Origin of the sequence: Pseudoduganella rivuli, assembly GCF_009674485.1 — a bacterium.
GTDB classification, from domain to species: Bacteria; Pseudomonadota; Gammaproteobacteria; order Burkholderiales; family Burkholderiaceae_D; genus Rugamonas; species Rugamonas rivuli_B.
Map to the genome: position 1 here is coordinate 1 of NZ_WKJJ01000011.1, position 56818 is coordinate 56818.

Here is a 56818-nt window from a genome sequence, read left to right on the forward strand (position 1 = left end):
TGAGACTATGATTTGCCATGAGAGCAGTGGTTTAGTTTTTGGGTTTGGTCGCACAAACACAATAACTCTTCCTTACTGCTCTCTTGCGTTTACGGCATGCTCATCCCGGCAATCCGTGAAGAACCATTTTTTTTGTCTGACGCAAATTCCGCAACACTTGCATTTCGCTAACTGTCGCGTGCGATAATGGTTCTGTTGATCAATAGAGCGAGGGACCGTGGCGGAAATTGAACGCAAGCTGGCCGCCATCATGGTGGCCGATATTGTCGGCTACAGCGCCATGATGGAGCGGGATGAATCGCGCACCTTCGCGCGGGTCCGTGCTTTGCGCGACAATTTGTTCAATCCCTTTGTCAGCCAGTACGGCGGACGCATCATCAAGACCACGGGTGACGGCTTCCTTGCGGAATTCCCCACCGGCAGCGCCGCACTGAATTGCGCAGTCGACATGCAGCGGCAAAACCATGCGGCGCAAGCCAGCTCCGACGAAAAAGACAAGATGCTGATGCGTATCGGCATCAACCTGGGCGACATCATCATCGATGGCGATGACGTGTCGGGCGACGGCGTCAACGTGGCGGCGCGGCTGGAACCGTATGCGCCGCAGGATGGCATTTGCGTCTCCGGCGCCGTGCGCGACCAGGTGCGTAACGACCTCGATGTGCTGTTCGAGGATTTGGGCGACCTGACCATCAAGAACATCACGCGCCCGATCCGCGCCTACCGCATCAACCTGGCCAACGCGCCGGCCACGCGCAAGGGCCCGGTCAAGCCCCGTTCGGGCAAGCCATTGCTGGCGGCCGGCGCCGTGATTGCCGTATTGGCGGCCGGCGGCGCCTGGTGGCTGCGCGGACCGCTGACGGCCCCCGCCGCTGCAACGGTTTCCGTGTCGGCCGCGCCGTTGTCCATTATCGTGCTGCCGTTTGCCAACCAGACCGGCGATGCGCAGAAAGCCTACGTGGCCGATGCGCTGACCAGCAGCATCACGGCCGACCTGGCGCGCATCCGCGACGCCTACGTCAGTTCCCCCGCCACGGCGCAAAGTTACCGCGACAAGAACTTCAGCGCACAGCAGATCGGCAAGGATGCCGGCGTGCGCTTTATCCTGCAGGGCAACGTGCTGTCCAGCGGCGACAAGGTGCGCATCAGCGTCACGCTGACCGATGCGCAAAGCGGCGCCACGCAATGGGCGTATACCCTCGACGGCGACTTGACGAACCTGTTTGCGCTGCAAGACCAGGTCACCAACCAGATCGGCAACAGCATCGGCCGGCAAATGGTGATCGCGGCGGCCAGCGAAGCGGAAAAACGGGGCAGCAGCCCGAAAGCCGCCGACCTGCTGCTGCGCGCCGCCGCATTGCGCCTGAAATCGCAAACCCTGCCGGTATTGCAGCAAAGCGAAGCGCTGAACCGCCAGGCGCTGGCGCTGGAACCGGACAACATCAATGCATTGACGGACTTGGCCATCTCGCTGTTCCGGCAGGCCTATAACTTCGGCAACCAGATGCCGGATGCGGAACGGGAAAAAAAGTGGGCGGAAGTGCGCGACATCGGTTCGCGGGTGCGTACGCTCGATCCGAACAATGCGGAAATCCTGTATGCACTGGGTTTTTACGCGTCCAAGCACGACGACTTCCCCGGCTGGCGCAGCACGGCCGAAGCGTTCCTGGCGGCCCGTCCGAAAAGCCTGCTGCCCTATATCGGCCTGGCCAACATGCACATCGCGCTGGCCGAACCGAAGGACGCCATCGCGCGCCTGAACCAGGCCATCACGCTGGACCCGAAGCATCCGCCGGAAACCATCTTCACCAACATGGCGCGCGCCCGCATGCAATTGGGCGACAACGACGGCGCCCGCGACTGGTGCCTGAAAGGGACGCAGGCGCACCCGGCCTACCCGAACTGCTATGCAATTCTGGCCATGGCGTATGCGGACAAGGGCGACACGCAGCGCCAGCAGGCGGCGCTGGCCGATCTGAAACGCACGGCGCCGCAGTACCGCATCCCGGAATTCGAGAAGCCGCAGCCGTCCAGCCCCGCGGCCTACAAAAAATATTACGAAGAAAAATATTTGCCGCTGTGGCGCAAGGCGGGGTTGCCCGACTGACCGGCGGCGCCCCGTCCTGCCTCAGCCTTCCAGCCAGCGCTCGAACGGGCCGGCGTCGACACCGGCCGGCACGTACCACTTCTTGCGCTTCGGATCCCAGCGCGCGCCCAGTTGCTTGGCTTCTTCCTTTTCCGCATACGGCACTTTCAGCACCGTGACGGCTTTGCCCTGGGGTTTGGCCGCCGCGCGTTCGGCAACGGTCGGCACCACGATGACCGGCGCGGCGCAGTCCACCATCGATCCGTCCGCCTGTACGGAAACCCAGCGCTCACCACCATCGTCGGCGATGCGGCATTTATAAGGCGGGTCGAATGGCGGCGTGGTGGTCATGGATGGCTGTCTCGTAATGAAGGCAGCGCATTATCAGCCACGCGGCGCACGCCTGCAAGCGGCGCCGGGGAATGAAGCGGGATGGAGAAACCGGCTTAGGCGTCGGCACCCGAAAACTGGGCAGACTTGCCGCGCGCCGCGAAATAGCAGGCGCCCGCGCCAAGCTCGAGCCCTTCACGGTCCAGCACGACGATTTTGCCCCGGCGGCATTCGATCATGCCGTCCGCCTGCAATTTGCCGCAGGCCGCCGTGATGCTTTCGCGCCGCACGCCCAGCAGGTTGGCAATGGCTTCCTGCGTGACCTTCAACTCTTCCGACAGCGAACGGTCGAGGCGGTCCAGCAGCCAGCGACACAGTTTCTGGTCGATGCTGCTGTGACGGCTGCTGACAACGCTTTGCGCCAGTTGCGCAAACATGATGCTGGTGTAGCGCATCAATTGCTGCGCCAGCGTGCCGCCGGTGCGCAACGCATTGCGCAGCACGTCCGTATGCAGGCGATAAGCATAGCCGGCGCACTGCACGATGGCGGTGTGGGTGGCGCGTTCGTCCGGATACATGGCGGCGCCGGCAATGCCTTCCCGCCCGATCATGGCGATTTCCGTGGTGGCGCCGTCTTCATTGATGTATTGCAGTGAAATGATGGCGTTGGTGGGCAGGTACGCGTAGTCCAGCCGTTCGCCGTAGCCATACAGTTCTTTGCCCGCAGGCAATTGAACGAGTTCCAGGTGCGGGAACAGGCTTTCCAGTTCATCACGCTCCAATGCACGCAGCAAGTCGTTCTGTTGCGCTCCCGTCAGGCTGACGGGCAGCGCCGGGCGGGTTGGGACGGAAATAGGTTGAGTGTTCAGCATTTTGGCACCTTGTTCTTGTCGGTTTTGCATGCTTACACTTTATTGCTGGTTGCTACTCTGCTGTATCGGAGTAAGTGTTCCACTGATGTAGTACAAAAGCATCATGCGGTGTCATCTTTGTCCTACGTGAGGTAACGAACATTCAGCGCTGCGGCATTTCCGGATAATAGAAGTCCTGGAGCAGCCACTTCTCAACTCATACGAACTTAAAAATGGACAACTTTTCGCAAGCCCTGTACGCCCTGAAACGCCAAAAAATGGCGGTCGAACGCACACTTGGCGCCCGCTCGACGGAAGAAAGCATGGTGGCTTCGCGCTGGGTCAGCGCGTGGCAAAAGCTGGTACAGGCACGGCTGGATCGGCAAGCGCCCGTGTCCGGGCCCTACGCCGGCAGCCGCTATGTCAATCCGCGCACGGGGCAGTTGCTCCACTAAGTTGCTCCACTCAGTTGCGCCACTAAACAGCACCGTTAAATCTCCCTATTAAAAAACCTGCTTCGGCAGGTTTTTTTCATGGCGGAAAGTTAAGGATTTGATACAGATTTTGCGTTTCCCCGGTCCGGCGTATGCTAGTATCCGGCAGCGCCAAACTAAGCAGGCGCCCGAGGTGCATTCCGGCTCCTTATCCAGGGCCAGCCGGGACAAGACAGAAACTCAATAAAGAGACCGATTGGAGAAGAAGTGAGTATTTTTAGAACCAAGAACCTGGACCAGATGCTGGCCGACGGCCGCAAGCCTGGCGGCCTGAAGAAAGTACTGGGCCCGTTCGACCTGATCATGATGGGGATCGGCGCCATTGTCGGTACCGGCATCTTTGTCCTGACCGGCACCGGCGCGCTGAAAGCCGGTCCCGCGCTGCCACTGGCGTTTGTCGTGGCCGCCCTCGCCTGCGGTTTTGCCGCCATGTGCTACGCGGAATTCGCCTCCACCGTACCGGTGGCCGGTTCCATCTATACCTACAGCTACGCCACCCTGGGTGAACTGGTGGCCTGGATGATCGGCTGGGACTTGCTGCTGGAATACGGCCTCGCGACGTCCGCCGTCGCGGTTGGCTGGTCCGGCTATTTCCAGCACCTGATCGGCGGCATCGGCCTGCACATCCCGGTCGAGCTGTCCGCCGCGCCGGGCGCGCTGCCGGGCGTGAAGACGTATTTCAACCTGCCTGCCATGCTGATCATGCTGTTCATTACCGCCATGCTGAGCTGGGGCGTACGTGAATCGACGCGCGTCAACGGCATCATGGTGGTGATCAAGATCGCCGTGGTGGTGCTGTTCATTGCCACCGGCGCCGGTCACGTGGACACGGCCAACTGGCAACCCTTCATGCCGTTCGGCATGGGCGGCGTCATGAGCGCGGCCGCCATCGTATTCTTCGCCTTCATCGGTTTCGACGCCGTGACGTCGGCCGCCGAAGAAGTCAAGAACCCGTCGCGCGACTTGCCGATCGGCATCATCGGCTCGCTGGTGATCTGCACCATCCTGTACGTGATCGTGTCGGCCATCATGACCGGCATCGTGCCGTTCCGCGAATTCGCGTCCGCGCTGGACCACCCGGTCGCACTGGCGCTGACCAAAGCCAAGCAGGACTGGTTCGCCGGCTTCGTTTCGCTGGGCGCCATCCTGGGTATGACCACCGTGATCCTGGTGATGTCGTATGGCCAGACCCGCATCATCTTCGCCATGTCGCGCGACGGCCTGCTGCCACAGCGCCTGTCGAAAATCCACCCGCGCTTCGGCACGCCATTCCTGTGCACATGGATCGTCGGTATCGTGTTCGGCCTGATCGGTTCCGTGGTGCCGCTGGACGTACTGGCCGAGCTGATCAACATCGGCACCTTGGCCGCGTTCTGCCTGGTGTCGATCGCCGTGATCGTGCTGCGCAAGAAACGTCCCGACCTGCACCGCGCGTTCCGCTGCCCTGGCGTACCGGTGGTGCCGGCGCTGGCCATCGCTTTCTGCATCGCGCTGATGGCCTTCCTGACCGCGACCACCTGGATCGCCTTCGGCATCTGGCTGGCGATCGGCCTGGCCGTGTACTTCGGCTATGCGCGCCACCACTCGCTGCTGAACAAGACGGCCGGCGATGTGCCGCCGGCGAATGCGGCGCCGGTGAAGTAAGCGTATCGCCGCTCCAATAAAGCCTGCCTCGCGGCAGGCTTTATTATTTGTGCAACTGCAATCCTTTGGCCGCCGTGTCGACCGCCTTCTTTGGCCCCCGCAATACCAGCCCCACCAGGTTCATGTTCGCCGGGTCTTCCCGCAGGAATACTTCGCGGTTGGCAGCATCGTGGCCCGTGGAAAACATGGGAAATACATAGGGCAACATGGTCAATTGCCGCTGCAGGCCAACCTGATGGGCGGCCTGCAAGCCGTCCAGCCCCGCTTCGAAAATCAACATCGGCTGGCCCGCCATATTGCCGTAGCGATGGCCGCTGGCGTCGACATAAGGCTCGCCCATGATTTCCGGCGCCGCGGCGGCGATGCCGGTCGCCAGGAAAGCCACCACGTTCATCCGCTGCCACTGCGCCAGGTCATTGCGCACGATAAATACTACCTTGGTATCGAACATCCGCACCTCCGTGAAAACTGATGCCGCCAGGGTAGAAGAGCGGCTCAAGGCCCGTCTGTAAGATTTGTGCACTGGCGCTGGTACGCGGCCGGCGTCAGCCGATAAGCGCGGCGGAACCACAGGCCCAGGTGGCTTTGATCGGCGAAGCCGGTTTCCGCAGCCACGTCGACCGGCGTCTTGCCTCTGGCCAGCAATGCCCTGGCCACCTTCAAGCGCAGGCGCACCAGGTACGCATGGGGCGACTGGCCAAAAGCGCGCTTGAATTGACGCGTCAGGCGGAACCGGTCGATACCGGCGTGCGTTGCCAGCTCATCCAGTCCCACGTCGCTGCCCGCATGCGCATGCAGATAGTCGCGCGCCCGCAGCATCGCGCCCATGCCCTCCGCTGCGCCGGACGGCCGCCTGGCGCAAAGATGCCGCGACAGCAAGCGGATCAAGTGGTCCAGACTCTGGTCGCGCGCCAGCCGGCCCTCCTGTTGGTGAATAGCGAGGAACGCTTGCTGTATGGCGTCGCGCAGCGCGACGTCGTCGGCCAGCGTACTGCGGAATGCCGCTTCGATGGCCGACACTTCCCCCAGCCCGAGCCGCCGCGTCATGCCCGACACCCATGCCTGAGGCAGATACAGCATGGCGTAAGTAAATCCTTGCGGCTCCGGCGCATGGCCATCGTGCACCGCGCCTGGTTCAATCAATATCGACCGGCCAGGCGTGCTCGTATGCAGTGCCCGGTGACAGCTGAATTGCTGCACGCCCTGCAGTGTCACACCGACCAGCACTTCATCATGGTCGTGGGGATCGTAGGCGTGCCCCTGGAAATGCGCATGCACGCTTTCAATGCCGGTTTCGTGGTCGCGGCGGATATTGATCCAGTCGGTCTTGTCTAAGCCGGCGGTCATGAAAGCGTTCTTCCCGTCAGCCTACAACGATGTGCACCGGCTTTCCCGCCCGGACCAGCATATCGACCAGCGCATCGAGCGTGAACTTGCTGGTTTTGCGGTTGACGACATCGGACACGCGAGGGCGCGTGACATTGAGGATTTCAGCCGCCTCGGCCTGTTTCAATCCCTGCGCTTTCATCCAACCGACCAGCTCTCCCATCAATTGCACCTTCAATTCCAGTGCATGGTCAATCGCGACTTGCGATTCGGCCTGATAGCGGCTGGCCAGCTCCGGCGCAAATCCGAGTTCGGCAAACAGATTGGCGCCCGGTTTAGTCACATGGCGCACCTCCGTATCAATTTTTTTGCTCATGTTGATTTCCTTATGGCGCGGTAACGGGTGGCGGTGATTTCCTTGTCACGGAGCGACGTTGTCTGCGTTTTCTTTTGAAAACAATGCAGTACATAGATGGCCTCTTCGAATTTGGCGACATACATGACCCGGAAAATACCTCGCGCGTCCCGGATGCGGATTTCCCGCACGCCAGCGCCCGCATCATCGAAAGGTTTCCAGTCGTCAGGGTCCAGACCCGCCTGCACCTTGCCCAATTGAAAACCCGCATCGCGACGCGCTTCATCCGGGAACGCCAGCAAGTCCTCGAAAGAGGAACCCAGCCACCGGATTTCCTTGTCTTCACGTAGTGTATCAAATTTTATACACAACGAACACATGTCTGCTCCTGGATAACCGGGGTATCCAGGAGTGTCCCGTTACCGCGCCATCCGCGCGAGCGACAGCGTCAAACAGACGCAAACACCTGCGCCGCATCGATAATCTGAATCAGCCCGCCTCCGCTGCCCGGATTGACCACTTGCTTGACCAGCGCGGCCTGGTCCGCGTGGAACAGCGGCACCGGCGTGATTTGCGCGTCGTCGAATTTCGCCACCACGTCGAGGTCATCGACCAGCAAACCCACCGTCTTGCCTTCGTTGCGGGCCACGATTACTTGCGAGCGCTGCGTGACGGGCGTCGGGCGGCCATGCAGCAGCACGCCGAGGTCGTAGACCCAGCACAGGTCTTCAGCCGCGTCCAGCGCGATGACGCCGACACAGGCCGCGCCCGAACCCATCGTGACGGGCCGGATTTTCGATGCGCACTGCGCCTCCTGGACATCGGTGGCGGCAATCGCGAACTGGCCCGTGTCGACGTAAAAAGTGGCGAATTCCGCGCCGGACGCCGTCATCGACATGCCGCCCGGCAGCGCGGCGCTTTGCCGCAGCCGGGGCACGCCGTTGCGCAGCGCGCCCAGCGTCTCGATCACCACGGCGACCACGCCGGCGCCGGTGAATTCGCGGTAGCCATGCGACGCCGTGGCGCCCGCAATCGCATACTGGCCGTCATGCGCCATGAAACCGGAACGGCTGTCGCCGCCTTCCAGCGCCAGCATCGCCGGATCGAGCGCCAGCACGCTGCCGACCGGGCGCGACGCATCGGTACTGCACAGGACCTTGCCGTCGCGGTCGACAAAATACGCCTGCATGCCGCCCGCGTCCGAATCCCCCAGCACCCCCTGCAGCATCGCCAGCAATTCCACGGCCGCATCGAACACGATGCCGATGCCACCAACGATCTTCGCATCGTCATCCGGGTCGCGGATCGCCGCATGATAGATGTACGTCGGCCGCCCGCCATACAGCGGGCTGGCTTCGAAAGGCGACACGTGATATTCCTGGTCGCTGCGCAGCGCCATGACCCGCGCCAGCGCCGCGTCATCGATGGTGTCCGCCGCGTGTCCACGCGAGCTGGCCAGGATGCGCCCCTGCGCGTCGTACACGACGATCGTGCTGTACACGGTGTAGAGCGAATTGATGTGGGCAAGGATGCGCTCCATGCGCGCCGCCTTGTCGGGGTCGGCGCCCGCGGTCAGCGCGCGCAGCGCGGGCGACAAGGCCCACCAGCGGCAATCGGCCACCCGCTCATATAAATTGCGGTCGGCCAGGTCCACCAGCAGGTGCGAAACAAATTCGCTGTTGCGCAAGCCGGACGACAGCACGGTTTCAAACAAGTCGCGGATCGATTCCAGGAACAGCGCGTTGCTGCGCGCACCCGTCTCGCTGATCTGTTCCAGGATCGCCTGCAACCGCAGGAAGTCGCCCTCCTGCCCCGCCGACATCACCTGGCCGTTCCACACCACGCGCCGGATCATGTTGGCCGCGTTCATGATCTCGAACAGCGGCGGGCAAAAGTCCCGCGCATGGGACAGCAAGCCGTCGGCCCACGTCTGGTCCAGTCCCGCCAGCACGGCGGTGGAAGCGCCGTGGAAGGCCACGTCGAGCGGAATCATGACCTGGCCCTGCCAGCCTTGCGGCCCCGGATAGCCCTGGTAGCCCGGCGACGCGAAGGTACGCACCAGGTATTCGCGGCCCGCGTACATCATGGCTTCCGGCGACCCGCCGGGATTGGTCGGCACTTGCGCCCCCACGGGAATCCATACCGGATCGGCGCTGGCGATCACCTGGCCGGCGCCGTCCAGCAGCAACATGTTCGAGCGCTGCAGGCGGTCGCGGTGGGTGCCGAAAATGCGCGCCATTTCTTCTTCGAATGAAAAGCACAGGCACAGCAAGCCCACCACGGCGCCGGTGCGCGGATGGTGGATGCGGCGCGAATAAATCAGCGCCGAACGCTTGTCGGGACGCAGGTCGCTGGCGCGGAACGTTTCGACGTAACCGTCGGTGGCCAGCGTCTGCGCGATCAGCGGATCGCGGCTGCCTTCCACCGGCGCCGATTCATCGATCTGCACCAGCACATTGCCCTCGGTATCGAGCAGCATGATTTCGTCGTACACCGTGTATTTGCGGCTGTACGCGCGCAGGCGGCTGCGCATCGCGCCGGGGTTGCCGGACAGGCCCGCGACAAATTCGCAGATGCCCGCATCGGTGGCCAGGAACCCCACGTCGGCGGTACGCTCATACAGATTGCGCACCACGATTTCAATCACGTAATGGGCCTTGGTATTCAGTTCGGCCATCGCATTGCTCATCTTTTCATGCGCGAGACTGGCCACCAGTTCCCCTTCCAGTTCGCCGAAACCCTGGCGTGTGGCGGCAATCGTCGGCAGGATCGAGCGCGCCTCCGCCGCGCAATTCATCTTGGCGGACGCTTCGATCATGCGCCACATCAGGTTCAGTTCGTGCAGCGAACGCTTGCAGTGTCCCACATCGTGCATATACGGCAGCAGCCTGCCTACATCCAATAATTTGCTCATAGCGGTCACCTGATTCAGCCTTGCGGCCCGGCCGTCCAATGTAGGGAGTCCTGCACCATGGAACGGCCCCCAAACTGTGCAGGAAAGCTGAAAGTCCCATGCTGCTAGCCACTTCCAGCCATCGCCTAGTTCTCAAAAGCAATTCCCGGGCCAGCCCGCCGTCGCCAGCGCCCGTGCTCATGACGGTGAGTGATTGGGGCGGCTCCGTTGACACCCGTAAGGGCAATCCTGATACTCGTCCATCACGATTGATGTGAGGTGCATAATGAAACGATGGTTGTCCGCCGCCCTGTCTGTGCTGGCTGTCTGCGCCGTGGCGGCGCCCGCCGGCGCCAGCCGCCAGGTGGAAAAACTGGACCGGGGCGCGGTGGCGATTGCCGCCAATGGCGGCGTGTTCATCGGCTGGCGCGTGCTGGCGACCGATGCCCCGGGCACCGCGTTCAACCTGTACCGCAACGGCAAAAAACTCAACGGCGCGCCGCTGGCGGTGTCAAACTTCACCGACCCGGACGGCAAGCCCGGCGCGACGTACACGGTGCGCGCCGTCATTGGCGGCAAGGAAGCGCCGGCAGCGGCCGCCGGCGCCGTCTGGCGGCAACCCTACCTGTCGATTCCCGTGCAAAAGCCGCAGGATGGCGTGACGCCGGACGGCCATCCATACACTTACCAGATCAATGACGGCTCCGCCGCCGACCTCGATGGCGACGGCCAGTATGAATTGCTGGTCAAGTGGCAGCCCACCAATGCACACGACAATTCGCAGGCGGGCTACACGGGCAATACCTTTCTGGATGCGTACCGCCTGGACGGCAGACGCCTGTGGCGCATCGACCTCGGCAGGAACATTCGCGCCGGCGCGCACTATACGACGTTCCTCGCTTACGACTTCGATGGCGACGGCAAGGCCGAAGTCATGGTGAAAACCGCCGATGGCACGGTGGACGGCGTCGGTAACACCATCGGCGACGCCGCCAGGGATTACCGCAACGCGCGCGGCTATGTGCTGGACGGCCCGGAATTCATCACCGTGTTCAATGGCGTCACGGGCGCCGCCATGGCGACGCAACCGTACCTGCCGGCCCGGGGCGACGTGGCCGCCTGGGGCGACGCCTACGGCAACCGGGTCGACCGTTTCCTCGGCGGCGTCGCCTACCTCGATAGCGAGCGCCCCAGCGCGGTGTTTACACGCGGCTATTACACGCGGGCCGTGATTGCCGCGTGGGACTGGCGCGGCGGCAAGCTGACCAGCCGCTGGGTCTACGACACCGACAAGGACGACCCTATAGGCAAGCCGGGGCTGTACCACCAGGGCGCGCACTGGCTGTCCGTGGCCGATGCCGACGGCGACGGGCTGGACGACATTATTTATGGCGCGGCCACCGTGTCCGGCAAAGGCACGCTGCTGTACAGCACGGGCCTGTGCCATGGCGATGCGCTGCACGTCGGCAAGCTCGATCCGCACCGTCCCGGCCTGCAAGTGTTCATGGTGCATGAAACGCCCTCGTGCTACGGCAAGCACGGCGTGGAAATGCACGACGCCGCCACCGGCGCCCTCCTGTGGAGCGTGGATGGGCAAAACAAGGACGTGGGCCGCGGCGTCTGCATGGACATCGATCCCGGTTATCCGGGCGAGGAATGCTGGGGCGCCGTGGGTGGCCTGATGAGCGCCGCGGGCAAGGAAATTTCACCGAACCGTCCGCGCGCCATGAACTTCGGCCTGTGGTGGGATGGCGACGCGCTGCGCGAATCGCTGGACGGCGTGCGCGTGGCCAAGTGGAAGCCCGCCAGCGGCACGCTGGAAACGCTGCTCGATGGCGGCAGCCTTGGCGCGGCGTCCAACAACGGCACCAAGGCGACACCCGTGCTGTCGGCCGACCTGTTCGGCGACTGGCGCGAAGAAGTCGTGTGGCGCAGCCAGGACGACCAGGCGCTGCTGGTGTTTTCCACCACCATTCCCACGGCGATCCGCTTGCCGACCTTGATGCACGATACCCAATACCGGGTGCAGGTGGCCGCGCAAAACGCGGGCTACAACCAGCCGCCTCACCCCGGTTTCCACCTGGGCGACGGCATGGCGCCGCCCGTCCTGCAACCTGTTCACACTCCCTGATCCCGCTGATGGAATCCACGATGACTGCCGTAACGATCCTCACTTTCCGCCCCGCCCTGGCCACGCTGGCCGTGCTGGCCGCGCTGGGCGCCGCTTCCACCGATGCGCTGGCCGCGACAATGCAGGTCACCGCCTCGCACACGCTGAAACAGGCGCGGCCCGCTGAAACCATCGCAGTGCCCTGGGCGGATGTCAACCGCCTGTTGCCGGGCGCGCTGCTGCAACGCATCGCCGTGCGCGACGCGCGCGGCAACCTGCTGCCGTACCAGGTCACCAACGTGGCGCCGGAAGCCAAGGACCCCGACAACAAGGGGATCGCGTACGGCGAACTGCTGTTCCAGCACGATTTCGCCGAAGGCGAGGCCAGTGCGGTATTTACCGTGGAAACCACCGATACCGTGTCGCCGCCATTCCCGCCGAAGGTGTCGGCACGCTATGTGCCGGAACGGCTGGACGACTTCGCGTGGGAAAACGACAAGGTGGCGCACCGCACCTATGGACCCGCGCTGGCCGCGCCCGCGCCGGCCGGCAGCGGCAAGGAAGTGCTGGTCACCAGCGGCCTCGATATCTGGTTCAAGAAAGTCGCCTACCCCATCGTCGACCGCTGGTACAACAAGGGCCATGACCATTACCACCACGACGAAGGTGAAGGCATGGACATGTACAACGTCGGCAAGACGCGCGGCGCGGGCGGCACCGGCGTGTGGGATGGCAAGGCGCTGCACACGGGCCGCAATTACGCGTCGTGGAAAGTCATCGCCAACGGCCCGCTGCGCGCCATCTTTGAATTGCGCTACGACGCCTGGGACGCCGGGGGCGTGGCGGTCTCGGAAGTCAAGCGCTTCACGGTGGACGCCGGCCGCTATTTCGACCAGGTCGACAGCACCTTTACATTCGCCGGCCCTAAGCAACTCAACGTGGCCGTGGGCCTCAACAAGAACCCGACCGACAAGGGCCAGGAACCGCACGTGGCCGCCATTGCCGACGCATCCAATCACTGGATCGGGCAATGGGTCACGCAGAAAAGCAATGGCGCCTTCGGCACCGCCGTGATCGTGCCCACGTCGGCCGGCTTTGCCGACGATGCGCTGAACCAGCTGATCGTGGCGCCCGTCACGTCCGGCCAGCCGCTGCGCTATTACACAGGCGCCGCGTGGGACCGCGCCAGCCCGTATCAAACGCAGGACGACTGGCGCAGGCTGGTGGTGGCGGAAGCGGCGCGGCTGCGCGCGCCGGTAGCGATCAAAGTTTCCGCGCTGGCTCCATAATCCAATCACACTGAATTTCTATTCCGCTACCACCATGGAACAAGCATCCCGCCGCAATTTCCTGAAGACCTCCGCGCTGGCCGCGTTGCCAGTAACGGCCGCCGCCGCCACCACTGCCTACGCTCCGGCCGCCCCCGCGCCGGCGGAAAAACCACCCGCCCGCCCCGATCCCGCGTCCGCCCGCAGCACAAGTCTGCACTGGCTGGAAGGCATCCCAGCGCTGACCGATGGCGCGACCGTCGGCGTCCCCTGGCCACAGGGCGTGCACCAGGATGGCCAGGCGTTCGCGCTGGCCGGCCCGGATGGTGCCGAGGTGCCGATGCAAACGTGGCCGCTGGCATGGTGGCCGGACGGATCGCTGAAATGGACGGCGCACGCGTTGCCCGCCGGGGCGGGTTTATCCCCTGAACTGGCGCTGCGTGCGGCGCCACCGAAGGCGCAGGTGCGGCACGGCGTGACGGTGCGCGAGCACGGCGGCGATATCGACGTCGATACGGGCGTGATCCGCTGCACCATCGCGCGCACGGGGCGCTACCTGATCAAATCCATCGTCCGCAATGGCCGTACGACGTTGGCCAGTGGCAGGCTGGTGGCGCTGACGGATAACGGTCCCGCAGCCGAGGCCGCCGCCGTGGCGCAGACACGCTACGAAAGCGTGGTGCAAAAGGCTACGATCGAGCAACAGGGACCGGTGCGCGCCGTGGTGCGCATCGAGGGCCGCCACCGCGCGGCGGGGCGCGACTGGCTGCCGTTCACCGTGCGCCTGTATTTTTATGCGGGTGGCGACGCCGTGCGCGTGATGCACACGTTTATCTTCGACGGCGATGAAAACAAGGATTTCGTGCGCGGCATCGGCCTGCGCTTTGCCGTCCCGATGACCGATGCGCTGTACGACCGCCACGTGCGCTTTGCCGGCGACGGCAACGGCATCTGGGGCGAAGGCGTGCGCAACCTCACGGGCTTGCGGCGCGATCCGGGCGCCGCGTTCCGCCAGGCGCAGGTGGAAGGCAAGGCTTGCCCGGCGCTCGATACCATGAACCCGCAAGTGCGCAAGCTGATGCACCTGGTGCCCGCGTGGGGCGATTACACGCTGTCGCAACTGTCGGCCGACGGTTTCCAGGTGCGCAAGCGCACCAAGGCGGGTCATGGCTGGATCGATGCGTCGTGGGGCAAGCGCGCCCCGGGCTGCGGCTATATCGGCGGCGCCGCCGGCGGCATGGCGTTCGGACTGCGCGATTTCTGGCAGCGCCATCCGACACAGCTCGATATCCGCCATGCGCACACGGAAGCGGCCGAAGTCACGGTCTGGATGTGGTCTCCCGACGCGCCGGCCATGGACATCCGCTTCTACCACGACGGCATAGGCATGGAAACCCATGAACAGGAACTCGAAGGCCTGGAAATCACGTACGAGGATTACGAAAAAGGCTTCGGTTCGCCGTATGGCGTCGCGCGCAGCAGCGAGATCACCTTGTGGGCGCTGGAGGCAACGCCGTCGCGCGAGCGCCTGGCGCGGATGGCGGACAACGTGCGCACCTTGCCGCAACTGGTGGCGCCCCCGACGCACTACCTCGCCTGCGGCATCTTTGGCGGCTTGTGGAGTTTGCCGGACCGTTCGCAACCGGCCAAGGCGGCCATCGAAGACGAACTGGACCGCCGTTTCGACTTTTACAAGGGCCAGGTCGAACAGCACCACTGGTACGGCTTCTGGAATTACGGCGACGTGATGCACACCTACGATGCCGACCGCCACGTGTGGCGCTACGACGTGGGCGGCTTCGCGTGGGACAACTCGGAACTGTCGCCCGACCTGTGGCTGTGGTATGCCTTCCTGCGCAGCGGCCGCGCCGATATTTTCCGCTTTGCCGAAGCCATGGTGCGGCACACCAGCGAAGTCGATATCCACCACCTGGGCCGTTTCGCGGGGCTGGGCTCGCGCCACAATGTGCAGCACTGGGGTTGCAGCGCCAAGCAGGTGCGCATCAGTGCAGCCATCTACCGCCGCTTTTACTATTACCTGACCGGTGACGAGCGCATCGGCGACGTGATGCGGGAATTGCTGGACGCCGATGCCAAGCTGGCCGAGGTCGATCCGGTGCGCAAGCGCTCGGAAGAGCCGGAAAAGGGCAACTACCCGGCCCGCATCAGCTTCGGCACCGACTGGGGTTCGCTGGCGGGCAACTGGCTGACGGAATGGGAGCGCCGTGGCGCCGTGGCGCAGCGCAGCCGCGACAAGCTGCTGACCGGCATGCGCGATATCGCCGCATTGCCCAAGGGCTTCTTCAGCGCCAGCCGCGCCGGCTATGAACCCGCCACGGGGCGGCTGCACGACACCACCAATGGCGGCGTGGCGGCCAGCCACTTGAACGCGGTGTTCGGCGCCGTGGAAATCTTCGCGGAACTCATCGCGCTGACGGGCCAGCAGGAATTCGAACGGGCCTGGCTGCAGTACTGCCGGCTGTACAACGCGCCGAAAGAACAGCAGAAGCGGGAACTGGGCAGCGTCCACGGCGGCACGTCCGCGCTGACCATCGGCCATTCGCGCCTGACGGCGTATGCCGCCTGGCGCACCGGCGACGCCGCGCTGGCGCGGCGCGCGTGGCAGGAATTCCACGGCCGCACGGGCGGCTCGCGGCCTGTGCCCGTTTCCGGGCCCGCCGTCATGAATCCGGGCCAGGAAATCGCCAACGCCAGCACCAACGACACGGCGCAGTGGTGCCTGGCCGCGATCCAGAACCTGGCGCTGGTGGGAGACTATCTGTGAACAAGTACACCATTGCACTGGCGGCCGCGCTGCTGGCCGTCGCCAGCCAGGCGCAGGCCGACGCGCCGCGCCGCTTCGATTTCACCGATGGCCAGCCGCAGGCTGGCTACACGCACGTTGGCCGCGACACCTTGTATGCCAAGGAGCGCGGCTATGGCTTTGAAACGGCGACCCGGGCGGACAAGCCCGCGTATTTTTCCGTGGACTTGCCGGAGGGGAATTACAACGTGACCGTCACGCTGGGCGGCGGTACGGCCGGCGTCACCACGATCAAATCCGAGCTGCGCCGCCTGATGCTGGAAAACGTGCGCACGGCGCCGGGCGCCACCGAGCAGCGCACCTTTACCGTCAATGTGCGTACGCCCCGCATCGCTGCGTCCAACACGCTGGCCGGCGGCGCCGTCAAGCTGAAGGCGCCGCGCGAAACCGTGCAGGAAGCGTGGAACTGGGACCCGCGCCTGACCCTGGAATTCAATGGCGAACACCCGGCCGTGCGCGCCATCGACATCGCACCGGTGCAGGCGCCGACCGTGTTCCTGCTGGGCGACTCCACTGTGAGCGACCAGCCGGGCGAACCGTATGCCAGCTGGGGCCAGATGCTGCCCCGCTTCTTCAAGCCGGGTATCGCGATCGCCAACCACGCGGAATCCGGCGAGACGTACCGCGACTCGCTGCAGCGGCGGCGGCTGGACAAGGTGCTGTCGGCCATGAAGCCGGGCGACACCGTGCTGATGCAATTCGGCCATAACGACCAGAAGCAGATCAAGGAGGGCAAAGGCGGACCGTTCACGACCTATCTTGACGAAATCCGGCTGCACGTGGCGGCGATCCGCGCCCATGGCGGCATTCCCGTCATCCTGTCGTCGATGGAGCGGCGCGCATTCGACGCCAACGGCAAGGTGGCGCCATCGCTGATCGACTACGCCAATGCCGCGCGCCAGGCCGCCACGGAAATGAACACACCGTTCATCGACTTGAACGCGCTCAGCAAACCCTTCTACGAAACCCTGGGCGTGGAAGCATCGAAGGCGGCGTTCGCCCAGCCGCAAGGCAAGGTCGACAACACCCACCACAACAATTACGGCGCCTACCAGCTGGCGCAAATGGTGGCCACCGGCATGCGCCGGCAAGGCTTGGCTGCAGCGTACTGGCTGGCCGACGGCTATGGCGCGTACGATCCCGCCAGGCCCGATCCGGTGGCGGCGTTTGCCGTCCCGCCAAGCCCGAACCATACCAACGAGCGCCCGCTGGGCGACGAGGCCAATCAATGATACGACCGCTCGCACTCTGCATTGCCGCCGCCATGCTGGCGGGATGCGCCGCGCCCGCGCGCACGACCGGCAACGCGTATTTGTTCGCCTACTTTACCGGCAATGGCGAAGACGGCCTGCACTTTGCCGCCAGCCGCGATGGCTACCGATGGGACAAGGTCGGCGGCGGCCGCAGTTTCCTGAAACCGGTGGTGGGCGCCGCGAAGCTGATGCGCGATCCGTGCATCGTGCAGGGGCCGGATGGCACCTATCACATGGTGTGGACTTCGGGCTGGAAGGAAAACAATATCGGCTACGCGTCGTCGAAAGACCTGGTGCACTGGTCGGCGCAGCGGGAATTGCCCGTCATGGCGCATGAGGCAACCGCCATGAATGCGTGGGCGCCGGAAATCGCGTACGACCGCGAACGGGACGAATTCGTGATTTTCTGGGCTTCCACCGTGCCGGGGCGCTTCCCGGAAACGGATGGTTCGTCGGAAGACAAATATAACCACCGCCTGTACGTGACCACCACCCGGGACTTCAAAACGTTCACGCCGACGAGGCTGTATTACGACCCGGGCTTCAGCGTGATCGACGCGACCTTCCTGGATTTCAATGGCCGGCGCCATTTGCTGATCAAGGACGAAACCCGCAACCCGCCCCGCAAATACCTGCAACTGGCCTCCGCCGCCGGCGTACAGGGCCCGTTCGGCAAGCCCGGTGCGCCGTTCACGCCCATCGGCAAATGGGTGGAAGGACCGACCGCGCTGCAAGTGGGCGCGTATGCGGTGGTGTATTACGACGCTTATATGACCAAACATTATGGCGCGCTGCGTTCGCGCGACCTGGTGCACTGGGAAGATGTCACGGACCGCATGCGTTTTCCCGACGAAGGCACGCCGCTACGCATGCGCCACGGCACGGCGTTCGCGGTACCCGCGGCGCTGCTGGCAACACTTGATAAAGAGGAGACAAAATGAAACGCTGGATCGCCGCTGCACTGCTGGCAGCCGCCCTGCCCACCCTGCCCGCCTGGGCCGAACCGCTGGCCACCACCACCGCCAGCGACAGCAATTACCTGCAACGGGTGCCGTACCAGACGTACTTTGCCGATTACCTGGCGCTGCGCCAGGGCCGGCAGGCCGACCTGGTGTTCATTGGTGATTCCATTACCGAGCAGTGGCGCTGGGGCGCGGGCAATGCCGTGTGGCGCGCCCGTTTCGAGCACCGCGCATTCGACTTCGGCCTGGGCGCGGACCGCACGCAGCACGTGCTGTGGCGCCTGCAGCAATTCGACTTGTCGTTCCTGAAGCCGAAAGCCGCCGTCATCATGATCGGCACCAACAACGTGTCGGACCAGCCGGAAGATATCGCCGGCGGCGTGCAGGCCGTGATCGCCGCCACGCAAAAGAAATTCCCCGGCGTGAAAGTCGTCCTGATGAGCATCCTGCCGAACGAACGGGCCACCGCGAAAATGGCCGCCGTCAACCGCCTGCTGGCGCCGCTGGCCGACGGCAAGCGCGTGGTCTACGTCGACCTGGCTTCCCGGTTCACGCCGGAAGGCGACAACTGGAAAGGCCTGTCCCGCGACAGGCTGCACCTGACGGAACAGGGCTACACCATGTGGGCCGACGCGCTGGACGCCGTCCTGCCCACCGTCCTCGCCAACTGACCCTGCCGCGGTTGAAGCCCTGGATCAGCCGAAGGGGTTGGCGACGGATTTGACGTCGGGGGGCGGCAGGCGGTCTGGCAGGCTGGCCGACTCCAGTTTGGCCAGCACGTCGGACAGCAGCTTGTGCAGGGCGCGCGTGTCGGCCAGGCCGGCTTTGTCCAGCGTCAGGTCGATGTCGCCGCTGATCGTGATGCGGTCGACACGGTTTTCCACGGTCAGGCCGCCAATGTGCAGTACATCGGCTTCATTGGCGTAGGGGATGAATTTCTTGGCCATGCTGGACTCCTCAGCGTTTGCGGGGTTTGGCGGTTGGCAGCTTCAGCATGGTCTGCTTTTGCTGCGGCGTCAGCGACGGCAACAGATTGATGCCGATCTTTTGTTCCAGCTCGGCCACTGTCATCGTCACGTATTGCACGTCCGGCTGGTTTTCCACGAAATACGCGCCACCGGCACGCTGGCGCGGGCTGTACACGACCTTGTATAAATGGCTGGGCACCAGCACGTTGCCGATCTTGCGCAAGTCCGTGCCGAGAAAAGCCGGCCCCGTGATCACATACAGGTCGCCCTCTTTCTTTGCCAGCTTGCGCACCGCCTGCTCGATACCGGCCCATACATGGCGGTTGTTGTCGCCATCCTGCGGCACCATGTTCGCCAGCGTAAAGCTTTCGCGCTGCGACTGGCGGTCCGGCATGTCGCCATTGGGCGCCATGTGGCCGCGGTCGAAACCGCTGCGCGCATAGTCGGACAATTCCGCGCGGTGCTGGCGCGGCAGGCGCTCCTCCGGGTGGAAGGAGTTTTCGCGGTCCAGGTCGCGCGCCTGCTCGACGTTGTCGGCGGTCAGGTGCTCGGCCGCCCACAGCGGCGTGCGGGTCACACCCGAATGCATGATGCCAAACACGCCGTAGCACAGTTCCTGCGTATTGACGGCCAGCTTCTGGTTACGGAATTCCGGCGCCTTGCCATCCACGTAGTGATCGGGACAGGCGGCCAGCGCCAGCGACGACGCCAGTGCGGACAGCGCAAAGGCGGCGGCTATTAACTTCTTCTTCAACGTGATTCCTTACTTAACTTGAACAAATACTGCGATGAACGGATACTGCGCCGCATTCTAGCGGAGCGCGGCAATCCGTGACAAACGGGAGACGATGGCGGCCAATTCCACGCGCAACGCATCCGGCGCGATAATCTCGAATTCAAACGGCAGGCTGGCCAGTTCGCGGGCAAACCAGTCCAGGCTGTCCGACTGGTTATGCAGCAGCACGCCGTCCGGCGTTTGCTCGAACAGGCCGATGGCGTCGGCCAGGAACCGCTGGGCCGTGGCCAGGTCGGTCTTCAGCAGCACTTCGGTGGGATGGGCGCGCGGCATGGCGGCAAACGACGTGCGCAAATGCGCCAGCGCGTCGAATCCCGGCGGGCGCAGGAACGATTGCGGCAGCGGCTCCGCCGACACGATGCGGTCCAGCCGGAACGTGCGCATGTCCTGGCGCAAGTGGCAAAAGCCCACCGCGTACCACCAGCCGCCGTAATACGCGAGGCCATACGGATCGATGCGCCGCTCGCTGTCGACGTCCATGGTCCGGTAGCGCAGGTGCACGCGCTGTCCCTGCTGGGCCGCGGCGCTTAACGTCACCAGCGCAGCATTGTCCTGCGGCGCCGCGTTGCGGGCGCGTTCCAGGTCCAGCCGCACGGTTTCATCGATGGCGCCGACGCGCCGTTTCAACCCGTCCGGCATGATGCGCTCCAGCTTGGCCTGGGCGCTGGCCACCGCCGGCGCCGCTTCGGCCAGGCCCAGGCTGCGGGCCGCCAGCAAGCCCAGCGACAGCGCCAGCGCTTCGTCGTCCGTGAACATCATGGGCGGCAGCTTAAAACCCGGCATCAGCGCATAGCCGCCATAGCGCCCCCGCTCACTGAGGATGGGGATGCCGATCTGTTCCAGCATGACGATATAGCGGCGCAACGTGCGGCCGTCCACCTCCAGGCGGCTGGCCATCTCGGCGCCGCTCATGCGGCCATGGGTTTGCAGCAGTTCCAGTACTGCCAGTACGCGGGTGGTCGGATGGTACATGCTGCCACTTTAGCGTCGAATCAGGGCGAAAACTGTCCTCATTAAACACGATACTTGCCGGACACAACAAGGAGAACACTATGAATCATCATCTGTGGCTGTATTTCGCCGTAGTCTTCGGCATCGTGATTTTGCCCGGCCTCGACATGGCCTTCGTCATGGCCAGTTCGCTGCTGGGCGGCAGGCGCGCCGGCATGGCGGCTGTCGGCGGTATCGTGGCGGGCGGCTTTTGCCACCTGGCGATGGCGACGCTGGGCATCGCCATGCTGCTGCAACTGTTACCCGGCTTGTTCAATACGCTGTTGCTGGCCGGGGCCGCCTACATCGCGTGGATGGGCTGGACTTTCCTGCGCAGCGACAGCGTGTTCCAGCCGTCGCACAGCCGCGAAGTGCTGGCGCCGCACGTGATCTTCCGCCGCGCAATGATGACCAGCCTGGTCAACCCGAAAGCGTATTTGTTCATGCTGGCGATCTTCCCCCAGTTCCTGCGTACGGACGAGGGGCCGCTGTGGCTGCAGTCCGGTGTATTGGGCGCGATCACGGCCGCCACCCAGGTGGGCGTCTACGGCGCGCTGGCGCTGGCGTCCAGCCACGCCACGGACTGGTTCACACACCACCCGCGCGCGTCGGCCGTCACGGCCAAAGTCATGGGCGTGCTGTTGATTGCCACGGCCTGCGCCAGCGCGGCGCAGGCATGGCGAGGCGTGTCGACCGCCATGCAGTCGGCCGATATCACCATCGTGGTCGGCGGACATACTGTCCGCTGAGCGCTGGCCTACAGCGAGCGTCCGTCGTATTGCTGCACCGGGACGGACGCCGGATCGAAGTCTTCGAGGCAATTGAGGCTGATGGCCACCGTCGCATTGCCTTTCGGGTCCGTGCCTTCGCCAAACGGGTGTATGCCGCACGTCTTGCAGAAGTGGTGCTTGATCACGTGCTTGTTGAAGGTATAGGTGGCCAGCGCATCTTCCGGCGTCAGCAACTTCATGCTGGTGCGGGGGAAGAACGCCAGCGGCGTGCCCTTACGGCGGCAGATCGAACAATTGCACATGATCGCGCCCTTGATCTCGCCTTCCACTTCATACTTCACATTGCCGCAATGGCAGCTTCCCTTGTACAGCATGGCGCTCCTCCGCTGTTGATTAATGGAGCCAGCAGTCTAAATCAGTGCAAACGTCCCGACAACGCTTCGAGCACGCCCTTGCGGTTCTTGTGCGACGTTTCGTACGCCCGGACCGTGCGGCGCTGGGCTGCCGTCAGTTCGTGCACGTGGCTGCGGATCTGCGTCACCGTGAGTTTCTGGTAATCCTTGATCGGCAACCCGTCGTTCATCATGCGGTGCAGCGCGTCGCGGCCTTTGCCATCCATCTTGTGCATGGCGGCCGATGGCTTGGCGGCGGGCTTCGCGGCTTTCATGACGGATTTGGCAGCGGATTTGGTGGCGGTTTTTGCCGAGGATTTCCGTGCCGTCTTCGCCGCCGCCTTTGTCGCCGGTTTCGCCGTAGCCTTGGCAGCCGCTTTCGGGGTGCTCTTCGTTGCAGCCTTCATGGCCGTCTTGCCGGCTGACCTGGTTGCCGCTTTCGTGGCGGTTTTGGCGGCGGTTTTGGTCGCCGATTTGGCGGCTGGTTTAGCGGTGGACCTGGTGGCGGACTTGCCAGCCGATTTCGTTGCGGACTTCGTTGGCGATTTCGTGGCAGACTTCGCAGCCGCCTTTGTCGCGGGCTTGGCGGACGCCTTCGTGGCGGACTTCGTCGTGGATTTCGCAGCAGCTTTTTTAGCCGCCGGCTTCGCAGCGGACTTTGCGGCCGGTTTTGCGGAAGACTTCACGGCAGGCTTTGCCGCCGTCCTGGCGGCCGGTTTGGCGGCGGACGCCTTGCTGCCGCTGGCGCGGCTGGCCGATTTGGCGGCGCCCTTCTGTTCCTTGGTCTCGCCGTGTTCGCGGCGCTGCTTGTTGACGATGCGGGCGGCGACTTCGTCTTCACGGCCGCCGTAGCGGCCTTCCTTCTGGAACTCCTGCTTCAGTTCCTTGTACTCGCGCTCCCGTTTTTGGCTGGCTCCTCTGGGCATGATGGTTCTCCTCATGGTTTGCGGTGATCCGATCATACGCGCGCCCTTGTTTGCCTGGCGCACGCTGTGTGCTAGATTCCTCGTTCACACCCGACGACAAGGATCCCCATGAAACGCATGACACTGGCGCTGGCCTGCCTCGGCGCGTTACAGACCGCCGCGGCGGCCGACACGGAACTGCACCAGGCGGTGGCCCGCGAATACAAGGAGCGCCTGGGCGCGCTGTTCGACCACTTCCACCGCAACCCCGAGCTGTCGTTCATGGAAGTCAACACGGCGGCCCGCATTGCCCAGGAATTGCGGGCCGCCGGCTTCCAGGTCACGGAAAAAGTGGGCGGCACCGGCGTGGTGGCGATCCTGAAAAACGGCCCCGGCCCGATGGCCATGCTGCGCGCCGATATGGATGGCTTGCCGGTCGAGGAAAAATCCGGCTTGCCGAATGCATCGAAAGTCATGCAGAAAGACCGGGAAGGCAACCTGTTCCCCGTCACCCACGCGTGCGGCCACGACGTCCACATCACCAGCCTGGTCGGCACCGCGCGCCAGATGGCGGCCCGCAAGGCCGAGTGGTCCGGCACGCTGATGCTGATTGCGCAGCCGGCGGAAGAACGGGTCGGCGGCGCGCTGGCCATGATGCGCGACCGACTCTGGGAGCGTTTCGGCAAGCCCGATTACGCGCTGGCGTTCCACGTTTCGGCGATCAACGTGCTGGGGAAAATCGAAGCGCTGGAAGGCGCCCCCTATTCCGGCGCCGACACGGTCGAAGTGGTGGTGCACGGCGTCGGCGCCCATGGCGCCAGTCCGCATACGGGCAAAGACCCGGTGGTGATCGGCGCGCAAATCGTCATGGGCTTGCAGGCGCTGGTGTCGCGCGATTTGCCGCCGCGCGAACCGGGTGTCATCACCGTGGGTTCCTTCCATGCCGGCACCAAGGCCAACATCATTTCCGATACCGCCGAGCTAAAAATGACGGTGCGTTCGGAAAACCCGCAAACCCGCAAGCTGCTGCTGGACGGCATCCGCCGCGTGGCGCTGAACACGGCCCGCGCCGCCGGCGTGTCCGAAGACAAGCTGCCCACCGTGCGCGAAGTCGACGATCCCGCGCCGCCGACGGTCAACGATATCCCACTGACACGGCGCCTGAAAGCCGTCTGGGTGCAGAATATGGGGCCGGATATCCTGGACGCGGAATTACCCCGCCTCGGCATGGGCGCGGAGGATTTCCCCGCCTTTACGTCGCAGCCGTATATTCCCAGCGTCTATTTCCGCGTCGGCGGCACGCCCAAGGCGGCGCTCGACGCGGCCAGTGCGGGCGGCCCGCCGGTGGCCGGCCACCACAGCGGCCTGTTCAAGATCACGCCGGAACAGTCGGTGCGCACGGGCGTCGAAGCATCCACCTTGGCGTTGCTGGATTTGCTGAAGAAACCCTGACGCTTGCGCGCGTCAGAAGCGTTCGACCCACGCCGCCAGTTGAGCGGGTGTCAGCATGGTGTCGCTGCGCCCCAGCTTGCCCTGCACGCCGCCCCCTTCGCCCGGCGCAATGTGCAAGGTCCAGCCGTGGCGGCCCAGCCACAGCAGGGCCGCCATCCAGAATGCATGCTGCGATGAAATCACGTCGGCGCTGGGCGACGCGAGGAATTCCGCCAGGTCCGCGCCATCGCGGAAATGGACGCCGGTCGTGCCCAGCACGCTGCAGGCGGCGCCGAAATTTTCCTCCAGCATGGAAAGAATGCGTTCCGGCTGTGCATCGGCATGGCGCTGGTCGATCTCGTCCAGGTGCTCGCGCACGGCCAGCGCGAACGCGGCATTGCGGAACGCTTCGGCGCTGGTGAGGTCGGCATGGTCGATCAGCAGCCAGTCCGGTTCGGGCGGCGCCACGCCACCCAGTTGCGCGGCCGCCAGGTACGACTCCACCGGCAGGCATGACACCAGCCCCCCGATACCGGCGCACAGCGTGTAGACCATGCCGACGCGGGACGCGATCACTTGCTGTTGGCGCACCACCAGTTTTTCGCGCAGTAGTTGCGCGTGTTCCCGGCGCAGCCGCGCCAGCTCCAGCGCCTGTTTCAATTCCATACGCAACGCCGCGATGTCCCACGGTTTCTGGATGTAGCGGTGGATTTGCCCCTGGTTCACGGCATCGACCGTGTGTTCCAGTTCCGAATACGCCGTCGTCAGGATGCGCACGATGTGCGGATAGCGGTCACGCGCATACGACAGCAGCGCATTCCCATAGGCGCCCGGCATGCGCTGGTCCGACACCAGCACCGCGATACGGTCCGCATGCTGGTCCAGCAGCGCCTGCCCTTCCTCCACCGACAAGGCGGTCAGCACGGGCGCCAGCGGCTCCAGCGCGCGCTGGAAGTATTTCAGCGCTGTCGCCTCGTCGTCGACATACAGGATGGCCGGAGTATGGGATTCGCTCATGGTTGTTCCTTAAGGTGGAAGCCCGCGGGGCAGGCGGCCGCCCGAGGCAAGTCGAAACTGAATGTGGTCCAGGCGCCGGCCACGCTGTCGGCCACCAGCGTGCCGCCATGCCGCCGGACCACGCCGTAGCTGATGGACAGTCCCAGCCCCAGGCCCTGTCCCACTTCGCGCGTGGTAAAGAACGGTTCGAACACGCGCCCCAGCAGTTGCGGCGCGATGCCGGGGCCGTTGTCGCGCACCGTCACGCGCAGGCGGGCCCCATCCGCCACCGCGCCGATGTACAGATGCGGTTTACGGTCCTGCAACTGGCGCATGGCCAGCGCGGCATTGCTGAACAGGTTGATCAGCACGCCAATGATATCGGCCTCGTCGCCCATGGCTATGGTATCGCCACGCAAGTCGCGCTCGACCTTTACATCCTTGATTTCATGACCGACCAGCCGGATCGCCGACTCCAGCGCGCGGGCGAACGGGAATGGTGCCATCTCGTCGCAATGTCCCTGCTTGCGGTGCGCAAACGTTTTCAGGTCGGACACGATGTACTGGACGCGCCGCATGCCTTCCTTCGCGTCGGCCAGGTATTCCGTCAGCGCCGGACTGGCTTGCGTCACCGGGTCTTCGCTGGCCAGGTCAATCGCCATCAGGCAGTAATTGACGGGATTGCACACTTCGTGCAACAGCCCCGCCGCCAGGGTGCCGGTCGCCGCCATCTTTTCCTGCTGCAGCATCTGGCCCTTGATGTCGGCCAGGTCGCGGTTGCTTTGCTTCAATTGCAGGTTCTTTTCCGCCAGTTCGCCCTTCAGCTGCAACATCATGGCGCGGGCCTGTTCGTTGTAGAAGGCGCACACGGCGCTGGCAATCACGGTAAAGATCAGCAACAGCGAGTTGACGGCGTAGGCGCCCTGCCACGCCGCGCCCGCCGGATGCGTGTAGCAAGCCAGGAAGTACATCAGGTACGTAATGCCGCCCAGGGTCAGGCACTGCCATACGGAAAACTGCAACGCGATGCCGGACGCGAACACCGCCAGGTTCAAGCCTTCGTAGTAAATCGAGACCGGGCCTTCCGTGACGTGGATCATCCAGCTGATCATCACCTGCGGCAGCAGCAGCCACGCAAACGTGATGCGCTGGACATGGCGCTGGGCCCAGGTGGCGCGCAGCATCAGCGCCATGCACAGCATCAGCAGTGAGACCACCGAACGCAGCGCCACGAAATGCAGCTGGTGGTCCGGGTACAGCGCGACGTCGAGCCCCACGCCCAGCATCACCAGCGCGATACAGGTATAGGCGCCGCCACGGGAAAAGCGCAGGCGGTACGCATGCAGCACCGCCGCGTAGCTGTCGCTGAACTCGTCCCTGGCGGCGATCACGGCAGGACGGCTTCCGCGCAGACGTAACCACTGGCGTCAACGCCACCGGCGCCGGTGGACAGCCGCACCAGCAGCGCGTCGGACGGCAACAGTCGGCGCATGCCGGCCTCGTCGCGGTAAATCAGGTACCACTCGAGGATGTGTTCCATCGCGTGCCGCCCCGGGGTGCACGCGTGCACATTGGCGACCAGCACCCGCCCCCGCCGGCGCAGGCGCGATGCGAAATACATCAGCAGCCGGGCGCACACTTTATCGGGCAGGTAGTCGAACAGGCCGGCGCAATAGACGGCGTCGAATTCCCCGGTGCTGGCGCCCTCTTCCAGCGGCCGTTTCAACAGGCGGTGCACGGAGTCGTTGACGTATTGAATGGTCGCCGGGCGCGGCAAGGCCGCATTACAGGCATCCAGCTTTCCGCGCGTCCAGTCCAGCGTCGTATCGCTGAAATCCACCAGTTCGAATGCCAGCCAGTGCGGCTCCGGGTATTCCTGCAGGAAGCGCTGCACTTCGACGGCCGGCCCGCAGCCCAGGTTCAGCACGCGGAACGGACGACCCGCCGCGCGCGCCGCATCGGCCTGCTCCGTCAGGAACGCCACCAGCATGTCGATGCGGCCGCGATGCGCCTGCGCCACCGGCGTGGCCAGGAAGGCGGCGTTGACGATCTGAAAATACGTGCCGGGCCCCTGGCGCGGATCGTCCAGCAACTGGTTCACCATCTGGTAGTCGCCCGCATAGCCCAGCGGTTTTGTATAGGTGCGGAACACGAATGGCGCCCGCAACACCAGCGGGTGCAGCGCATGCTGGGCAAATGCGCGGTGCGCCACGGCCTGGGTTTCCTCCACCAGCGCCGCCTCGTCGTTGATGTCGTCCAGGTAGCCGCGCAGGCGGACAATAAACGGTTCCGACAGTTCGGCAAACACGTCGGCGCGCAACCGCCCCTCGCCGTCTTTCGGCAAAGCATCGGACAAATCCGCCTGCTCCACCCAGCGCGCCACGTCGGTCAGATAGGCCCTGGTTTCGTTAATTGCAATCTGGTAAGCGCTGCGGATACGGTCCCGCTCATCCCAGTCGCGCACGAAGTCCAGCGCCGCCGTGCGCACGGCGCCAGGCGCCCATTCCACCATGCCCAGTTCGCGCCATTCATCGATGAGGCGCAGCGAGACCACGGCCGTCAGTCCCGTATTGACGAGGCTGATGACGACTGCCTTGCCGACATACGCGTTGGCGGCGCCGCGGCGCAACGTCAGTTCGGTCATGACTTCGCTGACCTGGACGATGGAATGGGGGTTATAGACTTCCATCACCAGGGTCCGGCGGCCCAGGTTCACGATGGTGCCCCGTGCCGCATCGCCTTGCGCGTTCACGAAACTGACGACGGGATCGATTTGCGTTTGCGGATACACGGCCGGACACACTCCAGGTTGGCGCGGCGCACAGGCGGCCGCTGATGTTACTAATGCAACGACGGCTGAGTGTATAGACGAGTGGCGCTATATGCAACATTTCCCCACGCTATGTTTTACACATTTACGACACATGGTTGGTATGCGCAGGCGAATAATCCGTATTGTTTTTCTGAAAAGGAGACTGTAGTTAAAATGGTACACTGATGATTCCGTCTGGAAACATCACTTATGAAAATAGCCAATCTGTCCATCGGCCGACGTCTGACGGCCGCCTTCTCTCTTACCATCCTGTTGCTGGCCACAGTGGTCGCCGTGGGCGCCACGCGACTGCAAGCGGTCAGCGCGGAAATCGACGTCACCATCAATGACCGCTACGCCAAGATCAGCCTGCTCAACGATTTGAAAGACGCGTCGAACCGCCAGGCGCGCGATGTCCGCAATGCTTTGATGCAAGACGGCGGCAACAGCGCCGAAGTGCGCGGCATTGCCGATACGGCGCGCGAGGGCGACGGCCATATCGGCAAACTGCAGGCGCTGGGCATGGCCGGCGACGCCGATACGCTGCTGCGCGCCATCATCGCAGCACGCACGGCCTATGCCACGTCGCTGCAACCGCTGATCCAAAAATTGCAGGAAGGCGACCGCGACGGCGCCAATGCATGGATGGCGGAACAGGTCAAAACCCTGCAACAGGCACAGTTCGACGCCATCGAGCAATTGATTGCCTACCAGGTCAAACAAATGCACGAATCCGGCAGCGCGGCGCGCGCCACGGCGCGCACGGCCAGCCTGGCCATGGTCGTCATGGGCGTGCTGGGCGGCATGCTGAGCCTGGCGACGGCGTGGTACATCACGCGCGGCATCGTCGGCCCGATCGGGCACGCGGTGACTGTCGCCCGTACCGTGGCCGACGGCGACCTGGGTTCCACCATTGAAGTGCGGTCCACCGATGAAGTGGGTGTGCTGTCGGCCGCACTGAAAGACATGAACACCAGCCTGGTGCGCATCGTGTCGGAAGTGCGGGTGGGTACGGATGCGATCCGCCGCGCGTCGTCGGAAATTGCCGCCGGTAATGCGGATTTGTCGGAGCGTACCGAGCAGCAGGCCGGTACGCTGGAAGAAACCGCGTCGGCCATGGCGCAGCTGACGGCCACCGTCCAGCAAAACACGGCCAGCGCGCACCAGGCCAACGCACTGGCGCAATCGGCGTCAAACGTCGCGGGACAAGGCGGCGCCGTGGTGTCGCAAGTGGTGGCAACCATGGCGTCGATTAACGCGTCGTCGCGCCGCATCGCCGACATCATCGGCGTCATCGATTCGATCGCGTTCCAGACCAATATCCTGGCCCTGAACGCGGCCGTGGAAGCGGCGCGCGCCGGCGAACAGGGGCGCGGCTTTGCCGTGGTGGCCACGGAAGTGCGCAACCTGGCGGGCCGCTCGAAGGCGGCGGCCCATGAAATCAAGTCGCTGATCGACGATTCCGTCCAGCGCGTCGATACCGGCGCCCGGCTGGTCGACGAAGCCGGGCAAACCATGGAGCAGATCGTCGCCAGCGTGGCGCGCGTGGCCGACATCATTGCCGACATTGCCCGCGCCAGCGCCGAACAGTTGACGGGGATCGAGCAAGTCAACGCGGCCATTGCCGGCATGGATGACAGCACGCAGCGCAATGCCGCGCTGGTGGAACAGGCGGCCAGCGCGGCGGACGCCATGCGCGAGCAGGCGCTGGCCTTGTCCGCCACCGTCGGCGTGTTCCGGCTAGGCGCCGCGGCCTTTGCCGATGGCACGGCGGCAGCGCCCGCCATTCCGGCGCAACCGGTGCGCCGCGTCAACGTGACGAAACTGGCGGACCGCCCACGGGTGCGCCGCCTGGCGGCGCCCGGCCGGGAGCTGGACGGCGAACGCGCCACCGGCACCTGATTCGCCTGACGAGCCGCCTGCGCTTGCGTACGCCAACGTACGGAAGCGTTACTTTCTGCGGCGTATGCTGGCGCCAACCACCTGAGGCTGCCATGACGACGATCCGCAAGGGCCAGGCGCCCGCGCCACTCGACCGCAACGAATTCCATGTGCAATTCCGCCGTTCGTTTACCGACCCGGCCTTTGAACGGGTACGGGATGCGCTGGAACAAGTCGAGCAAGTCGCATGGGAGGCTTATGACGAAGGCCGCAAGGCGCCCCGTACGCGGCCGGCCGGTCCCGGCTATGCCGATCCGGCGTATGCACTGTCCGACGAGTGGCGCGCCACCAGCGAGCGGCTGCACCAGGCCGAACGCGTGCAAAAGGATCCGGCTACCCCATCGCGCGTGTTGCTGATCAATGGCGCCGCGCGCAACGACGGTACTTGCCCCGGTGAAATGGCGAAATCGTGGCGCATGGTGCAGTTGCTGCGGGAAACGCTGCAAGCGGACGGGCTGGACGTGCACGTGCTGGATCTCAGCCGGCTGACGTCGGACTACGATTTACACATCCACCCGTGCAAGGGGTGCGTCTCGACCGCCATGCCGCTGTGCCACTGGCCGTGCAGCTGTTATCCGAACCACGCCGCGCGCCAGACCAACGACTGGATGGCGGAAATTTATGAACAATGGGTCGCCGCGCACGGCGTCATCATCGTCACGCCCGTCTATTGGTACCAGGCGCCGTCGCCGTTGAAACTGATGATCGATCGGCTGGTGTGCGCCGATGGCGGCAACCCCGATCCCACCACCACCCATGGCAAGAAGGCAGACCAGGCCAAGGCGCTGGAACTGGCGGGCTGGCCCTATCCCAAGCACCTGGCGGGACGGGCCTTCGGGCTGGTCGTGCATGGCGACGTGGCCGGCGTGGAAAGCTTGCGGCGCAATTTATCGGACTGGCTGAGCTGGATGGGCCTGATCCCGTCCGGCGGGCAGGCGCAGCTGGACCGCTATCTCGGCTATTACGAATCCTATGCGGAAAGCCACGACGTGCTGGACCGGGCAACGGCGTTCCAGCAGGAAGTCCGCAACGTGGGCCGCGCGGTAGCGGCGACCATCCGCCATATACGCTCAGGTCAGATGCATGAGGGAGATGAAGGCTTGACGCGGCCCCGGCCCAAGTAGCCCAGCCATTTTACTGCGCAATGGCACGCGTGACCTACGGTTGGCCCGGCACCTGGATCCGTCCGATGGCGCGGCTCACGCCATCCATCGGCGAAAATCCGGCGTGAGCGGCAGCAAAGGCGCGCGCGGCGGTGGTGAAGCTTGGGTTGCCCAGGGTGGCGCGGACCAGGGCGGGCCAGTCGGGCGGCGTGACGGGAATGTTGACGGCCACGCCGGCGGCGGCCATGCGGCGCGACACCAGGTATTGTTCGACCTGCATCGGCAACAGGAGCAGCGGCACCCCGGCCAGCAGCGCTTGTGCGATGGTCGCTTCACCGCCGTGGCAGACGCACCAGTCCGCCTCCGCCAGCGCCTGCGATAAATCCACCGGCTTGCGGGCATACAGGATGCCGGGCGCCTGCACCGGCGGCGGCCGGCCGTTGGCCACTTCCGGCAGGTAGCACAGCACGCGGCAACCGGCCTGCGCGAGCGCTCCCAGCACGTGCGCATGGTCGGCATGCCCGGTCTTCAGGTAGGCGAAGACACGGGGACCGTCACCGGCCGGCCATCTCGGCGTGATGCCGCCGCCGGCGGCGAACACCGGGCCCAGCCACTCCGCGGCTTCCGCCGGCCGCCCGTAATGGTCCATTTCCGGCCATGCCGTCATCCACGGCTCGTCGCCAAGGAACAAGTCCGCCGCCCAGGCCAGCGGCGCGGCGCCGTGGTGCGCCAGCACGGTGTTGGCCACCTGCAGCACCCGCGCTTCGGCCTGCGCCAGCCGCTGCGGCGGGATGGCTTCCCAGTCGCGCAGCGGCGGCAATGGGCTGCCCGGCGGCGGCAACGTGAAGCCGATGCCCACCGACGCAAAGCGCAAGCCCATGGTGCGGGCCGCCAGCATGGCGGTCGGCGCATAGTCGCCGATCACCATGTCGACCCGCGCCAGCTTGAACAGTGCGCGCCATCCTTGCACCAGCCCCGCCAGCCCGTTCGGTTCCAGGTAACCATATTCCAGGATGACTTCCGCCAGGTTGCCGCGGTTGTCCGGCAAGCCGACCGTCTGGTGGACCCACGTGGGCGCCTGCAATTTCGGCACGGGCAAATCCGCCAGCACCGCGTGGGTATGGCCCAGGTCGCGCAAGCTCAGCGACACGTCGTGTCCAGCCGCCAGCAATCCCTGCGCCAGCAGTTTCAGCCGCCCGGCGTGGCCCAGGCCGCCGCCGAGTTCCCAGCACAGGTGGACGTGCGCCATGCGTCAGTGCTCCAGCGCCGTCAATTCTTCGTGCAATTCCCCCATGTGGTCGACAACTTTCCACGCGCCGGGGAAATTGTAGTGCCGCGTCAGCGGATGGCGCAGCACGATGCAGCGCAAGCCGGCCGCCATCGCCGCCTGCAAGCCGCGCGGCGAATCTTCCACCACCACACACTGCCCCGCCGCCAGCCCCAGCCGTTCCAGCCCCAGCAGATACGGTTCCGGCGCAGGCTTGCTGTCGAGATAATGTTCCGACGTCAGCGCAAAGCGGAAATGCCGCAGCAACCCGAGCTTGTCATGGATTTGCCGGAAATGGTCGCCATTCGAACTGGTCACGACCCCCATCGCCAGCCGCGACGACAAGTCCGCCAGCACCGCTTCCACGCCCGCCACCGGCCGCACGTCCGCCCCTGCCAGCAGTTGCGCATAACGCACGTTGCGCTCCGCCCGGAGTTGTTCAATTTTCTCGTTCGTTAATTGCAAAGAGGTGACCAAATGCCAGGCCCCGCAATTGTCCGCCAGATACCAGTCAAAAAATTGCTGTTCCGACAAATCGACGCCCAGGCGCAGGAATAACTCGCGGTTGGCCTGATAAAACAGGCGTTCCGTATCGACCAGAACGCCATCGTTATCCCATAACACCCCGGCCAGCGCCATACTCTTACTCCAAATCAATATTCGACGAGGCCACCATTGTAGTGCATCGCATCATGCCGTAATGACCACACTGATGAATTTGCCTGCAAGAAACCTACCCTGTTGCCGCCCGGGTATGCAATACTCCACGCAACCGAACATACTCACCATTAACGCATGCCCGTCAAAGGCTTTTTTTCCCGCCTTGTTGCCCGCCTGTTTCCGCTCACTTTGAAGGCACGGATGGCGACTGTCGTCATCCTGCTGGTGCTGGGCGCCACCACCATCGTCACCACCGTGGCGCTGCTGCTGGCCGAGCGCGACATGAAAAGTGTGATCGGTTCACAACAATATGCGGTGCTGTCGACGGCCGCCGCCTACGTCGACGAACAGCTGGAAAACAAGCGCGCGCTCCTGGCCACGCTGCCGGAAGGCTTGCCGCCCGGCGCGCACGCCGATCCGGGCGCCATGCAGCGCTTGCTGGAATCGCGCCCGATCGCGCGCGGCGAATTCTTCAACATCATCGTGTTCGACCGTAGCGGCCAACTGGTCGCCACCTTGCGCCCGGATTTCAATGAAACCCGCGTGTCCGCCAGCGCCCAGCCCTATTTCGAAAACACAGTCCAATCCCGCAAGGGCCTGGTGTCGGAACCGTTCCTGTCGCGCCTGTCCGGCCGCCCGGTGGTGGTGCTGACCCAGCCTGTGCTGGACAAGGCGGGCGACGTGGCGTTCGTCATCGTCGGCAGCATCGATTTGCAAAAGTCCGACTTCTTCGGCCCCATCAATGCGCTCAAGCCCGGCAAGACAGGCTTCATGTTCATCATGACCGCGGACGGCGTACTGATCCACCATCCCACGCAGAGCCGCCTGCTGCAGCACATCAATGCGCGTCCCGGCTATAACCGCGCCACGGAAATGGCGCTGGCCGGCTTTGAAGGCTGGACCGAAGCGAAAAACAAGGATGGCGCGGAAGGGATTTACGCCTATAAACGCTTGCGCACCACTGGCTGGATCGTCGGTGCGCGCTATCCGACGGCGGAAGCCTTCGAACCCCTGATCGAATTGCGCCGGCGCGCCATCCTCGCCGCATCGGCCTTTGCCGCCGTGGCGGGCGTGCTGTCGTGGTTTGCCATCAGCCGCTTGCTGGCGCCGCTGCAACGGTTACGCACCGGCCTGGCGAAAATACGCGACGACGATGCCGACATCGCCCTGCTGCGCATGAAGCGCAAGGATGAAATCGGCGAACTGGCCGAAGCGATCTACAGCTTGACGGCTGAACGCAGCGAGGCGCTGGCCCATGCGCGCGACAATGAATCGCTGGTACGCAACATCCTGCAGCACGCGCCGGATGCGTTCATCGGCAGCGACCAGCAAGGCCGCATCGTCGAATGGAATGCCCAGGCCGAGCGCACGTTCGGCTGGAGCCGGGAAGAAGCCATGGGCCGCGGCATCGCCGAACTGATGGTGCCGCCCGCCATGCGCAAGGCCCACAACGCCGGCATGGAACGGTTTGCCCGCACCGGCGGCGGCCCGCTGATCAACAGCCGTGTGCGGGTCCATGCGCTGCACCGCGACGGCCGGGAAATTCCGGTCGAACTGTCGATCGGTGCGCTGCGCCATGGCGACGAACACATGGCCACTGCGTTCCTGCATGACGTCTCCGAGCGGGTCGCCTATGAAGAAAAAATCGCGGCCGGAGAACGCCGCGCGCGCATGATTGCCGACAGCATGCCGGCGCTGGTGGCGTACATCGACCGCGACTTGCGCTACCGCTTCACCAACGACCATTACCAGTACCTGCTGGGACTCGATCCCCGCAGCATGCTGGGCAAGACCGTGCCGGAAGTGTTTGGCCCCGACCTGTACCAGCTATGGGAAGACCAGATCAGCAAGACCTTGCGCGGCGAGCGCGTGCATATCGAACGCCGGTCGACGGAACTGGGCATGGCCATGCACATGATGGTGGACCTGGTGCCCGATATTGGCGAAGACGGCGTGGTGGCGGGGTTTTATTTGATGGCGATGGATATCACGCAGCGCAAGGAAGCGGAGCTGACGCAGGCCGCCAGCGAAAAGCGCCTGCGCCTGATCACCGACAACTTGCCGGTGCTGATTTCCTACCTGGACCACGAGCGTAAGCTGCGCTTTGGCAATGCCACTTACCAGCGCTGGATGCATATCGACCCCACTGCCGTGTTGGGCCACACGCTGGTCGACATCATCGGCACCCACCAGTACGCCAAATGCGCGCCCTACCTGGACCGGGCGTACCGCGGCGAAGTGGTGTCGTTTGAATTGCGCACGCTGCTGCATGGCGAAGTGCGCACGCTGGACACCACGTTCGTCCCCGATATGCAACCGGACGGCACGGTGGCGGGCGTGTATGCGCTGAGCCACGACATGACGCGGGTAAAAGCCGTGGAAGAACAGTTGATCGAACTGGCCCGCATGGACACGCTGACCGGCATCGCCAACCGCCGCAAGTTCGATGAAGTGCTGTGGCAAGCCATGGAACGCTGCCGCCGCCAGCGCAGCACAATGGCGCTGGCGTATCTCGACATCGACAATTTTAAAACCATCAACGATACGCTGGGCCACGGCGCCGGTGACGAAGTGCTGAAGGCGTTCGCCGCGCGCCTGCTGGGCACGGTGCGTGGCATCGACACGGTGGCGCGCCTGGCTGGCGACGAATTCGTGATCGTGTTTGAAAACATCAGCCATCCCGCCGAGGCGGCGGCGCTGGCCGCGAAAGTCGTGGGCGCCGTGCGCGAGGCCCTGGAATTGCCCGGTGGCTTGATGCAAATTACTACCAGTCTTGGCATTGCCTGTTATTCGGGTGGCAAGGAATCGCAGCAGGAATTGATCGCCCGCGCCGACCGCGCTTTATATGCTGCCAAGCGCAAGGGCCGCAACTGTTACGAAATGGAGACACAGTGCGTGTAATTACAAGGTTCGTCACAAAAGTGTGAGTATTGGAGAGAATTGCCCAAATTAAATCCGTCAGAATGAACCTGCTTCCACATCACTATCGGGGGACAGGTCATGGTGAAGAATATGCGGATGGAAACCCGGCTGCACGTCGGTTTGGGCAGTATCGTTGTGCTGGTGATCTTGCTGGGTTTGACTGCGTTCATGAACCTGGCTTCCCTGCTCTCGCACTGGACCACCTTTGAAGCGGGCACCATGGTCCGCAAGGATGCCGTGGTGGCGGTGGTCACCTCCAACGGTCATGCCGTGCACCATTTCAAGAACTACATCCTGCGGGGCGGCGACTATGCCGCGAAGTTCCGCGCCGACCTGGCCGATATCGACAAGGCCGTCAGCACCTACCAGGCCACGGGCGACATCGACCGCGAAGAACAGGCGCTGCTCAATGAAATCAATGCCGCCACCAAGGAATACGGCAGCCAGCTGACGCAGCTGGAAGCCTTGCGCGAAAAAGGCGCCACCATCCCGGAACTGGACAAGGCCGCCAAGGGCGCCGACGCCGCCATTACCGCCGCCACGAAAAAACTGCTGGAGCTGAACGGCACGGAAACCCGGCAGGAATCCGACGCCATGCGGGGCATCACGGAAAAGGCCAAACAAGTCATCCTGGTCTTCGCCATCGTCATTGCCGTACTCGGTTGTGGCCTGGCCATCTGGATTTCCCGTTCCATCGGCCTGGTGGTGCAGGATGTGCAACGCGTAGTGCAAACCCTGGCCAGCGCATCGAATGAAGTGTCGGCCACGGCCGGCTCGCTGTCCCAGGCGTCCAGCGAACAGGCCGCCAGCGTGGAAGAGACCAGCGCGTCGATCGAGGAAATGACGGCGTCCATCACGGCCAATGCGGAAAACGCCCGCGTCACGGATTCCATCGCCACCCAGGCGGCCAGGGAAGCGGCCAAGGGTGGCGAAGTGGTGAAAGCCACGGCGGCCGCCATGCGCCAGATTGCCAAAAAAGTATCGATCATCGACGACATCGCTTACCAGACCAATTTGCTGGCGCTGAACGCGGCCATCGAAGCGGCGCGCGCCCATGAGCACGGCAAGGGCTTCGCCGTGGTGGCGGCCGAAGTGCGCAAGCTGGCCGAACGCAGCCAGGTCGCCGCGCAGGAAATCGCGGAAGTCGCGTCGAACAGCGTGGAACTCGCGGACCAGGCCGGCACCTTGCTGGAAACCATGGTGCCGAATATCCGCAAGACATCGGACCTGGTGCAGGAAATCGCCGCCGCGTCGGAAGAACAGGCTTCGGGCGTCCGCCAGATCAACAGCGCCGTCAGCCAGTTGAGCCAGACCACGCAGCTCAACGCGGCCAGCTCCGAAGAACTGGCCGCCACGTCGGAGGAAATGAGCGCCCAGGCGGAACACCTGGCGCACCTGATGGACATGTTCAAGCGCTACACGGCCGCCGAAACGCCGCAGCGGGGCGAGCCGCCACGGCCGGCGCCAGGGCACCCGGTGCTGGTCAAACAGAAAGGCACGCGCACCATCGCGGCGCGCGGCGCCACTGCGGCCCCGGTGGACGAAACGCACTTCACGAAATTCTAGGCAGGGACAGGACGCGCCGGCCGGCGCGTCCTTCGCATCATGTCCGAATCACACTTCGATCAGCAGGCAATTGCGCTTATCGTGCCGCACGTATTCGGCACGCCGGGCCAGTTGCCGGATCAGCATCAGGCCGGCGCCGCCCACGGGCTGGTCTTCAATCGATAAATCCGGATTGGGTTCCTTGTGGACCTGGCGGTCCGCCAGCGGATTGAACGCCGGCGCTTCGTCTTCATAGCAAAAGCCCGCCGCCTGCGCGAAAATCCACACGGGACGGTCGCTGTCGCCGCCATACCCGTGCAAGACACTGTTGCGGAACAATTCCTCGAGGATCAGCTCGGCGCGCATGACGGCGTCCGGCTCCGCGCCGGCATGGCGCATCTGCGCCGCCACCAGCTCCATCACCACGGGGACGAGCGCCAGCCTGGCTTCGAAACGCGTGCCAGTTTTGCAACCACCTGCGCCGTTACTGGTTCCTTTTTGGTCCATTAGAGCATATTATCGGATTGTCTATTGCAGAGGTGAACATGAACCTAATAAAGTTGCCAAGTGTCGCGGCGATGCTGCTGGCCCTGGCCCCTTCCCTGGCTCTGGTTCAGACGTCCGCCCTGGCCGCGCCCGTTCCGGACGATGCCGCCGGCATTATCAAGACTGCCAAAGGCAGTGTAACCATAGAACGCGCCGGACGAAAGACCGCGGGCGTGGCGGGGGACGTGGTCATGGCGTCGGATCGCATTTCCACCGGCGCCGATGGCAGCGCCGGCATCACACTGCGCGATGAAACGCGGATGGCGCTGGGCCCGAACACCACGCTGGCCATGGAACATTTCGCATTCAATACCACGACCCACGAAGGCAGACTGGACGCCAGCGTGCGGCGCGGCACGCTGGCTGTCGTGTCCGGCAAAATCGCCAAGCAATCGCCCACCGCCGTGAAGTTTTCCACGCCGTCGAGCGTGCTGGGCGTGCGGGGCACGGAATTTGTCGTTGAAGTGGAAGGCAACGGCGAATGATCGGGCCGCTGATCTTCATCGCGTGCCTGGTTGCGGCCGTTGCCCAGCACAACGCCGGGCCGCGCGAACGCATCACGTTGCTGCCCAGCCAGGATGGCAAGCCCAGCGCCGTGGTGGTGGCCACGGCCAAAGGCGAAACCGTGCTGGACCAGCCATACCGCAGCGCCCAGGTGGGCGGCAATGCCTCGGTGGCGACCGTGACGGAACAGGAAAGCACCGTGCGCCAGCGCTATGGGCCGCTGCTGGCCACGTTGCCGAAAGGTGCGGCGGTCTTTACCGTGTATTTCGAGACCAATACGGAAGACCTGGTGCCGGAATCGGCCGCCCGCTTTGCGCAAATCCGCGACGAACTGGCGCAGCGGCCCGCGCCGGAAGTCATCGTCATCGGCCATACCGACCGCGTCGACAGCATGGCCTACAACGACGCGCTGTCGCTGAAGCGCGCGGAACGGGTCAGGCAATTGCTGGCCGAAGCGGGCATCCCCGCCGACAGCATCGCCGTGGCCGGACGGGGCGAGCGGGAACCGGCCGTGCAAACCGCCGACGGCAAGGCGGAACTGCGCAACCGCCGCGTGGAAATCCGCGTCCGCTAGGGCAAGGGCAGGCGCCATGCGGTACGCGGCCCTCCCTGTCCTGCTGGCCGCGTGCCTGTCCCTGGCGCTCGCTTCCCCGCCGCCGGCCGCGGCCCAGCAAACCGTCACCGTCTACGTCGACGACGCGTACCCACCCTATTCCTATGCCGTCAACGGCGTGGCCTTGGGCGTGTATCCGGCGCTGCTGTCCCGCATCTTTGCGGGCATGCCCGCCTACAAGGTCGACCTGCAACCAGTGCCGTGGAAACGGGGTTTGCGGCTGCTGGAACAGGGCGAAGGATTCGCCCTGGCGCCACCGTATTACCGGCCCGGCGAACGCCCATGGATGGATTATTCGGCGCCCATCATGGTGGAAAGCGTGGTGATCTTTTGCAATGAAGCCGTGGCCGCGCGCCTGGCCGAACCGCGCTGGCCGGACGACTATTACGGCTTGCGGATCGGCGTCAACAGTGGCTTCATCCTGGGCGGCCCCGCCTTCGAAAACGCCCGGCGGCTCGGCAAGCTGACCGTGGAAGAAGCGCGCGGCACGGATGAAAACCTGAAAAAGCTGTTACTGGGGCGCATCGACTGCTACATGAACGACCGCTACGCGATCCAGCACGCGCTGTTACGGGCCCGGTCCGAAGATGCCTACCAGCGCACGGCGCGCGTCATCGAGACCGGGGTGCTCAGCCAGGAATACGGCTACCTGGGCTTCACGCGCCAGCATCATGAACGGTGGACATACCGTACCGACTTCATCCGCCAGTTCAACCACGTGCTGGACGAATTGCGGCGCAGCGGCGAGTTGGCGCAAATTGCCGAGCGGGAGTTGCGGCGCTGACCGGACACACTCAACGGAGGACATCATGCATCGACGCCTGTTTACACTGGCCACGCTGGCCGCCGCCCTGCCCCAATCACTGTACGGCATGACGCCGGACCTGGCCGGTGCCGCGTCGGCGGCGGCCGTCATGCATGTCTCCACCTTGCTGGAACAGGATCCCGCCACCGTCATCGCGGAACTGGTGCTGGCCGAAGCCTATAAACGGCTGGGACTCGGGCTGGAAGTGCATAAATATCCGGGCGAGCGGTCGCTGGTCAGCGCCAACGATGGCTTGATGGATGGCGAACTGTACCGCAAGGTGGGCATGGAGCGCGATTACCCGAACCTGATCATCGTCCCCGTCCCGCTGCAAATGTATGAAATCGTCATCTTCACGCGCGACACCAGCTTCATCGTAAACGGCTGGGAAAGCTTGCGGCCCTTCACCATCGGCTTTGTCCGGGGCATCAAGATCGTCGAGGCGTCGACGGTCGGGATGCGTACCGAAGCCGTGCCCACCATGCAGCAAGCGCTGCAAAAAATGGCCATGGGCCGCACCGACGTGGTGGTCGGCAACCGCGCTTCCGGACTGGCCGCCGCCAGGGCGCTGAAAATGGACGATATCCGCGTACTGGCGCCGCCGCTGGCCGCGTTCCCCGTGTACCACTACGTGCACCGCAAGCATGAAGCACTGGTGCCGCGCCTGACGGCCGCGTTGCAGCAAATGCAGAAGGAAAAAGTCATGGAGCGCATCCAGCGCCAGGTGCTGGGAGAGCTGCTCAGCGCGCCGGGGAGCTGACTGCGCTACGCGGCCCCGTTCCAGCGCACCACCAGCAAGGTCAGGTCGTCCGACGGCTCCGCCGTCCCCACGTGGTGGCGCACGTCTTCGCGTACCGCCGCCACCAGCGCTTCCGGCCCGAGGCCGTGGGTTTGCGCCAGCAGCGCATCGAGGCGCTCGACGCCGTACAAGTCGCCCTGTTCGTTCATGGCTTCGGAAATGCCGTCCGTGGTCAGGCACAGGCTGTCGCCCGGCGCCAGGCTGTAGCGTTGCACCGGGTATTCGAAATCGTCCAGCACGCACAGCGGCGGCCCGTCGGCCGGCTGCATGCGCACCAATTCGCCCCCGGCCGTGACTTTGCGGGGCGCATCGTGCCCCGCGTTACACATCGTCACGTCACCCGTCTGTGCATCGAGGATGCCGGCGATGCAGGTCACGAACAGCATTTCCGGGTTTTCCCGCGCCAGTTCCCGGTTGGCGCGGTTCAGGATGGCCGCCATGTCCGGACTGGCCGACATGCCCAGCGCCACGCTTTTCGACAGCGCCTTGGCCACCACCATGAACAGGCTGGCCGGCAGGCCCTTGCCGGACACGTCGCCGATCATGAACAGCATGCGCCGCTCATCGAGCATGTAAAAGTCATACAGGTCGCCGCCCACTTCGCGTGCCGGTTCCAGCAGCGCCGCCACCGTGAAGCGCTGTTCGGATGGAAACGCCGTGGCGGGCACGGGCAGGGTCGCCATCTGGATGCGGCGCGCGGCGGACAATTCACCGGCAGCCTTGGCGGCCGATTCGCGCGCCAGTTGCAGCGCGCGGTCGCTGCGGCGCCGCTCGCTGGCTTCATGCACGAACAGGCTGGCCAGCAGCGACAGGCTGCTGGCCGTCATGCCCAGCCAGACCGTGGCCGCGTCGAACAGCATGCCGCCCTTGGAAAATGCCGCCGCACCGCCGCCGAACAGCAGCGCCGACAACGTCAGCCATGCGATCACGCCGGTCCGCAAGCTCACCCGTGGCAACAGCCAGATCAGGAACAGGCCGCACGCGGCCAGCGCGCCTGCTTCGAACCGGCGCATCGACGGCGGACGTTGCAGCCACCGTTCGTCGAACAGGCTTTCCGTCAGTTGCGCATGCACGTCGGCGCCCGGCAACAAATCGCCGCGGGCATTGGTTTGCATGTCCACCAGCCCCAGGCCCGTCAGCGCCACGATGGCGATACGGTTGGTCAGCAAGTCATCCGGCGCCTTGCCATCCATGATGTCCAGCGCCGACGCATAACGGTCGTTCGCATGGCGGCCGAAATGCACCAGCACCTCGCCGCCCGGCTGGGTCGGCACTTGCAAGTCGCCCAGCGCCACGCTGCTGACGCCCTGCGGCGACACGTTGACAGTCAAGGCGGGCAAGCCGACCGCAACCCGGATCAGTTCGATCGACAGCGACGGCAGCACGGTGCCGCCGATGGCCGCCACCAGCGGCACGCGCCGCAGCACGCCGTGTTCGGGTTCTGCCGCCAGCAAGCCCTGGCCACTGGCGGCGCCCTGCAACAGCGGCAGGCTGGCCAGCGCTTCCGGATACGTGCGCAGGAACGGCAATGGATCGCCGCCCACGGTCTCCACCGGCCACGCCCGCAAGACAGGCGTGGAACCGGGAATCGGCGTGCGCAGGCCGGCGGCGCCCAGCACCACGGGGATGCGGCGCATGGCTTGCGCCAGTTGCACATCGTGGCGCGGCATGGCCTTCAATTCGGATTTGACCGCGGCGGCGCTGTCCGGCAGCCGCTCGGCCAGTGCTTCCGGGGACGTCATGTCGGTTTCCGGCATGAAGATGTCCAGGCCGATGGCCAGCGGCTGCTGCGCCGCCATCTTGTCGAGCAGTTCGGCCAGGCGGTCGCGCGGCCACGGCCACTGGCCGTAGCGTTTCAGCGACGCTTCGTCGATGGCGACGATTTGCACCGCCGCATTCTTGCGTTCACGCGGCATGGCCTTCTGGTAGCCGTCGAACAGCGCCAGCTGCATGCCCGGCAAGGGCGCTTCCGGCAGCCACAGCAGCAGCACCATAAAGCCCAGCGCCAGCGCAATGGCGGTGGGACGGCCGCGCCGGCGCAGCCCGGCAATGAAGCGGGTCAGCAGGCGCGGCATACGGTCCTCATGGCGGGGTCAGGTCGACTTCCATGCCGTCATAGGCGGCCACCACTTCAAGCGGCGCTTCGCCCGTGATTTCCGCATAGCGGCGGGTTTCCGCCAGCACGCGGGCAATTTGCGCGTCATCGTAAATCGGTTCGTGATGGAACAGGCACAGGCGGCGCGCGCGGGCCAGTTGGCACAGTTCGACCCCCACCACGTTGCTGGAGTGGCCCCAGTCCGCCTTGACGGAAATCGCGTCCGCCAGCGAATACATGGCGTCGAAAATCACCAGGTCGGCGTCGCGGAAAAATTCCACGAACGCTTCGCGCTCCGCTTCGTTATCGAGCTTGTGCTCGGAATCGGTGCTGTAGATCAGCGTCTGGCCGCCATGTTCCAGCCGGTAGCCATAGGAATCGCCCGCATGCAGCTGCAACTTGGCCGTCACCTTCAGGCCATTGATTTCAATGGGCTCACCGGGTGTCATGTGGCGGAATTCAATGGTCGCGCCCAGCTGGTCGAACGACACGGGGAAGCTGATCGGTTCCTGCTGGCGGCGGAACGCGGTTTCCAGCTGTTCATGGCAGCCGTAAATGATGATGCGGTTGCCGGGGATGTACGCGGGCGTAAAGAACGGGAACCCCATGATGTGGTCCCAGTGCAGGTGCGACATGAAGATATGGTAGGTCTGCGGTTTCGCGGCGCCGTAGCGCGCCATTTTCGAGCCGCCCAGCGGGCGCAGGCCGCTGCCCATGTCGAGGATCACGTGTTCCGTGGTGGTGGCCTGGTCCCAGGCTTGCACTTCCACGCAGCTGGAATGGCCGCCGAACGTGCCCCGCACATCGAAGCCAAGGTCGTTGTCGACATACGACGCGATCTTGTCGCTGGTGTCGAGGTTGCGGCCGATGGCCCCTTCCAGCGCCGCCACCAGCTTGGCGCGGATCTGCTTGTGGGTCAGCGCCACCGGCAGCGACCCGCGCGCGCCCCAGATGATGGCTTTCATGCCGCCGCCAGCGCAGCCAGGGCTGCTTCACGGTCGGCAAAAATCTCGAACAGCATGTCGAAGCGGCTGATCTTGAACACTTCCAGCACCAGCGGCGACAGGCCCGCCAGCACCATGCGTCCGCCCTGCGCCTTGACTTGCTTAATCGCCAGCATCAGCGCCCGCAGGCCGATGCTGGAAATGTAGCTGACCCGCGCAAAATCGAGCACCAGCATGCCGCTGCCGGCCTTGCAGGCGCCCAGGTGCGACTCGAGGGCAGTCTTGAACGCATCCGCATGCGTGTGGTCGATGCGCCCGTCGGGTTGCAGTACGGTAGCGCCGGGAACGGCGAGTGGCTGTAGATCCATGATGACACCTGAAACGTTGGTCGAATGCAGTCATTGAATTCTAAATACGAATATTGACTGTGATCATGACAGTGTACCACCGCCGCATCATTGAATAACTTTTACACATGATTTTTAATCATTGTCAGCGTAGTCTTACAGTATCGCGCGCCACACTCTGCTACGCAGTTTATTGTAGAAATTGCATACTGGAAAAAATTATAGGGAGAGGAGACCATGTTGACTTCCGCCGCGCCTTCGCACACCGCCACTTGCCGCATTTTCGCCACATTGTCCGAGCACCTCGCGTGGCCCGACGACGCGGAACAATACCTGCGCCTGCAACTGGACCTCGCGGCGGCCCAGCCGGACGGCTTGCCGCCGCACTATGACTTGCTGGGCGGCTGGCTGAACCGCGAAGCGGAAGAAGCGCTGGCCGCCTACCGCCGCTACCAGGACGAGCGGGCCGACGGCGCGCCGCGCCGCCACTTTGCCAATGTGGCGCAAATGCGCCAGTTCCTGGTCAGCGCCGCCCCGTCCCGGCTGGCTGCCGGCGCCTCGTTGTACGGCGTGATCGGGCGCTGGGAAGACGAGGATTTCCAGCCCATGGTGGCCAGTTACCTCGATTATGCGGGCCATGGCATTCCCGCCCACAACCAGTACATCCAATATGCGGCGCTGCTGGAAGCCAATGGCGCCGTACCCGCCGATACACAGGCTGGCGCGCCATCGCACAGCGTGGAATCTGCAGCTTCGCGGCGCAGCGCCGCCGTTGAGCTGGCGCTGGCACGCCACGCCGACGTGCATCTTGCGGAACTGATCGGCTATAACCTGGCCCGCCAGCAACCGTCCGCCGCCCTGCTGGCGGCGCGCCATGAATTGAATGAACTGGGCGCCGATGCCGACGCCTTTGCGCAGCCCGGCGACGCGGCCGGCAGCGCGCCGTCCGCCCTGTTCACCTTGCGCGGCGTGATGGCGCGGGTGACCGACCCGGCCGCGTTTTACCGCCGCGTCGACAACGGCTACCGCCTGCACGCGATGGCCGGCCGCCTGGCGCTGCCGACCGCCACACCCGGCCCGCAAGCGGTGATGCCGCCGCGCGACCCGCTGGACGCACCGCCCCCGCGCACCGCCAACTACACGCCCGCGCCTTTGCGCCAGCCGGAGCGCCCGCTGATCCGGCACCAGTTCCCGGAAGACGAACACGCATGGGAAGCCATCGGCAGCGAACTGCACTTGCTGGAAGCGCGCCTGGCCAGTTCCGAAAGCAAGGAGGAAGCCATGCAAATCCTCGCGCGGCTGATGTCGCCGGGCGAACAGCATACGCCGGTGGGCTTGATGGCGGCGCGGATATTCAGTCAGTTGTTCAGGTTGTGATTACGCGAGGGCTTGCCGCTAGCGCCACCACGCCCCCGCATCCTCCCCCGCCATCACCGGCAACGCCTTTTGCGGCGCATCCGCCGACGGCAGCCGCACGGTCACGGTGGCGCCCTGGTTGGCGCCCGCGCTCATGACGGCAATCACGCCGCCGTGCATTTCAACGAGGCGCCGCACCAGGGTCAGGCCGATCCCCAGGCCGCCCTGCACCCGCTGCAAGGTCTGCTTGCCCTGCACGAAGACCTTGAATACGTGCGGCAGCAAGTCCGGCGTAATGCCGACGCCTTCGTCGCGCACTGACATGACGGCTTCGTCGCCCTCCTGACGCACCGTGATGGCAATGCGGGTGCCGGGCGGGCTGTATTTGACGGCGTTGTCGAGGATGTTGTCGATCACCTGCGCCAGCCGCGTGCCGTCGCCCAGTACCACGGAAGGGGCCAGCGTGCATTCCACGTGGTGGGTTTTCAGCTTGCCGCTCGATTGCGCCATGTCCACGCAACTGCGCACCGCTTCGCCCAGGTCCATGCGCTGGCGGTTCAGCGCCAGCTTGCCCATCAGTGCACGGTTCACTTCCAGCAGGTCGTCGACCAGCGACCGCAAATGCGCGGACTGGCGGCGCAGCACGTCGCGCGCACGGGCCGACGCTTCGGCCGGCATGCCGGGCAGGCACGCGTGGTCCAGCACCGCCACCGCGCTGGTAATGGCGCCCAGCGGGTTGCGCAGCTCGTGGCCCAGCATGGCGAGGAATTCATCCTTGGCCGCGTTTTGTTCTTCGGCATGGGTACGGGCTGCGCGTTCCCGCTCCAGCAATTCATTGCGCTCCCGTTCCGCCTGCGCGCGCGATTCCATTTCCTGCCGCAGGCGCGCGTCCGCTTCGCGGATCGCTTCATTCAGCGCTTCCATTTCCCCGATATTCGACTTGCGCAACACGGCCACGGCCGATTCGCGGCCCAGGGCGCGCGCCGCCCGCGACGCGTTCGAGACAAACCGCACCAGCCGCTTGCCGGTATGGACACCCAGCCCGACGGCGGCGGCAATCGCCAGCAGGAAGCCCGCCACGGCAACCGACATGCCCCGCAGCACGGCGGCGTTAATTTCCGCCACCGGCGCGCCTACGATCACGGCCCAATCCGACAAGGCCGAATGCACGAAGTAGCCATGAATGTCGGTGCCGTCCACCGACTTGTGGCGCAGGCTGCCGGACGGCGCCGCGCGGATCGCCATCATCACGTCGGCCGGCACGGGATTACCGGTTTTCGCCTCGCCGGAATCGCGCCGTGAAATCATCGTCCCTTTGCCATCGATGACCCAGACCGGCCAGGAATCGGGAATCACCCGGCCGGCATAGGTGCGGGTGAAGTACGACGGCGTGAACGCCTGCGACAACACGTAGCGCCGGCCCGACGGGGTCGTCACCGGCTGCTCCACGGTCACGAAATGCTGTTGCAGCGCGGGGCCCCACTTGACGCTGGAAACCAGCCCCTTGTCCGACGCGATCATGCTTTTGAGGACGCCCACGTCCGGCCTGCGGGGCAATCGGTCGCCATAGGCCAGCCGGGTGTTGGCCAGTTGCTGGCCCTCCTCGTCGTACAGGATCATCCATGCGCCCTGGCCGGCGTTGGCGGCCAGCGCTTCGCGGTAGAAACGGGCATAGTCGCCGCTGTCGAGGGACTGCGAATACGCCAGCGCGCGCAGCACGGACTGGGCTCGGCGGATTTCCGCGTCGAGTTCCTGGCGCGCCGAACGGGCGCTTTCCTCGATATGGCGCATCGCCACGGCGCGTTGCGACGTCAGCAGCATATCCAGCGCAATGCTGAAAAACACGGCGACCGGACACACGATGCAGAACGCCAGCAGCCAGTAATGTGTTCGTAGTTTCATCGCCGCGGGATGGATGCAGAAGGCTCATTTTACCGCTTGTTGCTGGTAAAGCAAGATCGCTGTGGCGCGAATTCCCACATTATGCAGTCGCCGGGCCGGCAGGCAGTCGCGCGGCAAGCCGGGACGTTGCCGTCGGGACTAGCCGCATGGCCTTCACCAACGTGCATGCGCAGGGCTACGCCCCCCGCGGTTCCGCAGGCAAAGTGCTATGCTGGCGTGAACAACCTCGGGGGAAAACCATGTCCATCACTGAGAACCTGTTCAAACTGAAGGAAAACGGCACCGACGTCCGGACGGAAATCGTGGCCGGCATCACGACCTTCCTCACCATGGCATACATTATCTTCGTCAACCCCGCCATCCTGGGCGATGCGGGGATGCCGAAGGAAGCGGTATTCGTCGCCACCTGCCTGGCCGCCGCGATGGGCACCACCATCATGGCGCTGTACGCGAACTACCCGATCGGCATGGCGCCCGGCATGGGCCTGAACGCATATTTCGCCTATGCGGTGGTGCTGGGCATGCACGTACCGTGGCAATCGGCGCTGGGAGCCGTGTTCATTTCCGGCTGCCTGTTCATCATTGTCAGCCTGCTGGGCTTGCGGGGCATGATCGTCAATGGCATTCCCCATTCGCTGCGCACCGCCATCACCGTCGGGCTGGGGCTGTTCCTGGGGCTGATCGCGCTGAAAAGCGCGGGCATCGTGACGGCCAATCCCGCCACCATGGTATCGGCCGGCGACTTGCACAAGCCGCCCGCGCTGATGGCGATCTTTGGCTTCATGCTGATCGTGGCGCTGGACCGGCTCAAGGTCAAGGGCGCGATCCTGATCGGCATCGTCGTGGTGACCTTGCTGAGCTTTATCTTTGGCGGCAACAAGTTCAACGGGCTGGTGTCGGCGCCGCCGTCGCTCGACCCCACGTTCCTGAAACTCGATATCGGCGGCGCGCTGTCGGTCGGCATCGTCAACGTGGTGCTGGTGTTCTTCCTGGTCGAACTGTTCGATGCGACCGGCACATTGATGGGCGTGGCCAACCGCGCCGGCTTGCTGGTCCCCGGCAAAATGGAACGCCTGAACAAGGCGCTGCTGGCCGACAGCGGCGCGATCGTTGCCGGTTCGCTGCTGGGCACGTCCAGCACCACGGCCTACGTGGAAAGCGCGGCGGGCGTGCAGGCGGGCGGGCGCACCGGGCTGACGGCGCTGACGGTGGCGATCCTGTTCCTCGCGTGCCTGTTCATTTCCCCGCTGGCCGGCGTGGTGCCCGCCTATGCGACGGCGCCCGCACTGCTGTTCGTGTCGTGCCTGATGCTGCGCGACCTGGCCGACCTGGAATGGGGCGAAACCACGGAAAGCATTCCGGCAGCGATTACCGCCATGCTGATCCCGTTCACGTACTCGATCGCGCACGGCATCGCGTTCGGCTTCATCACCTATGCGATATTGAAACTGGCGACGGGCCGCGCGCGGGAAGTCAAACCCGTGGTGTGGGTGATCGCCGTCGTGTTCGCGTTCAAGTACGCGTACCTGCCGGGGTGATTCAGGCGGCGGCCGGCATCGCCATCGCCGCCGGCCGCGCGAATTCGCGGATCGCCAATATCCCCACCACGTTATGCAGCCGCATGCGGCACAAGGTCAGCGCGTCGTCCTCCTGCGCCGCCAGCCGCATCCACACATCCATCCCCTGCTCCGCCGGCGCAATGCGCATGCCGTCGAGGGTAATGCCGGTGCGGCGAATGATCGCCAGTGCATTTTCCAGCGTGGACAGGGCCGCCTCCGTCTCGATGGCGAAGCGCAGCGTTTTCTGGTGGGGTAAGGTCGGTGTGTTCATGCAGACAGTATGCGCGTCCCGCTTGGGAATAGGCATCCAAAGATTACCTCAATTCTATTAGAATGAAGAATAATCACCTTCATTTTTAATATTTCATGGATGATCATTCTTATCCCAGCCATCTCGACGAAACCGACCGCCGCATCCTGCGCGCGCTGCGGCGCGACGGGCGGCTGTCCAATACCAAACTGGCCGAACAGGTCGGCCTGTCCACCACGCCGTGCTGGAACCGCGTGCGGGCGCTGGAGGAATCCGGCGTCATCGAAGGCTATGCGGCGCTGCTGAACCAGAAGGCGCTGGGCTTGCCGGACACCGTGATCATCGAAGTCACGCTGGAGCGGCACGACGACGACATGCTGGAGAAATTCGGCAAGGCGCTGGCGGAATTGCCGGAAGTGATGGAAGCGTACCTGCTGACGGGCGAATACGATTACCTGATCAAGGTGGCCGTGGCCGGAACGGCCGGCTATGAGGAATTCCTGCGCCGCAAACTGTATAAATTGCCGGGCTTGCGCCACAGCCGGTCGACCTTTGTGCTGCGCTGCATGAAGCGGGCGCACTCCGTCGAACCGTGATTCAGGGGTAGCGGGAACTGTCGAACCATGCCGCCACCTCGGGGCGGCGGAAGTGCGCCGTCACGTGCTCGACAAAGGCGCGGGTCTTCGCCGGCAGCAGTTTCTTGCTGGGGTAATAGATCGACACCGGTCCGGCATCGGCCCGCCAGCCCGGCAACACGCGCACCAGCGCGCCACTGTGCAAATGCGGCGCCGCGTGCGGCATCGGCAGCAGCGCCACGCCCAGGTGCCGCATGGCCGCGTGGGCCATGGCTTCCGGATCGTCGAAGATCACGCGGGGACGCGGCGCCGCCTCGCCCTCGGCGCCGCTGTCGTGGCGCAGGGTCCACACCTTGGCCCGGCCTGTCGCCACGGAGCGCCGCACGATGCCGTCGAATGGCGCCAGGTCGGACGGGTGGCGCGGCATGGTTTTTCCTTCCAGGTATGTGGCCGACGCCACCGCCACCACGTCGGTACGCAGCAATTCGCGGGCAATCACGCCCTGCGACAACGGCATGCCGCCGCCGACGGCCGCATCGTAGCCGTCGCCGATCAGATCCACCGCACGGTTGTCGAAGTGCCAGTCGGGCAGCACGGCGGGATAGGTTTGCAGGAACGTATCGAGCAGCGGCAGCAGGTATTCGCGGCCAAACGCGGGCGCCACGCCGACTTTCAGCACGCCGGACGGCTGGCCGTCGTCCTGCGGTACGCCTTCGATGGCTTCCAGCACGCTGGAAAACGGGCCGCCGACGTGCTGTAAAAACCGCTCACCGCCGCTGGTCAGGGTCAGGCTGCGCGTGCTGCGCTGGAACAGGCGCACGCCCAGCGCGGTTTCCAGCCGGGCGACATTCTTGCTGACGGCGGCCGGCGTCAGCCCGAGCCGGCGCGCGGCGGCGGAAAAACTGCCGGTTTCCGCCGACTGGATGAAGGAGGCGAGGTAATTCAGCGGTTCCATGGTTTCCCGGGGGCGAGTGCAGACTCGCCAGGCAATGTGAAGATGCTTCATTTTATACCAACAGTTGAAACTACAACGACCAATTACCCGCTACCGCAACATGAATCGACCGCCCATACTGGACTCCATCAACCACCCGTACCACTCAAGGAGAACAGCATGTCCACCATCACCATCACCACCGCCACCAACACCGCCAACACCCCGTTCGCCGGCAAAATCGCTTTCGTCACCGGCGGCTCGCGCGGCATCGGCGCCGGCATCGTGCGCCGGCTGGCGCGCGACGGCGCCACGGTCGCCTTCACGTACCAGCAAGCCGAATCCACCGCCAATGCACTGGCGGCCGGGATCGAAGCGCAAGGCGGCCGCGCGCTGGCGATCCGCGCCGACGCCGCCGACGCGAATGCGCTGCGCGGCGCCATCGAACGCGTGGGCCGCGACTTCGGCAAGATCGATATCCTCGTCAACAATGCCGGCATCCTGCGCCTGGGCGACGTCGCCACGTTCGCGCTGGCCGACTTCGACCAGACCTGGGCCGTCAATGTGCGCGCCGTGTTTGTCGGCATCCAGGCGGCGCTGCCGCTCATGGCCGCCGGCGGACGCATCATCAATATCGGCAGCACCAATGCGCACCGCATGCCGTTCGCCGGTGGCGGCGCCTACGCGATGAGCAAGTCCGCGCTGCTGGGACTGGTGCAGGGCTTTGCGCGCGATCTCGGTCCGCGCGGCATCACCATCAACAATATCCAACCGGGCCCGGTGGACACCGACCTCAATCCCGGCGCCGGCGATTTCGCCACCCAGTTGCACGGCCTGATGGCCATCGGCCGCCACGGCACCGCGGCGGAGATCGCCGCCATGGTGGCGTACGTGGCCAGCCCGGAAGCGGCATTCGTGACCGGCGCCAGCCTGAATATCGATGGCGGGTTCGCTGCATGACGGGGTAAAGGGAGGCATTCGTGCCGCGCTCCGTCGCCTAGTGTCACATCCGGTTACAGGTTGTAACGCCGGCGGCGGAGCGCCAACCCTTCGGGTACAATGCCGGTTCCCTCGGTTACCAACTTCCCGCCGGACCTTTCCGCGCGGGCCCACCGCAGATGACATCCAAAATCCTGATCGCGCTGGCGCTGGCCGCCACGCAAGGCGCAGCGTGCGCCGACGACAACACCGAACGCACCTGGTTCACGGCGGCCGAACTGGGCGCCATCACCACCACCGGCAATACTTCCGGCACCTCCGTCACGGGCAAGATCGACGCCCGCCAGGAACTGGAAGACTGGAGCAACCAGTACATCTTTTCCGGCTTCTTCAAGGAAGACCGCACCGTCGATGCGCTGGGCGAAAAACACCGCACCCGCTCCGCCGAACGCTTTGAAACGTCGGCCAAGGCCGCGTACCACCTGGAAGACAACAACAAGAAACTGTTCGTGCTGGGCTCCCACGTGAAGGACCAGTTTGGCGCCTATACCCGTTACAGTTCGCTGTCCGTCGGCCACAGTGCGCGCTGGTTCCGCTCCCGCGACAAGACGCTGGACGTGGAACTGGGTCCGGGTTACTTCATCGGCCGGCGCGCCACCGGTGAAACGGAAAACGGCATGACCGTGCGCGGGGCGGCCGCCTATCGCTGGCAAGTCAGCCCGAACGCGCTGTTTACGCAAACGCTCAGCATGGAAAAAGGCACGTCGAACCTGCACTCGCAGGCGGAAACGGCCCTCAGCACGAAAATCAACGGCACCATGCAAATGAAAGCCGCGTTCAGCGCCCGCAACGACACCAATGCGCCGGAAGACAAGAAAAGCACGGATACGCAAACGTCGCTGACCCTGGTGTATTCGTTCTGACACGCACTCATAGCACCAGCATCAGGCAAATCCCCTGCGCGCCGGTGACATGCCAGGCCAGCGCGCAGCAGTCCAGCGAGGCGCGGCTTTCCGCCGTCAGCAAACCCGCTCCGGCGCGCGCCCACAGGTAGCACGCCAGCACGGCCAGCAGCAGTGCGTGCAGCCATGCATACGCGGCCAGCACGGCGGCGCCGGCGTGCCACGCGCTGCGCACCGGCGCCCAGTCCAACCCTCCCACACCCGCCGCAATACCGGCCACTGCGCACAGCAATGCCAGCGCGATCCACAGCGCCAGCGGCAAGCACGAGGCATGCGCGTCGGCCGGCGGCATGCCGCCGCGGCCCGAGACACCGCGGCTGCGCCCCGCCATGACCATTGCCGCCGATGCGGCGCCAAACAAACCGCACGCCAGCAGGCGCGCCGCCCTGTCCGGCAACCCGGCGCCTGGCGGCGGACAGACCGCCAGCAAGCCGCCGACGTGCAGATAAACATAGATAAACGACGCGAAGATCGCGCCATCGACCACCAGCAGGATCACCATGGCCCACCACGCGTGCCATGCACGCCGGCCATGCGCACCCAACGGCGCGCCGCCCACCGGCAAGGCCACACTGTCGGCCACCTGCGCCGCCGCCATCGCGGGCGGCCGGTCCAGTTGCCATAGCCACTTGAGCACGGCGCCGATCGCCGCAAAGCCGCACAGCCATGCGGCCACCGCCTGCTGCACCGTCAACAGCAGGAAAAACCCGGCCGTGCCCAGCGCCGCCAGCGGCGGCCACCAGCTGTCGCCCGGCAGCAGAAGCAGATACCACGGCCGCGCATCGCGCCACGTGGCAACCATGGTTTCGCGCCGCCCGGTGGCCGTGCCGGGCAGCCAGTGCCGCCCTTGCGCCACTTCCTGCGCCAGTGACGGCTGTTCCCACAGCGGTTCTTCGCCATACACTTGGGCAATGCTGCGGTTGCCATAGTCTTCCGCCGGCAGCCATTCCAGCGTGGACGCCCGCCATGGATTGCCTTTTTCCCGGCCCGGCCGGCGCAGGGTTCGCACCACGTCGATACAAAACCACAATACGCCGGCCGCGAAAACCAGGGCGCCGATGGTGGACGCCATGTTGTAGCCGCTCCATCCCAGGTCCCCGGCATACGTGTAAACGCGGCGCGGCATGCCCAGCAAGCCCACGATATGCATGGGGAAAAACGCCAGGTTAAAGCCGCCGAACATCAGCCCGAAGATCCAGCGCGCCGACTGTTCCGGCAAACAGTGCCCGTGCAGCAGCGGGAACCAGTAATACATGGCGGCGAACACGGGGAACAGCATGCCGCCGATCAGCACGTAGTGCAGGTGCGCGACGATGAAATACGTGTCGTGCGCCTGCCAGTCGAACGGCAGCGCCGCCACCATGACGCCCGTCAGCCCGCCCAGCGTGAACAGGACCAGGAAGCCGGCGATGAACAGCAGCGGCGCGTTCCAGCGCGGCGCGCCGCGCCACAGCGTGGCGATCCACGCGGCCACCTGCACCGACGCGGGCAGCGCCACCACCATGCTGGCGGCCGACACCAGCACCGCCATCGGCCGTCCCAGTCCCGCGGCAAACATGTGGTGCGCCCACAGCGCAAAACTGACGGTCCCCGTCACGGCCAGCGACGCGATGACGGCGCGCCGCCCGGCCAGCCGCGTTCCCGCCAGCGCCGGCAGCATGGTCGACACCATGCCCGCCGCGGGCAGGAAAATGATGTACACCTCGGGGTGCCCGAAAAACCAGAACAGGTGCTGCCACATGACGGGATCGCCGCCGCGCTCCGCGATAAAGAACGGCCAGTCCCATGCGCGCTCCAGTTCCAGCAGCGCCGTCCCCGCGATCACGGCGGGAAACGCCAGCACGATCATCACGCCCACCACCAGCATCGCCCATGCATACACGGGCATGCGCGACAACGTCATGCCGGGCGCGCGGGTGAACAGGATGCCGACAATCAATTCGATCGCCCCCGCAATCGCGGAAATTTCTATGAAGCCGATGCCCAGCAGCCAGAAATCCGCGCCCGCGCCCGGCGAATACGCCTTGCCCGTCAGCGGCGGATACATGAACCAGCCGCCGTCCGGCGCCACGCCCGCGAACAGCGTGCAAAAGAACGCAATCCCGCCCAGCGCGTAGGCCCAGTACGCATAGGCCGACAGCCTTGGGAACGGCAAATCGCGCGCGCCCAGCATGTTCGGCAACAGGTACACGGCAAACGCTTCCACCACGGGGATGGCAAACAGGAACATCATCACGGTGCCGTGCATCGTGAACACCTGATTGTAGGTGCCGGGCGCCAGCAGCGTATTGCCCGGTTGCGCCAGCTGCAGCCGCATCAGCAGCGCCAGCACGCCGGCCAGGACAAAGAACAGCAGCGCCGTCCCGATATACAGCCGGCCAATATTCGTATTGTTGACGGTGGTGAAAAAACGCCAGCCGCGCGGCGTGCGCCATGCGCGCTCCAGTTGCGCCAGTTCGTCGGGCGGGCGCTGCGCGCGGCTGGGCAAGCCGTCCGTCATTGCAGGGTCACCAGCCACGCTGCCAGCGCGGCCACGTCGGCGGCGGCCAGTTGGGGATCGGGCATGCGGATGCCCTGCTTGTAGCGGTGCGGCGCCGCCAGCCATGCCGCCATGGCACCCGGCCCGTTGGGCAGCGCGCCCGCGCCCAGCGCCAGGCGGCTGGCCACGTGCGTCAAGTCCGGCCCGGCCGGCCCTCCCTCGACCCGCGCCGCGTCCACGCCCCGCACCGTGTGGCACACGGCGCAGCGCCGGACGAACAATGCGCGCGCCGCCGCATGCCGCGCCTCCCCCGCCACCGGCATCGCCTGGCGCGCCAGCCAGTCGTCGAATTGCGCGGGTGGCTGCGCCACCACGTGCAGCGCCATCCGCGCGTGCTGCAAGCCGCAATATTCCGCGCACTGGCCGCGCCAGACGCCCGGACGCAACGCGGCCAGCGGCAGGTGGTGCACCTTGCCGGGCACCATATCGACCTTGCCGGCCAGCGCCGGCACCCAGAACGTGTGGATCACATCCGCGCTGTCCAGCGCCAGCCACACGGTGCGCCCGGCCGGCACGTGTAGTTCATTGGCCAGCGCGATGCCGCCACCCGGCCCCGGATAGCGCACTTCCCACCACCACATGCGCGCCGTGACACGGATCACCAGCGCATCGGCCTGCATGGCCGCCGACGGCGCGCCGCCGTCGGGCGAGCCGGACGGCGTGTCGCCCCAGGTGGCGTAGGCAAACAGCGCCGCCAGTGCGCCGCCGGGGACCAGCACGGCGAACGCCAGCGTGCGGCGCCAGCCAGGCGCCGGCCCGCCACGGCGCAGCGCCAAGGCCAGCAACACCATCACCGTGATGAACGCCAGCGCCGCGCCGCCGCACGCGATCCAGGCAAACCGCGCCAGCGCAACGGCATCCTGGCTGGCGGGGGCAAACATCGATTGCATGGTTCAGCGCAGCCGGCCCAGGTAGGCGGCCATGTCGCGCGCGTCGTCCGCGGTCACGCCCAGCGCCGGCATCGCCGTGCCGGGCTTGACCAGCGGCGGATCTTCGATGAAACGGGCCAGCATCGCCGGCGTGTTCGGCAAATGGCCCGCGATGTAGGCGGCGCGCCCCGTTGCCGCCAGCGCGGGGCCATCTCCGCCCTGGCGCCCCTCCACGCCGGGAATACGGTGGCAGGCGGCGCACTGGTATTGCGCCAGCAAGCGCTGGCCGCGCAAGAAGTTTCCATCTTGCAATAATTTATCGGCGGGGGAGCCATGGGCGGCCGTCGCGGCCGCCAGGGTCAGCATGGCAATTGCACTGCGGCATAGCATGGGCATCCCGGCGTGTCGTGATCTGGCGTCAGCAT

General features: G+C 64.9%; 52 protein-coding genes. 25 read left to right on the forward strand and 27 right to left on the reverse strand.

The annotated features are described in order from the left end of the window. The first annotated feature begins 217 nt into the window (after positions 1-217). Positions 218-2107, forward strand: coding sequence for an adenylate/guanylate cyclase domain-containing protein (locus tag GJ700_RS17810; RefSeq protein ID WP_154376304.1), 1890 nt, complete (start codon positions 218-220; stop codon positions 2105-2107). A gap of 21 nt (positions 2108-2128) precedes the next feature. Here GJ700_RS17810 and GJ700_RS35530 read toward each other — a convergent pair whose 3' ends face one another. Both GJ700_RS35530 and GJ700_RS17820 read right to left on the reverse strand, forming a co-directional pair. Further along, on the reverse strand, positions 2129-2437 hold the full coding sequence (locus GJ700_RS35530; RefSeq protein WP_229507079.1) for a DUF5710 domain-containing protein: 309 nt from the start codon (positions 2435-2437) through the stop codon (positions 2129-2131). Between the two features lie 95 nt (positions 2438-2532). After that, entirely contained in the window at positions 2533-3288 is a 756-nt protein-coding gene (locus GJ700_RS17820) for a Crp/Fnr family transcriptional regulator (RefSeq protein ID WP_154376306.1), read from the reverse strand. A 212-nt stretch (positions 3289-3500) separates the two neighbouring features. Here GJ700_RS17820 and GJ700_RS17825 point away from each other — a divergent pair, with 212 nt between their 5' ends. Together GJ700_RS17825 and bcaP are read left to right on the forward strand one after the other, a co-directional pair. Beyond that, complete coding sequence (locus tag GJ700_RS17825; RefSeq protein WP_154376308.1) at positions 3501-3722, forward strand: hypothetical protein; 222 nt, start codon at positions 3501-3503, stop codon at positions 3720-3722. A 246-nt stretch (positions 3723-3968) separates the two neighbouring features. Continuing rightward, positions 3969-5405 (forward strand): branched-chain amino acid transporter BcaP, encoded by a 1437-nt coding sequence (bcaP, locus tag GJ700_RS17830; RefSeq protein WP_371868017.1) that lies wholly within the window; start codon positions 3969-3971, stop codon positions 5403-5405. A 43-nt stretch (positions 5406-5448) separates the two neighbouring features. Here bcaP and GJ700_RS17835 read toward each other — a convergent pair whose 3' ends face one another. The 5 genes from GJ700_RS17835 to GJ700_RS17855 form a co-directional block, all read right to left on the reverse strand. Next, positions 5449-5856 (reverse strand): DUF2000 family protein, encoded by a 408-nt coding sequence (locus tag GJ700_RS17835; RefSeq protein WP_154376310.1) that lies wholly within the window; start codon positions 5854-5856, stop codon positions 5449-5451. A 44-nt stretch (positions 5857-5900) separates the two neighbouring features. Then, positions 5901-6752, reverse strand: a complete 852-nt coding sequence (locus tag GJ700_RS17840; protein WP_154376311.1) for an AraC family transcriptional regulator — start codon at positions 6750-6752, stop codon at positions 5901-5903. Between the two features lie 16 nt (positions 6753-6768). Next, on the reverse strand, positions 6769-7107 hold the full coding sequence (locus GJ700_RS17845; RefSeq protein WP_154376313.1) for a helix-turn-helix domain-containing protein: 339 nt from the start codon (positions 7105-7107) through the stop codon (positions 6769-6771). Then, positions 7104-7466, reverse strand: a complete 363-nt coding sequence (locus tag GJ700_RS17850; RefSeq protein WP_154376315.1) for a type II toxin-antitoxin system RelE/ParE family toxin — start codon at positions 7464-7466, stop codon at positions 7104-7106. Before GJ700_RS17850 ends, GJ700_RS17845 begins: the two co-directional genes overlap by 4 nt. Before the next feature lie 68 nt (positions 7467-7534). Beyond that, on the reverse strand, positions 7535-10000 hold the full coding sequence (locus tag GJ700_RS17855) for a chemotaxis protein CheW (protein ID WP_154376317.1): 2466 nt from the start codon (positions 9998-10000) through the stop codon (positions 7535-7537). A 265-nt stretch (positions 10001-10265) separates the two neighbouring features. On the opposite strand from GJ700_RS17855, the gene GJ700_RS17860 reads away from it, so the two are divergent. The 6 genes from GJ700_RS17860 to GJ700_RS17885 are packed head-to-tail and all read left to right on the forward strand — an operon-like array spanning position 10266 to position 19067. Beyond that, positions 10266-12110: a rhamnogalacturonan lyase gene (locus GJ700_RS17860; RefSeq protein ID WP_154376319.1), complete on the forward strand. Its 1845-nt coding sequence runs from the start codon at positions 10266-10268 to the stop codon at positions 12108-12110. Between the two features lie 20 nt (positions 12111-12130). Then, complete coding sequence (locus tag GJ700_RS17865) at positions 12131-13378, forward strand: DUF4861 family protein (RefSeq protein WP_154376321.1); 1248 nt, start codon at positions 12131-12133, stop codon at positions 13376-13378. Between the two features lie 34 nt (positions 13379-13412). Then, the gene (locus tag GJ700_RS17870) at positions 13413-16142 is read left to right on the forward strand and encodes an exo-rhamnogalacturonan lyase family protein (RefSeq protein ID WP_154376323.1); all 2730 of its coding nucleotides are present in this window, start codon (positions 13413-13415) and stop codon (positions 16140-16142) included. Further along, on the forward strand, positions 16139-17413 hold the full coding sequence (locus GJ700_RS17875) for a rhamnogalacturonan acetylesterase (RefSeq protein WP_371868018.1): 1275 nt from the start codon (positions 16139-16141) through the stop codon (positions 17411-17413). Before GJ700_RS17870 ends, GJ700_RS17875 begins: the two co-directional genes overlap by 4 nt. After that, positions 17410-18375 (forward strand): glycoside hydrolase family 43 protein, encoded by a 966-nt coding sequence (locus GJ700_RS17880; RefSeq protein WP_154376325.1) that lies wholly within the window; start codon positions 17410-17412, stop codon positions 18373-18375. Before GJ700_RS17875 ends, GJ700_RS17880 begins: the two co-directional genes overlap by 4 nt. After that, positions 18372-19067: a GDSL-type esterase/lipase family protein gene (locus GJ700_RS17885; protein WP_154376327.1), complete on the forward strand. Its 696-nt coding sequence runs from the start codon at positions 18372-18374 to the stop codon at positions 19065-19067. The genes GJ700_RS17880 and GJ700_RS17885 overlap by 4 nt, the downstream gene beginning before the upstream one ends. A gap of 24 nt (positions 19068-19091) precedes the next feature. Here GJ700_RS17885 and GJ700_RS17890 read toward each other — a convergent pair whose 3' ends face one another. Genes GJ700_RS17890 through GJ700_RS17900 form a run of 3 tightly spaced genes read right to left on the reverse strand, consistent with a single transcriptional unit; the run spans position 19092 to position 21132 of the window. Beyond that, positions 19092-19343, reverse strand: a complete 252-nt coding sequence (locus GJ700_RS17890; protein ID WP_154376329.1) for a hypothetical protein — start codon at positions 19341-19343, stop codon at positions 19092-19094. Between the two features lie 10 nt (positions 19344-19353). Continuing rightward, positions 19354-20124, reverse strand: a complete 771-nt coding sequence (locus tag GJ700_RS17895; protein WP_371868031.1) for a DNA/RNA non-specific endonuclease — start codon at positions 20122-20124, stop codon at positions 19354-19356. A gap of 51 nt (positions 20125-20175) precedes the next feature. Continuing rightward, entirely contained in the window at positions 20176-21132 is a 957-nt protein-coding gene (locus tag GJ700_RS17900) for a helix-turn-helix transcriptional regulator (RefSeq protein ID WP_154376333.1), read from the reverse strand. Positions 21133-21212: 80 nt separating this feature from the next. Here GJ700_RS17900 and GJ700_RS17905 point away from each other — a divergent pair, with 80 nt between their 5' ends. Next, entirely contained in the window at positions 21213-21899 is a 687-nt protein-coding gene (locus GJ700_RS17905) for a LysE family translocator (protein WP_154376335.1), read from the forward strand. A gap of 8 nt (positions 21900-21907) precedes the next feature. Here GJ700_RS17905 and GJ700_RS17910 read toward each other — a convergent pair whose 3' ends face one another. Next, on the reverse strand, positions 21908-22255 hold the full coding sequence (locus GJ700_RS17910) for a GFA family protein (protein WP_154376338.1): 348 nt from the start codon (positions 22253-22255) through the stop codon (positions 21908-21910). Positions 22256-22296: 41 nt separating this feature from the next. After that, positions 22297-22548: a DUF8129 domain-containing protein gene (locus tag GJ700_RS17915; protein ID WP_154376340.1), complete on the reverse strand. Its 252-nt coding sequence runs from the start codon at positions 22546-22548 to the stop codon at positions 22297-22299. Between GJ700_RS17915 and GJ700_RS35005 the strand changes: the two genes are divergently transcribed. Further along, on the forward strand, positions 22547-23125 hold the full coding sequence (locus tag GJ700_RS35005) for a hypothetical protein (RefSeq protein WP_195763926.1): 579 nt from the start codon (positions 22547-22549) through the stop codon (positions 23123-23125). The genes GJ700_RS17915 and GJ700_RS35005 overlap by 2 nt on opposite strands. 182 nt (positions 23126-23307) lie before the next feature. Next, positions 23308-24630 carry an amidohydrolase gene (locus GJ700_RS17925; RefSeq protein WP_154376341.1) on the forward strand — a complete coding sequence of 441 codons (1323 nt, stop codon included), beginning with the start codon at positions 23308-23310 and terminating at the stop codon, positions 24628-24630. 12 nt (positions 24631-24642) lie between these two features. On the opposite strand, the gene GJ700_RS17930 is transcribed toward GJ700_RS17925, so the two are convergent. From GJ700_RS17930 to GJ700_RS17940, 3 genes are read right to left on the reverse strand one after another with little or no spacing between them, the layout of a single operon-like run. Continuing rightward, a complete protein-coding gene (locus tag GJ700_RS17930; RefSeq protein WP_154376343.1) occupies positions 24643-25626 on the reverse strand; it encodes a response regulator in 984 nt (327 codons plus the stop codon). Beyond that, on the reverse strand, positions 25623-26996 hold the full coding sequence (locus GJ700_RS17935; RefSeq protein ID WP_371868019.1) for a sensor histidine kinase: 1374 nt from the start codon (positions 26994-26996) through the stop codon (positions 25623-25625). The genes GJ700_RS17930 and GJ700_RS17935 overlap by 4 nt, the downstream gene beginning before the upstream one ends. Then, on the reverse strand, positions 26993-28396 hold the full coding sequence (locus GJ700_RS17940) for a class I SAM-dependent methyltransferase (RefSeq protein WP_371868020.1): 1404 nt from the start codon (positions 28394-28396) through the stop codon (positions 26993-26995). The genes GJ700_RS17935 and GJ700_RS17940 overlap by 4 nt, the downstream gene beginning before the upstream one ends. A gap of 231 nt (positions 28397-28627) precedes the next feature. Between GJ700_RS17940 and GJ700_RS36125 the strand changes: the two genes are divergently transcribed. Both GJ700_RS36125 and GJ700_RS17950 read left to right on the forward strand, forming a co-directional pair. Beyond that, positions 28628-30319, forward strand: coding sequence for a methyl-accepting chemotaxis protein (locus GJ700_RS36125; protein WP_154376345.1), 1692 nt, complete (start codon positions 28628-28630; stop codon positions 30317-30319). A 92-nt stretch (positions 30320-30411) separates the two neighbouring features. Continuing rightward, a complete protein-coding gene (locus tag GJ700_RS17950) occupies positions 30412-31482 on the forward strand; it encodes a flavodoxin family protein (protein ID WP_154376347.1) in 1071 nt (356 codons plus the stop codon). A 34-nt stretch (positions 31483-31516) separates the two neighbouring features. On the opposite strand, the gene GJ700_RS17955 is transcribed toward GJ700_RS17950, so the two are convergent. Next, on the reverse strand, positions 31517-32710 hold the full coding sequence (locus GJ700_RS17955) for a glycosyltransferase (protein ID WP_154376349.1): 1194 nt from the start codon (positions 32708-32710) through the stop codon (positions 31517-31519). 3 nt (positions 32711-32713) lie between these two features. Further along, positions 32714-33367 (reverse strand): HAD family hydrolase, encoded by a 654-nt coding sequence (locus tag GJ700_RS17960; protein WP_154376351.1) that lies wholly within the window; start codon positions 33365-33367, stop codon positions 32714-32716. A 222-nt stretch (positions 33368-33589) separates the two neighbouring features. On the opposite strand from GJ700_RS17960, the gene GJ700_RS17965 reads away from it, so the two are divergent. Both GJ700_RS17965 and GJ700_RS35545 read left to right on the forward strand, forming a co-directional pair. Further along, complete coding sequence (locus tag GJ700_RS17965) at positions 33590-36289, forward strand: sensor domain-containing diguanylate cyclase (protein WP_195763927.1); 2700 nt, start codon at positions 33590-33592, stop codon at positions 36287-36289. Positions 36290-36388: 99 nt separating this feature from the next. After that, positions 36389-37876 (forward strand): methyl-accepting chemotaxis protein, encoded by a 1488-nt coding sequence (locus GJ700_RS35545; protein ID WP_229507080.1) that lies wholly within the window; start codon positions 36389-36391, stop codon positions 37874-37876. Between the two features lie 48 nt (positions 37877-37924). Here the strand turns inward: GJ700_RS35545 and GJ700_RS17975 are convergent, their stop codons facing one another. After that, positions 37925-38362 (reverse strand): ATP-binding protein, encoded by a 438-nt coding sequence (locus GJ700_RS17975; protein WP_154376355.1) that lies wholly within the window; start codon positions 38360-38362, stop codon positions 37925-37927. A 38-nt stretch (positions 38363-38400) separates the two neighbouring features. Between GJ700_RS17975 and GJ700_RS17980 the strand changes: the two genes are divergently transcribed. The 4 genes from GJ700_RS17980 to GJ700_RS17995 are packed head-to-tail and all read left to right on the forward strand — an operon-like array spanning position 38401 to position 41083. Continuing rightward, complete coding sequence (locus GJ700_RS17980) at positions 38401-38886, forward strand: FecR family protein (RefSeq protein WP_229507081.1); 486 nt, start codon at positions 38401-38403, stop codon at positions 38884-38886. Beyond that, on the forward strand, positions 38883-39479 hold the full coding sequence (locus tag GJ700_RS17985; protein ID WP_154376357.1) for an OmpA family protein: 597 nt from the start codon (positions 38883-38885) through the stop codon (positions 39477-39479). The genes GJ700_RS17980 and GJ700_RS17985 overlap by 4 nt, the downstream gene beginning before the upstream one ends. Positions 39480-39495: 16 nt before the next feature. Beyond that, complete coding sequence (locus tag GJ700_RS17990; protein ID WP_154376359.1) at positions 39496-40302, forward strand: substrate-binding periplasmic protein; 807 nt, start codon at positions 39496-39498, stop codon at positions 40300-40302. 25 nt (positions 40303-40327) lie between these two features. Further along, positions 40328-41083, forward strand: a complete 756-nt coding sequence (locus GJ700_RS17995) for a substrate-binding periplasmic protein (protein ID WP_229507082.1) — start codon at positions 40328-40330, stop codon at positions 41081-41083. Between the two features lie 5 nt (positions 41084-41088). On the opposite strand, the gene GJ700_RS18000 is transcribed toward GJ700_RS17995, so the two are convergent. From GJ700_RS18000 to GJ700_RS18010, 3 genes are read right to left on the reverse strand one after another with little or no spacing between them, the layout of a single operon-like run. Further along, positions 41089-43197, reverse strand: coding sequence for a SpoIIE family protein phosphatase (locus GJ700_RS18000; protein WP_154376361.1), 2109 nt, complete (start codon positions 43195-43197; stop codon positions 41089-41091). 7 nt (positions 43198-43204) lie between these two features. After that, positions 43205-44182 carry an MBL fold metallo-hydrolase gene (locus GJ700_RS18005; RefSeq protein WP_154376363.1) on the reverse strand — a complete coding sequence of 326 codons (978 nt, stop codon included), beginning with the start codon at positions 44180-44182 and terminating at the stop codon, positions 43205-43207. Next, complete coding sequence (locus GJ700_RS18010) at positions 44179-44529, reverse strand: STAS domain-containing protein (RefSeq protein ID WP_154376364.1); 351 nt, start codon at positions 44527-44529, stop codon at positions 44179-44181. Before GJ700_RS18010 ends, GJ700_RS18005 begins: the two co-directional genes overlap by 4 nt. Positions 44530-44745: 216 nt before the next feature. On the opposite strand from GJ700_RS18010, the gene GJ700_RS18015 reads away from it, so the two are divergent. Further along, positions 44746-45885, forward strand: a complete 1140-nt coding sequence (locus GJ700_RS18015) for a hypothetical protein (protein WP_154376366.1) — start codon at positions 44746-44748, stop codon at positions 45883-45885. A gap of 18 nt (positions 45886-45903) precedes the next feature. Here GJ700_RS18015 and GJ700_RS18020 read toward each other — a convergent pair whose 3' ends face one another. After that, the gene (locus tag GJ700_RS18020) at positions 45904-47766 is read right to left on the reverse strand and encodes a sensor histidine kinase (protein WP_154376368.1); all 1863 of its coding nucleotides are present in this window, start codon (positions 47764-47766) and stop codon (positions 45904-45906) included. A gap of 239 nt (positions 47767-48005) precedes the next feature. Here GJ700_RS18020 and GJ700_RS18025 point away from each other — a divergent pair, with 239 nt between their 5' ends. Then, entirely contained in the window at positions 48006-49304 is a 1299-nt protein-coding gene (locus GJ700_RS18025; protein WP_195763928.1) for an NCS2 family permease, read from the forward strand. 1 nt (position 49305) lies between these two features. On the opposite strand, the gene GJ700_RS18030 is transcribed toward GJ700_RS18025, so the two are convergent. After that, complete coding sequence (locus tag GJ700_RS18030; RefSeq protein ID WP_154376372.1) at positions 49306-49596, reverse strand: hypothetical protein; 291 nt, start codon at positions 49594-49596, stop codon at positions 49306-49308. Positions 49597-49691: 95 nt separating this feature from the next. On the opposite strand from GJ700_RS18030, the gene GJ700_RS18035 reads away from it, so the two are divergent. Continuing rightward, positions 49692-50171 (forward strand): Lrp/AsnC family transcriptional regulator, encoded by a 480-nt coding sequence (locus GJ700_RS18035; protein ID WP_154376374.1) that lies wholly within the window; start codon positions 49692-49694, stop codon positions 50169-50171. A 1-nt stretch (position 50172) separates the two neighbouring features. On the opposite strand, the gene GJ700_RS18040 is transcribed toward GJ700_RS18035, so the two are convergent. Further along, entirely contained in the window at positions 50173-51105 is a 933-nt protein-coding gene (locus GJ700_RS18040) for a LysR family transcriptional regulator (protein WP_154376376.1), read from the reverse strand. 159 nt (positions 51106-51264) lie between these two features. On the opposite strand from GJ700_RS18040, the gene GJ700_RS18045 reads away from it, so the two are divergent. Then, positions 51265-52044 (forward strand): SDR family oxidoreductase, encoded by a 780-nt coding sequence (locus GJ700_RS18045; RefSeq protein WP_154376378.1) that lies wholly within the window; start codon positions 51265-51267, stop codon positions 52042-52044. 158 nt (positions 52045-52202) lie between these two features. Beyond that, positions 52203-52946 (forward strand): DUF481 domain-containing protein, encoded by a 744-nt coding sequence (locus GJ700_RS18050; RefSeq protein WP_154376380.1) that lies wholly within the window; start codon positions 52203-52205, stop codon positions 52944-52946. A 7-nt stretch (positions 52947-52953) separates the two neighbouring features. On the opposite strand, the gene GJ700_RS18055 is transcribed toward GJ700_RS18050, so the two are convergent. Genes GJ700_RS18055 through GJ700_RS18065 form a run of 3 tightly spaced genes read right to left on the reverse strand, consistent with a single transcriptional unit; the run spans position 52954 to position 56759 of the window. Further along, entirely contained in the window at positions 52954-55485 is a 2532-nt protein-coding gene (locus GJ700_RS18055) for a cbb3-type cytochrome c oxidase subunit I (RefSeq protein ID WP_154376382.1), read from the reverse strand. Then, entirely contained in the window at positions 55482-56414 is a 933-nt protein-coding gene (locus GJ700_RS18060; protein ID WP_154376384.1) for a cytochrome c oxidase subunit II, read from the reverse strand. The genes GJ700_RS18055 and GJ700_RS18060 overlap by 4 nt, the downstream gene beginning before the upstream one ends. A gap of 3 nt (positions 56415-56417) precedes the next feature. Next, the gene (locus GJ700_RS18065; protein WP_229507083.1) at positions 56418-56759 is read right to left on the reverse strand and encodes a c-type cytochrome; all 342 of its coding nucleotides are present in this window, start codon (positions 56757-56759) and stop codon (positions 56418-56420) included. Positions 56760-56818: the final 59 nt, after the last annotated feature.

Coding starts and splice junctions, on each gene's coding strand:
- GJ700_RS18000 (WP_154376361.1), bottom strand. CDS start 43,197: ATGCCGCGCCTGCTGACCCGCTTCATTGCCGGGCTGCGCCGGCGCGGC.
- GJ700_RS18030 (WP_154376372.1), bottom strand. CDS start 49,596: ATGAACACACCGACCTTACCCCACCAGAAAACGCTGCGCTTCGCCATC.
- GJ700_RS17910 (WP_154376338.1), bottom strand. CDS start 22,255: ATGCTGTACAAGGGAAGCTGCCATTGCGGCAATGTGAAGTATGAAGTG.
- GJ700_RS17950 (WP_154376347.1), top strand. CDS start 30,412: ATGACGACGATCCGCAAGGGCCAGGCGCCCGCGCCACTCGACCGCAAC.
- GJ700_RS18005 (WP_154376363.1), bottom strand. CDS start 44,182: ATGAAAGCCATCATCTGGGGCGCGCGCGGGTCGCTGCCGGTGGCGCTG.
- GJ700_RS17845 (WP_154376313.1), bottom strand. CDS start 7,107: ATGAGCAAAAAAATTGATACGGAGGTGCGCCATGTGACTAAACCGGGC.
- GJ700_RS18020 (WP_154376368.1), bottom strand. CDS start 47,766: ATGAAACTACGAACACATTACTGGCTGCTGGCGTTCTGCATCGTGTGT.
- GJ700_RS17995 (WP_229507082.1), top strand. CDS start 40,328: ATGCATCGACGCCTGTTTACACTGGCCACGCTGGCCGCCGCCCTGCCC.
- GJ700_RS17825 (WP_154376308.1), top strand. CDS start 3,501: ATGGACAACTTTTCGCAAGCCCTGTACGCCCTGAAACGCCAAAAAATG.
- GJ700_RS17975 (WP_154376355.1), bottom strand. CDS start 38,362: ATGGACCAAAAAGGAACCAGTAACGGCGCAGGTGGTTGCAAAACTGGC.
- GJ700_RS17880 (WP_154376325.1), top strand. CDS start 17,410: ATGATACGACCGCTCGCACTCTGCATTGCCGCCGCCATGCTGGCGGGA.
- GJ700_RS17900 (WP_154376333.1), bottom strand. CDS start 21,132: ATGTACCATCCGACCACCCGCGTACTGGCAGTACTGGAACTGCTGCAA.
- GJ700_RS17850 (WP_154376315.1), bottom strand. CDS start 7,466: ATGTGTTCGTTGTGTATAAAATTTGATACACTACGTGAAGACAAGGAA.
- GJ700_RS17990 (WP_154376359.1), top strand. CDS start 39,496: ATGCGGTACGCGGCCCTCCCTGTCCTGCTGGCCGCGTGCCTGTCCCTG.
- GJ700_RS18025 (WP_195763928.1), top strand. CDS start 48,006: ATGTCCATCACTGAGAACCTGTTCAAACTGAAGGAAAACGGCACCGAC.
- GJ700_RS17925 (WP_154376341.1), top strand. CDS start 23,308: ATGAAACGCATGACACTGGCGCTGGCCTGCCTCGGCGCGTTACAGACC.
- GJ700_RS17980 (WP_229507081.1), top strand. CDS start 38,401: ATGAACCTAATAAAGTTGCCAAGTGTCGCGGCGATGCTGCTGGCCCTG.
- GJ700_RS18055 (WP_154376382.1), bottom strand. CDS start 55,485: ATGACGGACGGCTTGCCCAGCCGCGCGCAGCGCCCGCCCGACGAACTG.
- GJ700_RS17840 (WP_154376311.1), bottom strand. CDS start 6,752: ATGACCGCCGGCTTAGACAAGACCGACTGGATCAATATCCGCCGCGAC.
- GJ700_RS17955 (WP_154376349.1), bottom strand. CDS start 32,710: ATGGCGCACGTCCACCTGTGCTGGGAACTCGGCGGCGGCCTGGGCCAC.
- GJ700_RS18040 (WP_154376376.1), bottom strand. CDS start 51,105: ATGGAACCGCTGAATTACCTCGCCTCCTTCATCCAGTCGGCGGAAACC.
- GJ700_RS18050 (WP_154376380.1), top strand. CDS start 52,203: ATGACATCCAAAATCCTGATCGCGCTGGCGCTGGCCGCCACGCAAGGC.
- GJ700_RS17885 (WP_154376327.1), top strand. CDS start 18,372: ATGAAACGCTGGATCGCCGCTGCACTGCTGGCAGCCGCCCTGCCCACC.
- GJ700_RS17960 (WP_154376351.1), bottom strand. CDS start 33,367: ATGGCGCTGGCCGGGGTGTTATGGGATAACGATGGCGTTCTGGTCGAT.
- GJ700_RS17930 (WP_154376343.1), bottom strand. CDS start 25,626: ATGAGCGAATCCCATACTCCGGCCATCCTGTATGTCGACGACGAGGCG.
- GJ700_RS18060 (WP_154376384.1), bottom strand. CDS start 56,414: ATGCAATCGATGTTTGCCCCCGCCAGCCAGGATGCCGTTGCGCTGGCG.
- GJ700_RS17915 (WP_154376340.1), bottom strand. CDS start 22,548: ATGAAAGCCGCGAAGCCCGCCGCCAAGCCATCGGCCGCCATGCACAAG.
- GJ700_RS17890 (WP_154376329.1), bottom strand. CDS start 19,343: ATGGCCAAGAAATTCATCCCCTACGCCAATGAAGCCGATGTACTGCAC.
- GJ700_RS17965 (WP_195763927.1), top strand. CDS start 33,590: ATGGCGACTGTCGTCATCCTGCTGGTGCTGGGCGCCACCACCATCGTC.
- GJ700_RS17860 (WP_154376319.1), top strand. CDS start 10,266: ATGAAACGATGGTTGTCCGCCGCCCTGTCTGTGCTGGCTGTCTGCGCC.
- GJ700_RS18045 (WP_154376378.1), top strand. CDS start 51,265: ATGTCCACCATCACCATCACCACCGCCACCAACACCGCCAACACCCCG.
- GJ700_RS17905 (WP_154376335.1), top strand. CDS start 21,213: ATGAATCATCATCTGTGGCTGTATTTCGCCGTAGTCTTCGGCATCGTG.
- GJ700_RS35005 (WP_195763926.1), top strand. CDS start 22,547: ATGACGGATTTGGCAGCGGATTTGGTGGCGGTTTTTGCCGAGGATTTC.
- GJ700_RS17820 (WP_154376306.1), bottom strand. CDS start 3,288: ATGCTGAACACTCAACCTATTTCCGTCCCAACCCGCCCGGCGCTGCCC.
- GJ700_RS18035 (WP_154376374.1), top strand. CDS start 49,692: ATGGATGATCATTCTTATCCCAGCCATCTCGACGAAACCGACCGCCGC.
- GJ700_RS17855 (WP_154376317.1), bottom strand. CDS start 10,000: ATGAGCAAATTATTGGATGTAGGCAGGCTGCTGCCGTATATGCACGAT.
- GJ700_RS36125 (WP_154376345.1), top strand. CDS start 28,628: ATGAAAATAGCCAATCTGTCCATCGGCCGACGTCTGACGGCCGCCTTC.
- GJ700_RS17835 (WP_154376310.1), bottom strand. CDS start 5,856: ATGTTCGATACCAAGGTAGTATTTATCGTGCGCAATGACCTGGCGCAG.
- GJ700_RS35545 (WP_229507080.1), top strand. CDS start 36,389: ATGGTGAAGAATATGCGGATGGAAACCCGGCTGCACGTCGGTTTGGGC.
- GJ700_RS17985 (WP_154376357.1), top strand. CDS start 38,883: ATGATCGGGCCGCTGATCTTCATCGCGTGCCTGGTTGCGGCCGTTGCC.
- GJ700_RS17865 (WP_154376321.1), top strand. CDS start 12,131: ATGACTGCCGTAACGATCCTCACTTTCCGCCCCGCCCTGGCCACGCTG.
- GJ700_RS18010 (WP_154376364.1), bottom strand. CDS start 44,529: ATGGATCTACAGCCACTCGCCGTTCCCGGCGCTACCGTACTGCAACCC.
- GJ700_RS17870 (WP_154376323.1), top strand. CDS start 13,413: ATGGAACAAGCATCCCGCCGCAATTTCCTGAAGACCTCCGCGCTGGCC.
- GJ700_RS18015 (WP_154376366.1), top strand. CDS start 44,746: ATGTTGACTTCCGCCGCGCCTTCGCACACCGCCACTTGCCGCATTTTC.
- GJ700_RS35530 (WP_229507079.1), bottom strand. CDS start 2,437: ATGACCACCACGCCGCCATTCGACCCGCCTTATAAATGCCGCATCGCC.
- GJ700_RS18065 (WP_229507083.1), bottom strand. CDS start 56,759: ATGCTGACCCTGGCGGCCGCGACGGCCGCCCATGGCTCCCCCGCCGAT.